General features: G+C 73.8%; 58 protein-coding genes and 1 tRNA gene (2 of these 59 running past the window's edge). 35 read left to right on the top strand and 24 right to left on the bottom strand.

The genetic code is table 11. The features are described from left to right. A protein-coding gene (gene recD2 / locus LC193_RS10120; RefSeq protein WP_226073477.1) for an SF1B family DNA helicase RecD2 crosses the window boundary here: on the top strand, positions 1-447 show its end. 1779 nt of this gene lie to the left of the window's left edge; the window shows 447 of its 2226 coding nt (coding positions 1780-2226); its start codon lies beyond the left edge, outside the window; the stop codon is at positions 445-447. Positions 448-585: 138 nt separating this feature from the next. Further along, positions 586-1899, top strand: a complete 1314-nt coding sequence (locus LC193_RS10115) for a citrate synthase (protein WP_226073475.1) — start codon at positions 586-588, stop codon at positions 1897-1899. A gap of 271 nt (positions 1900-2170) precedes the next feature. On the opposite strand, the gene LC193_RS10110 is transcribed toward LC193_RS10115, so the two are convergent. Then, on the bottom strand, positions 2171-2386 hold the full coding sequence (locus LC193_RS10110; protein WP_226073473.1) for a heavy-metal-associated domain-containing protein: 216 nt from the start codon (positions 2384-2386) through the stop codon (positions 2171-2173). A 397-nt stretch (positions 2387-2783) separates the two neighbouring features. Between LC193_RS10110 and LC193_RS10105 the strand changes: the two genes are divergently transcribed. The 3 genes from LC193_RS10105 (at position 2784) to LC193_RS10095 (ending at position 5492) form a co-directional block, all read left to right on the top strand. After that, positions 2784-3428: an ABC transporter ATP-binding protein gene (locus tag LC193_RS10105; RefSeq protein WP_226073471.1), complete on the top strand. Its 645-nt coding sequence runs from the start codon at positions 2784-2786 to the stop codon at positions 3426-3428. Continuing rightward, entirely contained in the window at positions 3425-4708 is a 1284-nt protein-coding gene (locus LC193_RS10100; protein ID WP_226073469.1) for a hypothetical protein, read from the top strand. Before LC193_RS10105 ends, LC193_RS10100 begins: the two co-directional genes overlap by 4 nt. A gap of 163 nt (positions 4709-4871) precedes the next feature. Further along, positions 4872-5492: a VTT domain-containing protein gene (locus LC193_RS10095; RefSeq protein ID WP_226073467.1), complete on the top strand. Its 621-nt coding sequence runs from the start codon at positions 4872-4874 to the stop codon at positions 5490-5492. On the opposite strand, the gene LC193_RS10090 is transcribed toward LC193_RS10095, so the two are convergent. The 7 genes from LC193_RS10090 to iolC form a co-directional block, all read right to left on the bottom strand. Further along, positions 5407-5640 (bottom strand): helix-turn-helix transcriptional regulator, encoded by a 234-nt coding sequence (locus tag LC193_RS10090; protein ID WP_226073466.1) that lies wholly within the window; start codon positions 5638-5640, stop codon positions 5407-5409. The genes LC193_RS10095 and LC193_RS10090 overlap by 86 nt on opposite strands. Positions 5641-5769: 129 nt before the next feature. Next, positions 5770-6483, bottom strand: coding sequence for a GNAT family N-acetyltransferase (locus LC193_RS10085; RefSeq protein WP_226073465.1), 714 nt, complete (start codon positions 6481-6483; stop codon positions 5770-5772). 24 nt (positions 6484-6507) lie between these two features. Further along, the gene (gene mmsA, locus LC193_RS10080; protein WP_226073464.1) at positions 6508-8004 is read right to left on the bottom strand and encodes a CoA-acylating methylmalonate-semialdehyde dehydrogenase; all 1497 of its coding nucleotides are present in this window, start codon (positions 8002-8004) and stop codon (positions 6508-6510) included. Positions 8005-8102: 98 nt separating this feature from the next. Next, the gene (gene iolD, locus LC193_RS10075) at positions 8103-9977 is read right to left on the bottom strand and encodes a 3D-(3,5/4)-trihydroxycyclohexane-1,2-dione acylhydrolase (decyclizing) (protein WP_226073463.1); all 1875 of its coding nucleotides are present in this window, start codon (positions 9975-9977) and stop codon (positions 8103-8105) included. Then, the gene (iolB, locus tag LC193_RS10070; RefSeq protein WP_226073461.1) at positions 9974-10897 is read right to left on the bottom strand and encodes a 5-deoxy-glucuronate isomerase; all 924 of its coding nucleotides are present in this window, start codon (positions 10895-10897) and stop codon (positions 9974-9976) included. The genes iolD and iolB overlap by 4 nt, the downstream gene beginning before the upstream one ends. Positions 10898-10961: 64 nt before the next feature. Continuing rightward, positions 10962-11840: a Cgl0159 family (beta/alpha)8-fold protein gene (locus tag LC193_RS10065; RefSeq protein WP_226073459.1), complete on the bottom strand. Its 879-nt coding sequence runs from the start codon at positions 11838-11840 to the stop codon at positions 10962-10964. Next, complete coding sequence (gene iolC / locus LC193_RS10060; RefSeq protein WP_226073456.1) at positions 11837-12823, bottom strand: 5-dehydro-2-deoxygluconokinase; 987 nt, start codon at positions 12821-12823, stop codon at positions 11837-11839. The genes LC193_RS10065 and iolC overlap by 4 nt, the downstream gene beginning before the upstream one ends. 165 nt (positions 12824-12988) lie before the next feature. Here iolC and LC193_RS10055 point away from each other — a divergent pair, with 165 nt between their 5' ends. From LC193_RS10055 to LC193_RS10025, 7 genes are all read left to right on the top strand, one after another. Then, positions 12989-13993, top strand: coding sequence for a sugar ABC transporter substrate-binding protein (locus LC193_RS10055; RefSeq protein ID WP_226073454.1), 1005 nt, complete (start codon positions 12989-12991; stop codon positions 13991-13993). Next, positions 13990-15000, top strand: coding sequence for an ABC transporter permease (locus tag LC193_RS10050; RefSeq protein ID WP_404819383.1), 1011 nt, complete (start codon positions 13990-13992; stop codon positions 14998-15000). The genes LC193_RS10055 and LC193_RS10050 overlap by 4 nt, the downstream gene beginning before the upstream one ends. Further along, a complete protein-coding gene (locus LC193_RS10045; RefSeq protein ID WP_226073451.1) occupies positions 14997-15932 on the top strand; it encodes an ATP-binding cassette domain-containing protein in 936 nt (311 codons plus the stop codon). Before LC193_RS10050 ends, LC193_RS10045 begins: the two co-directional genes overlap by 4 nt. Positions 15933-16120: 188 nt before the next feature. Beyond that, complete coding sequence (locus LC193_RS10040) at positions 16121-17032, top strand: sugar phosphate isomerase/epimerase family protein (RefSeq protein WP_226073449.1); 912 nt, start codon at positions 16121-16123, stop codon at positions 17030-17032. 99 nt (positions 17033-17131) lie between these two features. Then, positions 17132-18154: a Gfo/Idh/MocA family protein gene (locus LC193_RS10035; protein ID WP_086160347.1), complete on the top strand. Its 1023-nt coding sequence runs from the start codon at positions 17132-17134 to the stop codon at positions 18152-18154. Positions 18155-18161: 7 nt separating this feature from the next. Next, positions 18162-18899, top strand: a complete 738-nt coding sequence (locus LC193_RS10030) for a GntR family transcriptional regulator (protein WP_226073447.1) — start codon at positions 18162-18164, stop codon at positions 18897-18899. A gap of 126 nt (positions 18900-19025) precedes the next feature. After that, positions 19026-19100: transfer RNA gene (locus LC193_RS10025), tRNA-Cys, on the top strand. 91 nt (positions 19101-19191) lie between these two features. On the opposite strand, the gene LC193_RS10020 is transcribed toward LC193_RS10025, so the two are convergent. Next, positions 19192-19485, bottom strand: coding sequence for a type II toxin-antitoxin system prevent-host-death family antitoxin (locus LC193_RS10020; protein ID WP_226073445.1), 294 nt, complete (start codon positions 19483-19485; stop codon positions 19192-19194). Between the two features lie 275 nt (positions 19486-19760). Between LC193_RS10020 and LC193_RS10015 the strand changes: the two genes are divergently transcribed. Next, the gene (locus LC193_RS10015; RefSeq protein WP_226073444.1) at positions 19761-20822 is read left to right on the top strand and encodes a helix-turn-helix domain-containing protein; all 1062 of its coding nucleotides are present in this window, start codon (positions 19761-19763) and stop codon (positions 20820-20822) included. Here LC193_RS10015 and LC193_RS10010 read toward each other — a convergent pair. Then, the gene (locus tag LC193_RS10010; protein WP_226073442.1) at positions 20798-21661 is read right to left on the bottom strand and encodes a polysaccharide deacetylase family protein; all 864 of its coding nucleotides are present in this window, start codon (positions 21659-21661) and stop codon (positions 20798-20800) included. The two genes, LC193_RS10015 and LC193_RS10010, sit on opposite strands and share 25 nt — an antisense overlap. Positions 21662-21770: 109 nt before the next feature. On the opposite strand from LC193_RS10010, the gene LC193_RS10005 reads away from it, so the two are divergent. The 4 genes from LC193_RS10005 to LC193_RS09990 all read left to right on the top strand — a co-directional run bounded on the left by LC193_RS10005 (position 21771) and on the right by LC193_RS09990 (position 24224). Beyond that, positions 21771-22151, top strand: coding sequence for a MerR family transcriptional regulator (locus LC193_RS10005; protein ID WP_226073440.1), 381 nt, complete (start codon positions 21771-21773; stop codon positions 22149-22151). 148 nt (positions 22152-22299) lie between these two features. Next, a complete protein-coding gene (locus tag LC193_RS10000) occupies positions 22300-22446 on the top strand; it encodes a hypothetical protein (RefSeq protein ID WP_226073438.1) in 147 nt (48 codons plus the stop codon). Next, positions 22443-23582 carry a methyltransferase domain-containing protein gene (locus tag LC193_RS09995; RefSeq protein ID WP_226073436.1) on the top strand — a complete coding sequence of 380 codons (1140 nt, stop codon included), beginning with the start codon at positions 22443-22445 and terminating at the stop codon, positions 23580-23582. Before LC193_RS10000 ends, LC193_RS09995 begins: the two co-directional genes overlap by 4 nt. A 99-nt stretch (positions 23583-23681) precedes the next feature. Continuing rightward, positions 23682-24224 (top strand): dihydrofolate reductase family protein, encoded by a 543-nt coding sequence (locus tag LC193_RS09990; RefSeq protein WP_226073434.1) that lies wholly within the window; start codon positions 23682-23684, stop codon positions 24222-24224. Positions 24225-24306: 82 nt separating this feature from the next. Here the strand turns inward: LC193_RS09990 and LC193_RS09985 are convergent, their stop codons facing one another. From LC193_RS09985 to LC193_RS09975, 3 genes are all read right to left on the bottom strand, one after another. Next, positions 24307-25860: a helix-turn-helix domain-containing protein gene (locus LC193_RS09985; RefSeq protein WP_226073432.1), complete on the bottom strand. Its 1554-nt coding sequence runs from the start codon at positions 25858-25860 to the stop codon at positions 24307-24309. A gap of 351 nt (positions 25861-26211) precedes the next feature. Next, positions 26212-26463, bottom strand: coding sequence for a type 2 periplasmic-binding domain-containing protein (locus LC193_RS09980; protein WP_226073430.1), 252 nt, complete (start codon positions 26461-26463; stop codon positions 26212-26214). A gap of 92 nt (positions 26464-26555) precedes the next feature. Further along, on the bottom strand, positions 26556-27554 hold the full coding sequence (locus tag LC193_RS09975; RefSeq protein ID WP_226073428.1) for an EamA family transporter: 999 nt from the start codon (positions 27552-27554) through the stop codon (positions 26556-26558). Positions 27555-27655: 101 nt separating this feature from the next. On the opposite strand from LC193_RS09975, the gene LC193_RS09970 reads away from it, so the two are divergent. Both LC193_RS09970 and LC193_RS09965 read left to right on the top strand, forming a co-directional pair. After that, a complete protein-coding gene (locus LC193_RS09970; RefSeq protein WP_226073427.1) occupies positions 27656-28183 on the top strand; it encodes a MarR family winged helix-turn-helix transcriptional regulator in 528 nt (175 codons plus the stop codon). 163 nt (positions 28184-28346) lie between these two features. After that, positions 28347-29801, top strand: coding sequence for a hypothetical protein (locus LC193_RS09965; protein WP_226073425.1), 1455 nt, complete (start codon positions 28347-28349; stop codon positions 29799-29801). On the opposite strand, the gene LC193_RS09960 is transcribed toward LC193_RS09965, so the two are convergent. Further along, positions 29785-30141, bottom strand: a complete 357-nt coding sequence (locus tag LC193_RS09960; RefSeq protein WP_226073423.1) for a DUF6247 family protein — start codon at positions 30139-30141, stop codon at positions 29785-29787. The genes LC193_RS09965 and LC193_RS09960 overlap by 17 nt on opposite strands. Positions 30142-30260: 119 nt before the next feature. On the opposite strand from LC193_RS09960, the gene LC193_RS28960 reads away from it, so the two are divergent. From LC193_RS28960 to LC193_RS09950, 3 genes are read left to right on the top strand one after another with little or no spacing between them, the layout of a single operon-like run. After that, positions 30261-30389, top strand: a complete 129-nt coding sequence (locus LC193_RS28960) for a hypothetical protein (protein ID WP_264086264.1) — start codon at positions 30261-30263, stop codon at positions 30387-30389. A 57-nt stretch (positions 30390-30446) separates the two neighbouring features. Further along, positions 30447-31553, top strand: a complete 1107-nt coding sequence (locus tag LC193_RS09955) for a helix-turn-helix domain-containing protein (RefSeq protein WP_226073421.1) — start codon at positions 30447-30449, stop codon at positions 31551-31553. Next, the gene (locus LC193_RS09950) at positions 31550-32110 is read left to right on the top strand and encodes a hypothetical protein (RefSeq protein WP_226073420.1); all 561 of its coding nucleotides are present in this window, start codon (positions 31550-31552) and stop codon (positions 32108-32110) included. Before LC193_RS09955 ends, LC193_RS09950 begins: the two co-directional genes overlap by 4 nt. A gap of 45 nt (positions 32111-32155) precedes the next feature. Here the strand turns inward: LC193_RS09950 and LC193_RS09945 are convergent, their stop codons facing one another. After that, positions 32156-32389 (bottom strand): hypothetical protein, encoded by a 234-nt coding sequence (locus LC193_RS09945; protein ID WP_226073419.1) that lies wholly within the window; start codon positions 32387-32389, stop codon positions 32156-32158. Continuing rightward, complete coding sequence (locus tag LC193_RS09940; RefSeq protein ID WP_226073418.1) at positions 32389-32577, bottom strand: hypothetical protein; 189 nt, start codon at positions 32575-32577, stop codon at positions 32389-32391. Before LC193_RS09940 ends, LC193_RS09945 begins: the two co-directional genes overlap by 1 nt. A gap of 139 nt (positions 32578-32716) precedes the next feature. Between LC193_RS09940 and LC193_RS09935 the strand changes: the two genes are divergently transcribed. Both LC193_RS09935 and LC193_RS09930 read left to right on the top strand, forming a co-directional pair. Beyond that, the gene (locus LC193_RS09935; RefSeq protein ID WP_226073417.1) at positions 32717-33559 is read left to right on the top strand and encodes a helix-turn-helix domain-containing protein; all 843 of its coding nucleotides are present in this window, start codon (positions 32717-32719) and stop codon (positions 33557-33559) included. Then, positions 33556-33780 carry a DUF397 domain-containing protein gene (locus LC193_RS09930; protein WP_226073416.1) on the top strand — a complete coding sequence of 75 codons (225 nt, stop codon included), beginning with the start codon at positions 33556-33558 and terminating at the stop codon, positions 33778-33780. The genes LC193_RS09935 and LC193_RS09930 overlap by 4 nt, the downstream gene beginning before the upstream one ends. Positions 33781-33798: 18 nt before the next feature. Here the strand turns inward: LC193_RS09930 and LC193_RS09925 are convergent, their stop codons facing one another. Next, positions 33799-34584 carry a helix-turn-helix domain-containing protein gene (locus LC193_RS09925; RefSeq protein ID WP_226073415.1) on the bottom strand — a complete coding sequence of 262 codons (786 nt, stop codon included), beginning with the start codon at positions 34582-34584 and terminating at the stop codon, positions 33799-33801. Positions 34585-34693: 109 nt separating this feature from the next. Here LC193_RS09925 and LC193_RS09920 point away from each other — a divergent pair, with 109 nt between their 5' ends. Together LC193_RS09920 and tgmC are read left to right on the top strand one after the other, a co-directional pair. Next, positions 34694-35149 carry a VOC family protein gene (locus LC193_RS09920; protein ID WP_226073414.1) on the top strand — a complete coding sequence of 152 codons (456 nt, stop codon included), beginning with the start codon at positions 34694-34696 and terminating at the stop codon, positions 35147-35149. 156 nt (positions 35150-35305) lie between these two features. Further along, the gene (gene tgmC, locus LC193_RS09915; protein ID WP_226073412.1) at positions 35306-36427 is read left to right on the top strand and encodes an ATP-grasp peptide maturase system methyltransferase; all 1122 of its coding nucleotides are present in this window, start codon (positions 35306-35308) and stop codon (positions 36425-36427) included. A 39-nt stretch (positions 36428-36466) separates the two neighbouring features. Here tgmC and LC193_RS09910 read toward each other — a convergent pair whose 3' ends face one another. After that, positions 36467-37168 carry a FadR/GntR family transcriptional regulator gene (locus tag LC193_RS09910; RefSeq protein WP_226073410.1) on the bottom strand — a complete coding sequence of 234 codons (702 nt, stop codon included), beginning with the start codon at positions 37166-37168 and terminating at the stop codon, positions 36467-36469. Positions 37169-37334: 166 nt separating this feature from the next. On the opposite strand from LC193_RS09910, the gene LC193_RS09905 reads away from it, so the two are divergent. Beyond that, positions 37335-37880, top strand: coding sequence for a gluconokinase (locus LC193_RS09905; protein ID WP_226073408.1), 546 nt, complete (start codon positions 37335-37337; stop codon positions 37878-37880). Continuing rightward, entirely contained in the window at positions 37867-39294 is a 1428-nt protein-coding gene (locus LC193_RS09900) for a GntP family permease (RefSeq protein ID WP_226073406.1), read from the top strand. Before LC193_RS09905 ends, LC193_RS09900 begins: the two co-directional genes overlap by 14 nt. 43 nt (positions 39295-39337) lie before the next feature. Here the strand turns inward: LC193_RS09900 and LC193_RS09895 are convergent, their stop codons facing one another. The 3 genes from LC193_RS09895 to LC193_RS09885 all read right to left on the bottom strand — a co-directional run bounded on the left by LC193_RS09895 (position 39338) and on the right by LC193_RS09885 (position 40303). Further along, the gene (locus LC193_RS09895; RefSeq protein WP_226073404.1) at positions 39338-39745 is read right to left on the bottom strand and encodes a VOC family protein; all 408 of its coding nucleotides are present in this window, start codon (positions 39743-39745) and stop codon (positions 39338-39340) included. 85 nt (positions 39746-39830) lie between these two features. Further along, positions 39831-40160 (bottom strand): helix-turn-helix domain-containing protein, encoded by a 330-nt coding sequence (locus LC193_RS09890; RefSeq protein ID WP_226073402.1) that lies wholly within the window; start codon positions 40158-40160, stop codon positions 39831-39833. Continuing rightward, complete coding sequence (locus tag LC193_RS09885; RefSeq protein ID WP_226073400.1) at positions 40157-40303, bottom strand: hypothetical protein; 147 nt, start codon at positions 40301-40303, stop codon at positions 40157-40159. The genes LC193_RS09890 and LC193_RS09885 overlap by 4 nt, the downstream gene beginning before the upstream one ends. 162 nt (positions 40304-40465) lie before the next feature. On the opposite strand from LC193_RS09885, the gene LC193_RS09880 reads away from it, so the two are divergent. The 4 genes from LC193_RS09880 to LC193_RS09865 are packed head-to-tail and all read left to right on the top strand — an operon-like array spanning position 40466 to position 44682. Continuing rightward, complete coding sequence (locus tag LC193_RS09880) at positions 40466-41827, top strand: extracellular solute-binding protein (protein WP_226073398.1); 1362 nt, start codon at positions 40466-40468, stop codon at positions 41825-41827. Next, positions 41814-42761, top strand: coding sequence for a carbohydrate ABC transporter permease (locus LC193_RS09875; protein ID WP_226073396.1), 948 nt, complete (start codon positions 41814-41816; stop codon positions 42759-42761). Before LC193_RS09880 ends, LC193_RS09875 begins: the two co-directional genes overlap by 14 nt. Further along, positions 42758-43579 carry a carbohydrate ABC transporter permease gene (locus LC193_RS09870; RefSeq protein WP_226073394.1) on the top strand — a complete coding sequence of 274 codons (822 nt, stop codon included), beginning with the start codon at positions 42758-42760 and terminating at the stop codon, positions 43577-43579. Before LC193_RS09875 ends, LC193_RS09870 begins: the two co-directional genes overlap by 4 nt. Continuing rightward, a complete protein-coding gene (locus LC193_RS09865) occupies positions 43579-44682 on the top strand; it encodes an ABC transporter ATP-binding protein (protein WP_226073391.1) in 1104 nt (367 codons plus the stop codon). The genes LC193_RS09870 and LC193_RS09865 overlap by 1 nt, the downstream gene beginning before the upstream one ends. Here the strand turns inward: LC193_RS09865 and nhaA are convergent. The 3 genes from nhaA to LC193_RS09850 form a co-directional block, all read right to left on the bottom strand. Beyond that, complete coding sequence (gene nhaA, locus LC193_RS09860; RefSeq protein WP_404819382.1) at positions 44613-45908, bottom strand: Na+/H+ antiporter NhaA; 1296 nt, start codon at positions 45906-45908, stop codon at positions 44613-44615. The two genes, LC193_RS09865 and nhaA, sit on opposite strands and share 70 nt — an antisense overlap. 148 nt (positions 45909-46056) lie before the next feature. Then, positions 46057-46782 carry a potassium channel family protein gene (locus LC193_RS09855; RefSeq protein WP_086160376.1) on the bottom strand — a complete coding sequence of 242 codons (726 nt, stop codon included), beginning with the start codon at positions 46780-46782 and terminating at the stop codon, positions 46057-46059. Positions 46783-46784: 2 nt separating this feature from the next. Then, on the bottom strand, positions 46785-48221 hold the full coding sequence (locus LC193_RS09850) for a TrkH family potassium uptake protein (protein WP_226073390.1): 1437 nt from the start codon (positions 48219-48221) through the stop codon (positions 46785-46787). 145 nt (positions 48222-48366) lie between these two features. Between LC193_RS09850 and LC193_RS09845 the strand changes: the two genes are divergently transcribed. The 3 genes from LC193_RS09845 to LC193_RS09835 all read left to right on the top strand — a co-directional run. Further along, positions 48367-49014, top strand: a complete 648-nt coding sequence (locus LC193_RS09845; protein WP_226073389.1) for a hypothetical protein — start codon at positions 48367-48369, stop codon at positions 49012-49014. 77 nt (positions 49015-49091) lie between these two features. Further along, the gene (locus LC193_RS09840) at positions 49092-51242 is read left to right on the top strand and encodes a flotillin family protein (protein WP_226073388.1); all 2151 of its coding nucleotides are present in this window, start codon (positions 49092-49094) and stop codon (positions 51240-51242) included. A gap of 233 nt (positions 51243-51475) precedes the next feature. Then, positions 51476-55201, top strand: partial view of a DNA repair ATPase gene (locus LC193_RS09835; protein WP_226078534.1) — the 5' portion only. The gene runs 1002 nt beyond the window's last position; 3726 of the gene's 4728 nt are visible here — the first part of the coding sequence; it begins with the start codon at positions 51476-51478; the stop codon falls past the right edge of the window.

Genomic DNA, 55201 nt, shown 5'->3' with positions numbered 1-55201 from the left:
AAGCGGTTCGGCGGCCGGGTCTTCCGGGTGGGCGACAAGGTCACCCAGATCAGGAACAACTATGACAAGGGCGCCAACGGCGTGTTCAACGGCACGGTCGGCGTCGTGACGGCCCTCGACCCGGTCGACCAGTCGCTGACCGTGCGCACCGACGAGGACGAGGAGGTGGCGTACGACTTCGCCGAGCTGGACGAGCTGGCCCACGCGTACGCGGTGACCATCCACCGCTCGCAGGGCAGCGAGTATCCGTGCGTGGTCGTGCCGGTGACGACGAGCGCGTGGATGATGCTCCAGCGCAATCTGCTGTACACGGCGGTGACGCGGGCCAAGCGCCTCGTCGTGCTCGTCGGGTCGCGCCGCGCGCTGGGCCAGGCGGTCCGCACGGTGTCGGCCGGCCGGAGGTGCACGGCGCTCGACGCGCGCCTGTCCGGGGCGATAGGTCTGTGATGTCCTGAATCTCGCGGCACGGCGTGCCAGAATCTTGCCCAATGGCCGACCCCGAGTGCACATCTGGGGCCCAGATGGGGGACAGTGGAGGGAGTCAGGGCACCTCGAAGAAGAGGCACAACGTCGGTGAGGGATGACGTGAGCGAAAACCGCTACGGCGACAATGCAGACGATGCAGTAGTAGTGCGGTACGGCGACGGCGAGTACCGCTATCCGCTGGTGGACAGCTCGGTCGGTGACCGCGGCTTCGACATCGGCAAGCTGCGGGCGCAGACCGGTCTGGTGACCCTGGACTCCGGTTACGGCAACACGGCCGGATGCAAGTCCGCCATTACCTACCTCGACGGGGAACAGGGCATTCTCCGCTACCGGGGTTACCCCATCGAGCAGCTCGCCGAGCGCGGCACGTTCCTTGAGACGGCCTACCTGCTCATCAACGGCGAGCTGCCGACGGTCGACGAGTTGGCGACGTTCCAGGGCGAGATCACCCAGCACACGCTGCTCCACGAGGACGTGAAGCGCTTCTTCGACGGCTTCCCTTCGGACGCCCATCCGATGGCGATGCTGACCTCCGTGGTGAGCGCGCTGTCGACGTTCTACCAGGACAGCCACAACCCGTTCGACGAGCGGCAGCGGCACATCTCCACGATCCGGCTGCTCGCCAAGCTGCCGACGATCGCGGCCTACGCGTACAAGAAGGCGATGGGGCACCCCATCGTCTACCCGCGCAACGACCTCGGTTACGTGGAGAACTTCCTGCGGATGACCTTCTCGGTGCCGGCCGCCGAGTACGAGGTCGACCCGGTCGTGGCGAGCGCGCTCGACAAGCTGCTGATCCTGCACGCGGACCACGAGCAGAACTGCTCGGCGTCCACCGTGCGGATCGTCGGCTCCTCCCAGGCCAACCTGTTCGTCTCCATCTCCGCGGGGATCAACGCCCTGTGGGGCCCCCTGCACGGCGGGGCGAACGCGGCGGTGCTTGAGATGCTGGAGGACATCCAGCGGCAGGGCGGCGACGTCGACAGCTTCATCCGCAAGGTGAAGAACAAGGAGCAGGGTGTCCGCCTGATGGGCTTCGGGCACCGCGTCTACAAGAGCTTCGACCCGCGGGCGAAGATCATCAAGGCGGCTGCCCACGACGTGCTCTCGGCGCTCGGCAAGTCGGACGAACTGCTCGACATCGCGCTCCGCCTGGAGGAGCGCGCCCTGAGCGACGACTACTTCGTCTCGCGCAACCTCTACCCGAACGTCGACTTCTACACCGGCCTGATCTACCGGGCGATGGGCTTCCCGACCAGCATGTTCACCGTGCTGTTCGCGCTGGGCCGGCTGCCCGGCTGGATCGCGCAGTGGCACGAGATGATCACCGACCCGACCACCAGGATCGGCCGCCCGCGGCAGGTCTACACCGGTGTCGTCGAGCGCGACTACAAGCCGGTCGAGCAGCGTTGACGATGTGACGTAGGTCACATCAAATCGTGTGCAACCTTTGATGGAGTCGTGGGTCTAACCGGTCGAGTTGGCGCGGATTCGGCTGGATCCACGCCGACGGCCGTCCGGCCGGGGTCCCGTGGGGGGACGCTCTGAGCGGACGGCAGGAAGCGCCCCGCGCCGGGCCCTGTGGGGGGACCCGTCGGCGGGGCGCTTTTCCGTCCCCTTCTCTGCCCTGACTCCTCGTCTGCCCGGCCGCCCGGGGAGTATGCGGCCGGATTTCGGAGCCGGACTACCCGGCGCGCCCGACGAGTTCGTACCCGGCCTCGTCGACCGCCGCGCGCACCGCCTCGTCGTCCAACGACCCCTCCGCGGTGACGGTGACCAGGCCGGTGTCCGCGGCGGCCGTCACCTCGGTGACGCCGGGCAGGCCGCCGACCTCCTGCTTGACCGCGCCCTCGCAGTGCCCGCAGGTCATGCCGGAAACGCGGTACGTGATGGTGCTCATGGGCGGTGCCCCTCTCTTTCGGTCCCTCGGGCCTTCGGTCCTCGGGAAATCCTCGGTCGTACTGCTCCGTACTCGGCCGAGTGTATACCCCCGAGGGGTATAGGTCACCGGGCCGCACCGGGCCGCACCGGGCCGCGCCGGGCCGCGCCGGGCCGCCGCCCGAGGTCACCGCCCTGGACGGCCGCGCCGTGCCCCGGCGGGCCGCGCCGCCGACCCGGCCGGCGGCGCCGGCCGGCGGCCCCGTTAGCCTCACGCATGCCGTCGCGATCATGTGCGACACGCCGGGACCCGGGCATGGGGGACCCGGCCGGCGGCGGACGCGAACGGCGCGTCCCCGAGCGGAGACGGAGGCCGACGTGGAGCGAAGCGCGAGGTGCCAGGACCGGGAGAGCGCGCCATGACGGGGACGTCCGAGGCCGCGCCCCTCCTGCGGGCACGCGGCCTGCGCAAGGCGTTCGGCGGCACCCCGGTCTTCGAGGACTTCGGCCTCGACGTGGCCGGCGGCGACATCGTGGCCCTCGTCGGCCCGAACGGCGCGGGCAAGTCGACCCTCCTCGAATGCCTCGCCGGAGCCGCGCCCCTGGACGAGGGCACCATCACGATCGCGGGCGAGCCGTCCGACCCCTCGTCGGCCGCGCACTGGCAAGCGGTGTTCGGCGTCCTTGACGACTTCACCTGGCTGCCCGACCTCACGATCGCCGACCACCTGACCCTGATGTCCCCAGAACGCGACGCGCGGCCGGTGCGCGCGGCGCTCGACGCCTTCGGCATCGCCGGCCTGGCCGACCGGCTGCCCGCGTCGCTGAGCGCGGGGCAGCGGCAGCGCGCCGCGCTGGCCACCGCGCTCGTGCGCCCCTGGCGCGTGCTGCTCCTCGACGAGCCGGAGCAGCACCTCGACGCGCGCGGCGTCGACGGCCTCGCCGACCGGCTCGCCGCCCTGGCCGGACCCGACCGCTGCGTGCTCCTGTCGACCCACGCGCCCGCGCTCCTCGCGCGCCTCGGCTGCCGCTCGGTCGCGCTCGGCGCGGGGCCCGCCGCGTGAGGCCCCGTTCCTGGGGCGCCCTCTACGAGCTGGTCGTCGTGGCGGCCATGGCGCTCCTGCTCCTCCACGCGCTGGGCCGTGACCTGCTGCCCGACCTGCTCGCCCGCGCAGAGGACCGCGGGCACGCGCCCGCGTGGGTCGCGACCGCCCTGCTGCTCCCCGTCCTCGGCCTGTGGGCCAGGGCCTGCCACTTCTCCGGGCCGCTGGCCATGTCGGCGGGAACGTTCCAGTGGCGGGTGGCGCGGCACGATCCGGCGGCGTGGCTGCGCCGCGAACGCGCCCTCACCGTCCTCGGCGGCGCGCTCCTCGCGACCCTCGTCGCCGTTCCCGCCGGTATGGCGCTCGCGGCCACGGGCGCGCACCCCCTCGTCCCCGCGCTCGCCCTCTGGGCCGCGCTCCTCGCGCTGCTGCTCCTGGCCTCGCACCTCCAGCGGCGCGACCTCGACGCGGCGGCGCGGCTCGTTCCGCCGCTGCTCGCGGCCACCGGCGTGGTGCTCGCGGCCGGCGTGGCCTGGGGCGCCACGGGCGCGCTGCTCGTGGGCGGCTGGCTGCTCCTGGCCGGGGCAGCCGCCGCGCGCCGCCCCGCCGCCCGGGGCGCCGGACGGCGCGCGGCGCTCACCCCCCGCTGGCAGTTGCACCGGGGGGCGCGCAACAGGCAGGCGCTCAACGCCGGGGTGACCATGCTCGACGCGGACGTCGTCCGCGCGGCCAGGGAGCGCGAGGACGGCGGCACGAGGAAGCCGCTCCCGGCGTTCGCGTACCGCCTGCCCCGGCCGGCCGGCCTCGCGGCGGTCGTCCTGGGGCGCGGCCTGCGCGCGGTGGCCCCGGCCATCGCCCTCGTCCTGCCGCTCGTGTTCGCCGTCGACACGCTGCTCGGTCCTGTGGCCGCGCTGCTCGTCACCGTCCTGCTCGAACTCTTCGTGACCGTGGCGCTGGCCAGGAGCGCCGAGACCTGGCTCGACTCCGACGCCCCGGCGCGCATGTGGGCCGCCCCCGGGCGGCGGGTCCCGGTCGTGCTCTGCCTGCCCGCCCTCGCCGTCTGCGCCGTGCTCGCCGCGGCCGTCTCCCTCGGCATGGCGCTGCCGCTGTCCGCCACCCTCGTGCTGGCCGTCCTGCCGGCCGCCGTGCTCGCCCGCCGCCGGTCCGCGCGCCGCGCGGTACCGGGGGGCGCGCTGCTGGCGACGCCCATGGGGGCGGTGCCGGTCGACCTCGTCAACGGGCTGGTCGCCGGGCCCGACATGGCCCTCCTCGCCCTCCTGGCCACCGCCGCGCAGCTGTGACCCCCGGCCGGGCCGCCGGGGTCCCTAAGGGGCGCCCGGAGCGGTCCCGGAGATTCCCGCGTCGCGCTTCCGCGCCGCGCCCGCCGCATGTCAGGTTTGCCTGACAGGTGAAAGGCGCGGGTGTCGATCGGCGTCCGCGAGCGGGAGGGGACCGGCGGGGAGCATGGACGGAACGCTGTGGATGTACGTGGCCCTCGCGCTCACCACCGCGCCACCGCTGGTGCCCAACGCGGCGCTCGTCGCCTCGGCGGGCGCCCTCGCCCAGGCCGGTGAACTGAGCCTGCCGCTGGTCCTGTTCGTCGTCGCCACCGCGGCGACGGCCGGGGACGCCGCGGTCTACGGGCTCGGCCGCCTCGGTGGCGGCAGGGCGCGTTCGTGGCTGGCGCGCGACGCGCGCCGCCGGGCCGCGCTCGCCTGGGCGGGGGACCGGATGCGCGTGCACGGGCTGCCGTTCGTCATCGCCGTGCGGTTCGTGCCGAGCGGCCGGCTGCTCGGCGGGCTGACCGCGGCCCTCGTCGGCTACCCGGCCCGCCGCTACCTGCTCGGCGCCGCCATCGCCCAGTGCCTGTGGGCCGGTTACAGCGTCGCCCTCGGGTACTGGGGCGGTGGCGCCCTCGGCGGCGTGTGGGCGGCGATGGCCGTCGGCTGGGCCGTCTCCCTCCTCGCCGCCGCCCTCGCGCACCTCGTCGCGCGCCGCCTCAGCCGTTCTCCCCGCCCGGCGCCCGCCGGTGCCCGTCGCGGCGCCGCCGGTGGCGTCCCGGACGGCGCGCCACCCATTCCGTGATGCTCTCCACGTACCACAGCGGCCTGCCGCCCTCCACCGCGTCGGGCGGGGGCAGCAGCCCGTGCTTGCGGTAGGAACGCACCGTGTCGGGCTGCACCCTGATGTGGTCCGCGATCTCCTTGTAGGACCACAGGCGTCGCTCCGTCATCCTCCGTACCTCCCGTTCCGGCTCCGTGCCGGGTCAACGACGCGGCCCGGCCCGCGCCCCGCGCTGTGGCCCTTTCGTGACGGCGGGGCCGCGGGGTGGTGACGGTCGTCACCGATTCCTGACGTTCCGTCAGGTCGTGCGGCGGCGCGCGGTCCAGATCCAGCCGAGCGGGGTGAGGCCGAGTACCCGGGCGACGGAACGGGACGCGTGGTTGTCCGCGGTGGTGCTGTAGAACAGCACGTCGCGGTGCTCGCGCCGGGACCAGGCGGCCACGACGGCCGGCGCGAGGCGCCTGCCGCGGAAGTCGGGGCGGGTCCGGACGCCCGCCTCCGCGCCCGTCGCGTTCGACGCGGGCGTGAAGCAGATCGACACCGGCTCCCGGCCGTGGACGGCCATGGCCCACGGGCCCATGCGGCCGTCGACCAGGTCGTGCCACTCGCCGGGTTCCCAGGTGCGGGGCCGGGCCAGCCGCCGGGCGGCGCGCCGGCCGCCCGCCGTGGAGACGACGACGGGCAGCGGGGCCGGGTCCGGCACGGCGAGGCGGCGGGGGAGGACGAAGCTCGGGCCGCCCTCGACGGACACCGCCCGGTCGCCGAGGGAGGCGACCAGGGAACGCAGCGCGTCGGGTGGGCGGCCGGGAGCGTACTCCTGCGCCACGCCGTCGAGGGGGCCGGGGAGCGCGATCCCCGGCGCGAGGGCCAGCAGCCGCGCGCGGGGGGACCACGCCCACACCGCGAGCACGGAGGGATCCTTCGGAGCGGCCCGGGGCGCCTCCTGGTAGGGCCCGAGCCCGTGGATCGCGTCGATCTCCAGCGCCAGCAGGCTTCGTTCGTCCCACCGCACGCCTCCCCGTGGCACCGGGCGGCCTCAGCTGTTGCGGGGGAAGCCCAGGCCGCCGCCGCCCTCCGCAGGCTCGGGCCAGCGCGAGGTGATCACCTTCCCGCGGGTGAGGAACCGCACGCCGTCGTTGCCGTAGACGTGGTGGTCGCCGAACAGCGACGCCTTCCAGCCGCCGAAGGAGTGGTAGCCGACGGGAACGGGGATCGGCACGTTCACGCCCACCATGCCGGTCTCCACCTCAAGCTGGAAACGGCGGGCCGCGCGCCCGTCCCGCGTGAACACGGCCGAACCGTTCCCCCACGGCGAGGCGTTGATCAACGCGATCGCCTCCTCGTACGACGCGGCCCGCACCACGCACAGCACCGGGCCGAAGATCTCGTCGCGGTAGGCGTCCATCTCCGCGGTCACGCGGTCGAGCAGGGACACCCCGAGGAAGAAGCCCGCCTCGTGCCCCGGCACGCGCAGCCCGGTGCCGTCGAGCACGACCCGCGCGCCCTGGGCCGCCGCGCCCGCGACGTAGCCGGCCACGCGCTCGCGGTGCGCGGCCGTGATCAGCGGCCCCATCTCCGCGTCCGGGTCGGTGCCGGGGCCCACCCGCACCGCGGCGGCGCGCGCGGCGAGGCGTTCCACCAGCGCGTCCGCGGTGTCCTCGCCGACCGCGACCAGCACGGAGACCGCCATGCACCGCTCGCCCGCGGAGCCGTAGGCCGCGCCGACCGCGGCGTCCGCCGCCAGGTCGAGGTCGGCGTCGGGCAGCACCAGCATGTGGTTCTTGGCGCCGCCGAGCGCCTGCACCCGCTTGCCGTGCGCCGTCGCCTCGCGGTGCACCGCGCGCGCCACCGGCGTCGAGCCGACGAAGCTCACCGCCGCCACGTCCGGGTGGGCGAGCAGCCGGCCGACGGCCTCGCGGTCGCCGTTGACGACGTTCAGCACGCCGGCCGGCAGCCCGGCCTCGGCGGCCAGCGAGGCCAGCAGCAGCGCGGCGGACGGCGCCTTCTCGCTCGGCTTGAGGACGAACGCGTTCCCGCAGGCCACCGCGAGCGGGAACATCCACAGCGGCACCATGGCGGGGAAGTTGAACGGCGTGATGCCGGCGACCACGCCGAGCGGCTGCCTGATCGACGCCACGTCCACACCTGTGGACACCTCCATGGACAGCTCGCCCTTGAGCTTCTCCGGGATGCCGCAGGCCAGTTCCACGATCTCAAGACCGCGCGCGACCTCGCCGAGCGCGTCGCCCGGCACCTTGCCGTGCTCGGCCGTGATCAGCGCGGCCACGTCCTCGCGGTGCGCCACCAGCAGCTCGCGGTACCGGAACAGCACCCCGGTGCGCCGCGCGAGCGACGCGCGCCCCCACGAGCGCGCCGCCGCCGCTGCGGCGGCCACGGCCGCGTCCACCTCGGCGGCCGAGGCGAGCGCGACCCGCGCGGTCAGCTCGCCGGTCGCGGGGTCGTGGACCGGCCCGTGCCGCCCCGAGCGGCCGGCGGCCGGCGCGTTGTCGACGAAGTGGCCGATGGTCCTCATGCCGTGCACTCCTTCGTTCTGGCCGTGCGGAACGTGCGAGAGGTGCGGAACGTGCGGACCGCCCGGCGGCCCCGCGCCCGCGGGCGCCGCGGGCGGGGTCACAGGTGGCGGCGGCGGCCCGCGGCCCGCCGTTCGTACTCCTCGCGGGCCCGCCGCGCGGCCGGCCGGGCCGAGGTCTGCGCCACGGGAACGTCCCACCACGCCGCCGCGGGCGGCGCCGTGGCCGCCGGGTCCGTCTCGACGTACACGCACGCGGGCCCCCGGGCGGCGCGCGCCGCCGCCAGCGCGCCCCGCAACTCCCCGCAGGTCGCCGCCCGGAAGACGGTCAGGCCGAGCGAGGCGGCGTTCGCGCCCAGGTCGACCGGCAGCGGGTCGCCGGTGAACGAGCCGTCGGCGGCGCGGTACCGGTAGGCGGTGCCGAACCCCTCGGCGCCGGTCGCCTCCGACAGCCCGCCGATGGACGCGTAGCCGTGGTTCTGGAGCAGCACGAGCTTCAGCGCGATGCCCTCCTGCACGGCCGTGACCAGCTCCGTCGGCATCATCAGGTACGTGCCGTCGCCCACGAGCGCCCACACCGCTGTGCCCGGCGCGGCCAGGCCGACGCCGATGGCCCCGGGGATCTCGTAGCCCATGCAGGAGTAGCCGTATTCCAGGTGGTATTGGCGCGGCGACCTGGCGCGCCACAGCTTGTGCAGGTCGCCCGGCAGCGAGCCGGCCGCGTTCACGAGGACGTCCGCGTCCCCGACGACCGCGTCCAGCGCGCCGATCACGTGCGTCTGCGTGGGGCGGTCGCTCTCGGCGCGCGGGGTGAACGCGGCGCGCGTGACCGCGTTCCAGCGCTCCTTGCCCGCCGTGTACTCCATCACGTACTCCTCCGCGACCCGGTGGCCGTCGAGCGCCCGCGTGAGCGCCGTCAGACCGGCGCGCGCGTCCGCGACCAGGGGCAGCCCGCCCATCTTGTGCGCGTCATGGCCCGTGATCGACAGGTTGACGAACCGGACGGACGGCTCGGCGAACAGCGTCCCGGACGCGGTGGTGAAGTCCGTCCAGCGGGTGCCGACGCCGATCACCAGGTCGGCGCGCCCGGCCAGGTCGTCCGCGACGGCCGAGCCGGTGTGCCCGACGCCGCCCACCTCGCACGGGTGGTCGTGCGGCAGCGCGCCCTTGCCCGCCTGCGTGGTGGCCACCGGGATGCCGGTGGCGTCGGCCAGCTCCCGCAGCGCGTCCTCCGCCTCGCTGTGGTGCACCCCTCCGCCGGCCACGAGCAACGGGCGGCGCGCGGCCCGGATCGCGCGCGCCGCGGCGGTGAGCGCCGCCGGGTCGGGCGCGGGCCTCGGCACCGGCCACACGCGCACGGCGAAGAACGCGTCGGGCCAGTCGAACGCCTCGGCCTGCACGTCCTGCGGCAGGGCCAGCGTCACCGCGCCCGTCTGCGCCGGGTCGGCCAGCACGCGCATCGCATCGAGGGCCGCGGGCACCAGCGCCTCGGGCCGGTGCACGCGGTCGAACCAGCGGCTGACCGGGCGCAGCGCGTCGTTCACCGAGATGTCGCCCGCGCCCGGGTGTTCGAGCTGCTGGAGCACGGGGTCGGCGGGCCGCGTCGCGAACGTGTCGCCCGGCAGCAGCAGCACCGGCAGCCGGTTGACGGTGGCGAGGGCCGCGCCCGTGACCAGGTTCGTGGCGCCGGGCCCGATGGAGGTGGTGACGGCCTGCGCCGAGAGCCGGTTGCGCTGGCGTGCGAAGCCGACGGCCGCGTGCACCATCGCCTGCTCGTTGCGCCCCTGGTGGAACGGGAGTTCGGCGCCGGGCGCGTGGCCGCTCTCGACCAGCGCCTGCCCGAGGCCCGCCACGTTGCCGTGCCCGAACACGCCCCAGCAGGAGTCGATGAGCCGGTGCCGCAGCCCGTCCCGTTCCGTGTACTGCCGGGCCAGGAAGCGGACGAGGGCCTGGGCCACGGTCAGCCGCGCGCTCACCGGCCCGCCCCCGGCGCGCCCGGGGCGTACAACGGCAGCCTGGGATCGGGGACTTCGTCCCGCCAGCGGTCCCTGACCCACGCGTGGTCGGGATGGTCGCTGATCAGCCACGCGCGTTCCGCGTCCGGACCTGCCATGACGTTCAGGTAGTACATGTCGTGCCCGGGCGCCGCGATGGACGGGCCGTGCCAGCCGTCGGGGATCAGCACCGCGTCGCCGCCGCGCACTTCTGCCAGCACGTCCGTGCCGCCCGGCCCCGCCGGGGTGACGCGCTGGTAGCCGACGCCCTCGGCCCCCGGGCCGCCGGGCGCGGCGGCGATCTCGTAGTAGTAGATCTCCTCAAGGCGGGACTCGGCGCCCGGCACCGCCTCGTCGTGCTTGTGCGGCGGGTAGGAGGACCAGTTGCCGCCGGGCGTCAGGACCTCGACGGCGATCAGCCGGTCCGCCTCGAACACCCCGGCGGCGGCGAAGTTGTTGACCTGCCGCGAGCAGGCGCCCGCGCCGCGCAGCTCCACCGGCACGCCCTCGGCCGCGCCCCGGCGCGCGGGCAGCCGGCGCGCGCAGCGCGCGCCGGCCAGCGCGAACCGGCCGCCGCCCGCGGAGGCGACCGTCGCCTCGGCGTCGCGCGGCACGTAGGCGAAGTCGGAGACGGCCGTGAACACATCGGTGCGGCCCGCGAGTTCGAACGTGCGCCCCTCGGCGGTGACCGTGCAGGAGCCGGCCAGCGGCAGCACGATCCACTCGCTGTCACCGGTGGCGAACGTGTGCAGGCCGCCGGGCGCGAGCGGCAGTATCCGCAGCGAGGAGTGCGCCCAGCCGGCGCTCGCGGGCGAGATGTCCAGGCTGTAGGGGCCCGCGCTAGCGGACCCGGCGGGCAGGTGGCGGCGGGCGGCGGCCTCGGTGCGTGCGTTCACGGTCAACGGGTCACGTCCTCACGGCGGTTCCGGCCGGCCGGCGGCGGAGCGCGCCACCGGCCGGGCACGTTCAGAGCAGACCGACGGCGGTGTCCACGGCCTTCGCCACGTCGCCGTCCGGCGGGTACAGCAGGGCGCGGCCCACGACGAGGCCGCGCACGGTCGGCAGCCGCAGCGCGGCGCGCCACCGCCCGAACACGGCGTCCTGGTCGGCGGTCACGTCGCCGCCGAGCAGGACGGCCGGCAGGGTCGTGGCGGCCAGCGCGCGTTCGGTCGCCTCGGGGGCGGCGGCCACCGGCACCTTCAGCCACGTGTAGGCGGAGGTGCCGCCGAGCCCGGAGGCGATGGCGAGCGACGTCGCGACGGCCTCGGCGCCCAGGTCCGAGGTCACCCGCCCGTCGACGCGGCGGCACAGGAACGGCTCGACGAACACCGGGAGCCGCCGCGCCGCCATCTCGTCCACCGTCCTGGCCGCCGCGTGCAGGGTGCTGAGCGACCCGGCGTCGGAACGGTCGATGCGCAGCAGCAGCTTGCCCGCGTCGAACCCGAGCCGCGCGATGTCCTCGGCCCTGTGCCCGGTGAACCGGTCGTCCAGCTCGAACACCGAACCGGCCAGGCCGCCGCGGTTCATCGAGCCGATGACCACCTTGCGTTCCAGCGCGCCGAGCAGCAGCAGGTCGTCCAGGATGTCGGCGGTGCCGAGCACCCCGTCCACGCCGGGCCGCGACAGCGCGAGCGTCAGCCGTTCCAGCAGGTCGAGCCGGTTGCCCATGGCGAGCTTCCGGCCGCCGACGGCCAGCGCGCCGCGCGCCGGGTGGTCCGCGGCGATGATCAGCAGCCGGCCGCGTTCGCCCAGCAGCGGGCGGCGCGCCCGCCGGGCCGCGGCCTCGGCGATCGCCTCCGGGTGGCGGCTGCGCACGGTCACCAGCTCGGTGACGTCGATGCTCACGCGGCACCCCCGGGCGCGGCGGCGGCGAGCAGCGCGTCCACCTCGTGCGCGAACGGCATGGCCGCCGAGCACGCGAGCCGCCCGGCGACGAGCGCGCCGGCCGCGTTCGCGTACCTGGCCAGCCGGTCGGGCGGCCAGCCGGCGAGCAGCCCGTGGCACAGCGCGCCGCCGAACGCGTCGCCCGCGCCGAGCCCGTTCACGACCTCGACCGGGTGCGGCGGCACCTCGGCCACCCGGCCGTCGCGGTGCGCGAGCAGCACCCCGGCGGGGCCGCGTTTGACGACCGCGAGCTCCACCCCGGCGGCCAGCAGCGCCTCGGCGCACGCCAGGGGCTCGCGTTCGCCGGTCGCGACCTCGCACTCCGCCACGTTCCCCACCGCGACCGTGGCGTGCGCCAGCGCGGCCAGGTAGTGGGGGCGCGCGGCGGCGGCGGAGCCCTCGGGCCAGAACACCGGCCGCCAGTCGAGGTCGAACACCGTGGCCACGCGGCCCGCGCCCCCGGCCGCCGAGCGCGCCGCGAGTGCGGTGAGCGTCGCCGTCCTGCTCGGCTCCTCGCACAGCCCGGTGCCGCTCGCCCAGAACACGCGCGCCGCCGCGACGGAGGCCAGATCGAGCTCGTCCGGCTCGATCACCAGGTCGGGCGCCTTCGGCTGCCGGTAGAAGTACAGCGGGAAGTCGTCGGGCGGGAAGATCTCGCAGAACGTCACGGGCGTCGGCAGCCCGTCGACGGGCGTCACCCAGCGGTCGTCGACGCCGAACTCCGCGAGGGCCTGACGGCAGTAGTCGCCGAACGGGTCGCGGCCCGTCCTGCTGATGACGGCCGCGGAACGGCCGAGCCTGGCCGCGGCGACCGCCACGTTCGTCGGGGATCCGCCGAGGAACTTCCCGAACGTCTCCACGCGCGCCAGCGGCACACCGGTTTCGAGCGGGTAGAGGTCAACGCCGATGCGTCCCATGGTGATGAGGTCCAGCGGTCCGGCCATACCCCTCAGGTGTAGGCGCGCCGCGAGCACCTGTCAATGTATTGTCAGGACAAAGTATTGACATGCTCAGCGGGTGGGGAGTTTGCTGCGCGCATCGGCACCCACGGTCCTCCGTGACGAGGGCCGGCCGCGCCCAGCGCTCACACCGAAGTGAGGTTCCGGACGATGAAACGTGTGTATCGCACCGCCGGCGCGGCCCTCTGCGCCGCCGGCCTGCTGCTCGCGACGGCCTGTTCGAGCAGTACGGGCGGCAAGGCCGCCCGCGAGCGGGCCGAGGAGGCGGCAGCGGCGGGAGTGGCCGACACCCCGCGCATGAAGGTGGCGCTCATCACACACGGCGCGCCGGGCGACACGTTCTGGGACACCGTGCGCAAGGGCGCGGAAGCCGGCGCGCAGAAGAGCAACGCCGAGCTGGTCTACGCCAGCGACCCGGCGGTCTCGGGGCAGGCCAACCTCATCCAGAACGCCATCGACCAGGACGTCGACGGCATCGCCATCTCGCTGGCCAACCCGGAGGGCCTGACCGGCGCGATCCAGCAGGCCGCGGAGGCGGGCATACCCGTCGTCGGCCTCAACTCCGGCATGGACACGTGGCAGGACCTCGGCCTGCTGTCGTTCTTCGGGCAGGACGAGACCGTCTCGGGGCAGGCGTTCGGCGAGCGGCTGAACGACGAGGGCGCCGAGCACGCCGTCTGCGTCATCCACGAGCAGGGCAACGTCGGCCACGAGGCGCGCTGCGCGGGCGTGGCCGACACCTTCGAGGGCGAGACGGAGATCCTGTACGTGGAGGGCGCCGACATGCCGTCGGTGCGCGCCACCATCGAGGCCAAGCTGCGGCAGGAGCCCGCCGTCGACTACGTGGTGGCGCTGGGCGCGCCGTTCGCGCTGACGGCCGTCGACTCGGTCGCGGACGCAGGCAGCGACGCGACGGTCGCGACGTTCGACCTCAACACCGAGGTGGTGCCGGCGATCGAGGACGGGCGGGTCGAGTTCGCCGTCGACCAGCAGCCCTACCTCCAGGGCTACCTCGCCATCGACAGCCTGTGGCTGTACCACAACAACGGCAACTTCAGCGGGGGCGGCGCGGAACCCGTGCTCACCGGGCCGGCGTTCGTCGACCGGGACAACATCGGCGAGGTCGCCGAGTACGCCAGGAACGGCACCCGGTGACCGCCCCGTCCCTGCCCCGCCGGGTACTGTCCCGGCCCGAGATGGGCGCCCTCATCGGGGCGCTCGCGGTGTACGTCCTGTTCTGGGCGGTGGCGCCGACGTTCCGGCAGCTCGACTCCCTGTCCACGGTGCTGTACCAGTCCTCGACGCTCGGCATCATGGGCCTGGCGGTCGCGCTGCTGATGATCGGCGGCGAGTTCGACCTCTCGGCGGGCGTCGCGGTCACGTCATCGGCGCTGACGGCCAGCATGGTCGCGTTCCAGTTCACCCTGAACGTGTGGTCGGGCGTGCTGGTCGCGCTCGTCCTGTCCCTCGCGATCGGCGCGTTCAACGGGCTGATGCTGGTGCGGACCCGGCTGCCGAGCTTCCTGATCACCCTGGGCACGTTCCTTATGCTCCAGGGCCTGAACCTGGCCATCACCAAGGCCGTCACCGGCAATGTCGCGACCGACTCCATCCGCGACATGGAGGGTTTCGAGCAGGCGCGCCAGGTCTTCTCCTCCACCCTCGGCATCGGCGGCACCAACATCCGCGTCACCGTCCTGTGGTGGCTCGGCTTCGCGGCGCTGGCCGCCTGGGTCCTGCTGCGCACCAAGTACGGCAACTGGATCTTCGCGGCGGGCGGCGACCAGGACAGCGCGCGGGCGGTCGGCGTGCCCGTGGCGTTCGTCAAGGTCAGCCTGTTCATGCTGGTCGGCTTCACCGCCTGGTTCGTCGGCATGCACCAGCTGTTCGCGTTCAACACGATCCAGTCCGGCGGCGGCGTCGGCAACGAACTCCTCTACATCGCGGCGGCGGTCATCGGCGGCTGCCTCCTGACCGGCGGCTACGGCTCGATCACCGGGCCGGTCATCGGCGCGTTCCTGTTCGGCATGGTCTCCCAGGGCATCGTGTACGCGGACTGGGACCCGGACTGGTTCATGTTCTTCCTCGGCGCGATGCTGCTGCTCGCCACGCTCCTCAACCTCTACGTCCGCAAGCAGGCCACCCGGAGGCGCGGCGCATGAGCGACAACGACACCGGCGCGCGCGCCGGGCGCGAACTGGTCAGGCTGACCGGCGTCGGCAAGACCTACGGCACCAACCGCGCCCTGCACGGCGTGGACCTCACCGTCAGGGCCGGCGAGGTGACGTGCGTGCTCGGGGACAACGGCGCGGGCAAGTCCACGCTGATCAAGATCGTTTCCGGGCTGCACCGGCACAGCGAGGGCGAACTGCTCATCGACGGCGAACCGGCCCGGCTCTCCTCGCCCCGCGACGCGCTCGCGCGCGGCATCGCCGCCGTCTACCAGGACCTCGCGACCGTCACGCTGATGCCGGTGTGGCGCAACTTCTGGCTCGGCTCGGAACTCACCCGGGGCCCCTGGCCCCTCCAGCGGCTCGACATCCCGCGCATGAAACGCGTCGCGGACGAGTCGCTGCGCGCCATGGGCATCGCGCTCGACGACATGGAGCAGCCCATCGGCTCGCTCTCCGGCGGCCAGCGGCAGTCCGTCGCCATCGCACGCGCCGTGCACTTCGGCGCCCGCGTGCTCATCCTCGACGAGCCGACCGCCGCGCTCGGCGTCAAGCAGTCGGGCGTCGTCCTCAAGTACGTGGCCGCCGCGCGCGAACGCGGCCTCGGCGTCGTGTTCATCACCCACAACCCCCACCACGCCTACCTGGTCGGCGACCACTTCACCGTGCTGCGCCTCGGCACGGTAGAGCTGAGCGAGCCGCGCGAGCGCGTCACGCTTGAGGAACTGACCCTGCACATGGCGGGCGGCGCCGAACTCGCCGCGCTGAAGCACGAACTCGCCCGGGTCGGCGGCGTGGACACCGGCAGCCTCCCCGACGCGCCCGCGCGCCCCGGAACTCCCGGGGAACGTGGGGAAGACGACCAGCACACCGGGACCACCGAGGACACCCCGGACGCCCCCGGAGGCCGGGAACGATCCTGACCACGACGGCCACGACGGCCACGACGACCGGCGACCGGCAGCGGAAACCGCAGGAGAGGAACGGCGCGAACGACAAGCACCGCGCGAACGGCGCCGGGCGGCCCCGGCCCGTTCGGCCCGCCGGGACCCGCCAGGCCCCGCGGCGGGACGCAGAGGGAGAGGAAGTGACCTGGCCAGTGACTCAGCCCGTGACACCACCAGCGCACCCGGACGCGACCATCCGCGTCGGCTCGGCCCCCTGCTCGTGGGGCGTCTGGTTCTCCGACGACCCACGGCAGACCTCGTGGAGCAGGTTCCTCGACGAGGTCGCGGAGGCCGGCTACCACTGGATCGAACTCGGCCCGCACGGCTACCTGCCCACGGACCCGGCCCGCCTGACCGACGAACTCGCGCGCCGCGAACTGCGCGTCTCCGCCGGAACGGTCTTCACCGCCCTGCACCGCGGCCCCGCCGTGTGGGACGCCACCTGGGCCGAGGTGCGGCGCGTCGCCGCGCTCACCCGGGCCACGGGCGGCGAACACCTCGTCGTCATACCGGAGTTCTGGCGCGACCCGGCCAGCGGAGAACAGCTGGAGCCCGACGTGCTCGGCCCCCGCCAGTTCGCCGACCTCGCCGGCGGCTCCGACTGGCTCGGCGCGCGCCTGCGCGAGGAGTTCGGCCTGCGCATGGTCGTCCACCCGCACGCCGACACGCACGTCGGGGACGAGACGACCGTCACGCGCTTCCTCGACGCGACCGACGCGGCGTCCGTCTCCCTCTGCCTCGACACCGGGCACTACGCGTACTGCGGCGGCGACAGCGTTCGCCTCATCGAGACCTACGGGGAACGCGTCGGCTACCTCCACCTCAAACAGGTCGACCCCGCCGTCCTCGCCGAAGTCCGAGCCGAGCGGCTGCCGTTCGGCACGGCCGTGCGGCGCGGCGTCATGACCGAGCCGCCCGCCGGCGTACCCGACCTGCCGCCCGTCCTGCGGGCCGCGCGCGCCCTGGGCGTCGACCTGTTCGCCATCGTCGAGCAGGACATGTACCCGTGCCCGCCGGAACAGCCGTTGCCCGTCGCCCGGCGCACCCGCCGTTACCTGGCATCCTGTGGCGCCTGACGCTTCATCAACGCGCCGCGCCGGGCGGCCCGTTGACGCCGGGAACGGGTCGCGGCCCGCCCACCGGCACCGCACGCGCACGATTCGAGGAGCAGCACCATGAGCACCACCGCACCCCTCGGTGTCGCCGTCATCGGCACCGGCCTGATGGGCGCCGACCACGTCCGCCGCATCGACGAGGTCATCAGCGGCGCCCGCGTCGCGGCCGTCGCCGACCCCGACGGCGACCGGGCCGCCGAGGTCGCCGCGCGCATCGAGGACTGCGCCGTGCACACGGACCCGCACGCGGCCCTGGCCGCGCCCGGCGTCGGCGCCGTACTCATCGCGTCGCCAGGACCCGCGCACGAGGAAACGCTGCTCGCCGCGCTCGAACGCGACCTGCCGGTGCTGTGCGAGAAGCCGCTGACCCCGGACGCGGCCTCGGCCCTGCGGGTCCTGGCCGCCGAGCAGAAGCTCGGCCACCGCCGCGTCCAGGTGGGGTTCATGCGCCGCTACGATGCGGAGTACCGCCGACTGGCCCGGCTGCTCGCGGACCGCGAGCTGGGCCGCCCCCTCATGCTGCACTGCCGGCACCGCAACCTCTCCGTCCACCCGTACTTCACCAACGACATGGTCATCAACGACTCGGTCTCCCACGAGTTCGACGCCGCCCGCTGGCTGCTCGGGCAGGAGATCGCCGCCGTCCGCGTCTACCGGCCCACCCCGGCGTCGGTCACCGAAACCGGGCTCAGCGACCCGCAGTTCGTGGTGTTCGAGACCACGGGCGGCGTCGTGGTCGACGTCGAGATCTTCGTCAACGGGGGCTTCGGCTACCAGGTGCAGGCCGAGGCGGTGTGCGAGCACGGCACGGCCCGCATCGGCGAGGCCCACGGCCTGCTCACCAACACCGCCGGGCGCTGGGGCGGCGAGATCGCGCCCGACTTCCTGACCCGGTTCGCCGACGCCTACGACCGCGAGGTGCAGGAGTGGGCGGACGCCGCGCGCCGCGGCGAGGTCACGGGCCCCGGAGCCTGGGACGGCTACGCCGCGGTCGCGGCCTGCGCCGCGGGCATCGAGGCCCAGCGCACGGGCCGCCGCGTGCCGGTCGAGATGGCCGAACGCCCCGCCTTCTACGGACGGTGACCCGCTTGTGGACGTGAAGTTCAGCATCGACCGCACGAGCCCCGTGCCGCTGTACTTCCAGCTGTCCCAGCAACTGGAGGCCGCGATCGAGCACGGCCAGCTCGCGCCCGGCGCCCTCCTGGGCAACGAGATCGAGCTGGCCGGCCGCCTCGGCCTGTCCCGCCCGACGGTGCGCCAGGCGATCCAGGCCCTGGTCGACAAGGGGTTGCTGGTGCGCCGCCGGGGCATCGGCACCCAGGTGGTCCGCAGCCAGGTCAAACGGCCGCTCGAACTCAGCAGCCTCTACGACGACTTGGAGGCGGCGGGCCAGCACCCCGGCACGCGCGTCCTGGACGTCGCGGACCTGCCCGCGCCGCCGGACGTCGCCGCCGCCCTCGGCATCGCCGAGGGCACCGGCGTGCGGCGGATAGAACGGCTGCGGCTCACCCACGGCGACCCCATCGCGTTCCTGCGCAACTACCTGCCGCCGCCCGTCCCCGCCCCCGCGCGGCGCGACCTCGAAGCCACCGGCCTCTACCGCCTGCTGCGCGCGGCCGGCACCACGCTCCACAGCGCCCGCCAGTCGATCGGCGCGCGCGCCGCGACGGAGGAGGAGGCGGCCCTGCTCGCCGAGCCGCCGGGCGCGCCGCTGCTGAGCATGCGCCGCACGGCGTTCGACGACAAGGGCCACGCCGTGGAGTACGGCACGCACCTGTACCGCGCGTCCCGCTACACGTTCGAACTCCAACTGCTGATCCGCCCCTGACCCGACCGCCCGGGGCGTTCCGCCTGTGTCGCGGTGTGAACGGCCGTGAAAAGCACGTGAGCCCGCGCCAACTCCGCCCCCGACTCGTTGACCTGGCCGACACCCGGCGGCAGATTGGGGGCATCCGGCCGTGTGCCCGAGTGGTTGAGGGACTCGCCTGCAAAGCGAGTGACACGGGTTCGATTCCCGTCACGGCCTCCACGCGCGACCAGCACGCACGGAGGGGCGGACCCGATCGGGTCCGCCCCTCCGTCTCAGTTTCCGTCTCACTCGGCGCCGCCCCCGATTCCGCTCATCGGGAGCCGCGCAGGTCCCTGACGACCTCCTCGTGGGGCACTCCCGCCTCGCCCCGCAGCTTGCGCAGCTCGGCGCGGGTGGCGGCCAGTTCGTCCTCCAGGTCCTCCAGCGCTGCGGGACTGACGACCAGCGCGATGATGGTGTCCTCCGCATCGGTCAGCGCGATGTCCTCCCGCGACGCGGCGACCCGCCGGGCCAGCGGCTCCAGCTGCCGTTGCGCGTCCGGGATCGACATGACCCCCCAAGGGCCGAGCTTCCTCAACCCCTCCAGCAGCGTGTGATCACCCATACGCCCACCGTAGTCGCCGTGCGGGTTGAGGACCGAAGCCCCGGACGCGCACGTTTTCGGCGGGGCAGACGGTCCGGCCGGAGACGCGACGTTCGGTGTACTGCCTGTTGCCCGGATCAGGTGAATTTCCGGGCCGCGGCGAAACAACTTCGGGTGGCCCGAAAGGCCGGGGCCGGTCGGGCCGCGCCTCCGGAGAAGCCGTTCGCCGTTCCCTTCACTTCCGCCAGGGGTACCGTCCGAGGTGTCAGCGCAAGGACGGCGACGTGGAGTCTCCTATGCCAGCACCCCCCGCCGTGCCCGTGGAGGGCATCGGCACGCGCATCCAAGCGGTCCGCAAGCTCTGTGGCTTCACCCTGCGCGAGCTGGCGCGCCGCGCGCACGTTGCCCCGGCCCAGATCTCCCGTGTCGAGAGGGGACAGCGCTACTCGAGCCCCAGCGTCGTGGCCGGCATCGCCCGCGCGTTGAGCGTCAACGTCAGCGTGCTGTACGGGCAGCCCTACATCCAGATGCTGCAACGGGACCGGCTCGACGTGCTGCTGACTCCCATCGCCGCCGCGTTGGACGACTGGGACGTCGTTCCAGAGGAGACCGACCCGCCCCCGCGCCCGTTGCCGGTCCTTGAGGCGGACGTGCGGTTGCTCGGCGCCAGGCGGCAAGCGGGCCTGCAATTCGAACTCGCCGAGGCACTACCCGGGTTGATCAGCGAGGTCAACCACGCCACGCTGGTGCACGACCGGCAGGGCCGGGACCGTGAGCGCGCGTACTGGCTCCAGGCCGAGTTGGGGCGCGCCGCCTACGTGGCGGCCCGGCGGCTCGGCTTCGTGGACCTCGCTCGGCACGCTCTGGGACGCATGTCGGCCGCCGCTCCTCACTCAGGGGACCCCCGGCAGGTCGCGATCGAACGGTGGGACCTGGCCCGACTTCTGGGCGACGCGGCCCGCCACGACAAGGGGTACCGGCTGGTCCCTCAGGCGCTGCGCGACCTGGAGGACGACGGTGCCACCGGAACGCGGGCTGTCCGGGGCGCGCTCTACCTCGAAGCCTCGGTCCTCGCCCGGCGCGCCGGGGACGGCGGGGCCGTGACCGGCCTTCTCGACGCCGCAGGGGAGCTGGCGGCCTGCGCCCGGAGCAGGGTGTGTGGCCTTGCCCGAGCGGAGAGGGGCTTTCGGGACCATGCGCGGAGCCCGGAGCGCGCGTCGACGTCCGAAAAGCTTTCCGTACTCCGCCGAGTCCGGTCGGCAGGCCGCCCGCGCGGCTCGTTCCCCGGACTCGGCGGTGCGTTAGCCCTTTCGGGTGGCATCGTCCGTCGCTGTCACGGAGCGGTGCTGCGGGTGTAGTGGTCGGCGATCTCGTCGCTCGTCGTCAGCCACACCCCCGGGTGCCGGACGATGTACTCAAGTGCCTGCTCCAGGTACCGGTGGCGGAAGGGCTGGTTGATCACGAACGGGTGCAGGACCAGGGACATCACCCGGCCGCTGCCGGCCGACTCGGCGTACAGCTGGTCGAGCTGGTCGGTCACGACGCGCACGAACTCCGGCCCGCTGAGGGCCTTGCCGACGAACATCTGCACGTCGTTGATCTCGATCGAGTAGGGCACGCTCAGCATGCCGGGCACGTTCAGGCGGTACGGCTGGTCGTCGTTGGCCCAGTCGAGCACGTACCGCAGGCCGAGTTCCGCGAGCAGTTCCGGGGTGTGGTAGGTCTCGGTCAGCGCCGGACCCAGCCAGCCGAGCGGCCTGCGGCCTGTGGCCCGTTCGATCGTGCCGACCACGTCGGTCAGGTAGGCGCGTTCCTCCTCGCGGGGCATGTCGGCCTGGAGGGTGGAGTTGTTCCTGCCGTGCGCGGCCCAGACCCAGTCCCGCTGCCTGCCCGCCTCGATGATCCGCGGGTACCGCGCGGCCACGTCGGAGTTGAGCATCACGCTGGCCCGCACGCCGAGCCGGTCGAGCGTGTCGATCAGCCGCCAGATCCCCACCCGGGGGCCGTAGTCGCGCCAGCCGTAGTTCAGCGGGTCGGGGGACAGCTCCCTGGTGTCGGCGAAGATGCTGGTCGAGGGCCGGTCGACGCGGTAGTGCTCGACGTTCACGGCCAGGTAGAACGCCACGCGGGCGCCTCCGGGCCAGTGGATCGGCGCGCGGTCGACGATGGGGCTGTAGTCGAACAACTGATTGTCCATGAGGCTCACTTCCGGTCCCTCGGGTACGCTTCGGTGCGTCGTCCGGCGCCGATCGTCCAACCCTCACACCGGTGGAACGGTCAACACGGAGCCTTGTGAGGTGGCCCACATGCGCATCGGTGAGCTGTCGCAACGGACCGACACCTCCCGGCGGTTGCTGCGCTACTACGAGGAGCAGGGGCTGATCGTGGCGGCCCGTGCCGCGAACGGCTACCGCGAGTACGACGAACGCCTCGTCGACCGGGTGCTCCAGATCAGGGGGCTGCTCGACGCCGGCCTGCCGACCCGGATCATCCGGCAGATCCTGCCGTGCCTCGACACGCCGCGCACCATCTACTTCCCGGACGCGACACCGGAGATGATCGCGACCCTGACGCGCGAACGGGACCGGATGACCGACCGCATCCGGTGCCTGGCCCGCAACCGCGACGCCATATCCGCCTATCTGGACGCGGTGCTCGCCTACCGGCCCGAGGCGAGCGGCGACTGACGCCGGGCCGCCGTGCCACCGAACGGCACCGGCGCCCGCCGGTGGGGTGGGCCCGGTCGCGCGCCCTGCCGCACGCCCCCGCGGGGCGGCTACCGTCACGTGCCGTGAGGGCCGCCCGCCGGGCGCCCGCCGGAGCATGGGAGGGAACGTGGCAGGTCAGCACGGCCGTGGCGAGGGAGAGACGCAGGACAACCTGCCGGGGACGCCGTTCCAGCCGCCGCCGCCCACGCCGGACAGCCCGCCGCCCTCGGGGTCGGGCGTGCACCGCAAGGACGACGAGAAGGACGAGGAGTGAGCCGTCCGGCCGTGGCGCGCGCGCCCGTCGGGCCCGTGCCCGCCGGGGCGGGCGCCCCGTGGGCGGAGGTCCTGCGCAGTCTGCCGCGCGCCGTGTTCCTGCCCGACCTCATCTGGCCCTACCACCCCGACGGCACGGGGCCGGTGGCGGCCGTGCGCCGCGCGGATGAGCCGGAACGCTGGTGGGCGGCGGCCGACGCGGATGTCCCGGTGGTCACGCAGTGGGACGACGGCGTGCACGCCGGCGCGTCCCCCGGGCGCGTGCCGACCAGTTCCGCGTCCGCGCCCTCGCTGGTCGCCGCCATGCTCGCCGCGCTGGACGCCGAGCCGGGCATGCGCGTCCTCGAAGTGGGCACGGGCACGGGCTGGAACGCCGCGCTCCTCGCGCACCGCCTCGGCGCCGGGCACGTCACGAGCGTGGAAGTGGACGAACGCGTCGCCGCCCGCGCCCGGCGCGCCCTGCGCAGGACCGGCCTCGGCGTCCGGGTGGTCACCGGGGACGGCCTCCTCGGCGCGCCCGGCCGCGGGCCGTTCGACCGCGTCGTCGCGACCTGCGGCATCCGGTCCGTTCCCCCGGCGTGGCTCGCGCAGGTGCGGCCGGGCGGCGTGATCCTGGCGCCCTGGGGCACTCCCTACAGCTCCCTCGACGCGCTGGTGCGGCTGACCGTCCGGGCGGACGGCACGGCCGACGGCCGGTTCCTCGCGCTCGTGGAGTTCATGAAGGCGCGCGCGCAGCGCTCGGCCCTTCCCGACTACCCCCGCGACCTGCCGGTCACGGACACGACCACGGCCGCGTGGCCGCCGCCCGGCCCGTGGCACCCGTTCCCCTTCCTCGCCGGGCTGCGCATGCAGCGGGCGGCGCACGCCGTCGAGACGCACCCGGACGGGCACACGCAGTGGCTCTACGACCTGGCGGGGGACGGGTGGACGGCGGTCGTGCGCCGGAACGCCACCGGGCCCGGCGCCGTCGTGCGCCGGGCCGGGCGGCGGCGGTTGTGGGACGAACTGCTCGCCGTTCACGACTGGTGGCGGGCGGCGGGCAGGCCGGGCGTCGAGCGGTTCGGGCTCACAGTCGCGAGGGACGGCATGGCGACCGCGTGGCTCGACGCGCCCGGCCACGGACTCGCGCCCGGGTGAGGCGGCGGCGGAGGCGGGGGCGGGGGCACCGATGAGTTCGCGGACGGTCCGGAGTCGGAAAGGGGAGCACAGGACCGATTTCGAGTGAAAGGCGCGATCGTGAGCAGGTTGCTGTACTCGGTCACCATGTCGCTGGACGGCTTCATCGCCGGTCCTGGGGGAGACATGTCGTGGCTGACGGAACACCTCGACCCCAACCCGCTGGTCGAGGAGCTGATCAGCGAGGTGGGGGCGCTGCTCGTCGGGAACCGCACGTTCCTGGGCAGTGACCCGTACGAGGGCATGGAGGGGGAGGGCGAGGCGTTCGGCGGCGGCTGGAGCGGGCCGCAGTTCGTCGTCACCCACAACCCGCCCGCGAAGACGCCGCCCGGCTACACCTTCGTGACCGACCTCGACGAGGCCGTGGCGCTGGCCAAGGAGGCCGCCGGCGGCTCCTATGTCAACGTGCTCGGGGCCGACATCGCCCGGCAGTGCGTCGAGGCCGGGGTGCTCGACGAGATCCTGGTGTCCCTCGCGCCGGTCATGCTCGGTGACGGCGTGCGGCTCTTCGAGCGCGAGGGCGGCGCCCCCGTCCGGCTCGAACGCCTCGCCCAGAGCGAGCTGCCGCATCCGACGACCGTCCGGCTGCGCGTGGTGCGTTGAACGGGCGGTGGCGCGGGCTCCGCCGCCCGACGCCACCGCGCCCCGCACCGCACGCCGCGGGAACGCCAGTGCCGGGGGCCGTTCAACGCCTCGGGCGCGGGCCCGCGATGCGCAGGGCGTGCACCACGTCGTGCACGCCGGACGTGAGGGTGAGCAGGTCCCGGTTGAGCAGGCTCTCGGCGGCGCGCAGGTGCGCGCGCACGGTGTTGCGGCTGATGCCGAGGCGCCGCCCCGCCTCACGCGCGTCGGTGTTGGCCTCGATCCACACCCGCAGCGTGCTGCCGGGCCCTGGGCGGTCCAGGTCGGCGAGCGGCTTGAGCAGGTCGGCCGCCCAGGTCGCGGCGGCCCCCGTGCGCAGCAGCGCGTCCAGCGAGGGGCCCGGACCCTCCCCTCGCCGGCCGCGCGCGGGGGGCCAGGGGCCCGAGCCGGCGACGGACAGGGCCAGGTCGAGCGCGGCGCGGGCGCGCACGTCGGTCAGGTCGAGGCCGAGCAGCGCCTCGGCGCGGCCGATGTGGGTGGTGACGGTGTTGCGGCTGATCCCGAGCAGGCGGGCGACGCCGGACCGGGAGACGGACACGGCCAGCCGCGCGATGTCGGAGGTCAGCTTCGGCGCGGACGCGAGCGGATCGAGGAACGCCCCGGCCCACGCGGGCGCCGCGGGCCGGGGCAGCAGCCGCGCCAGCGGCAGCCGGCCGCGGTAGTCGGCCACCCGGTCGGGCAGGTTCCTGGCGACGGCGAGCGCGTGCCCGGCCTCCGCGTACGCCTCGGCCGTGGCGGCCAGCGGGTGCGGGCCGCTGACACCGAGCGCGTAGTGCGGGTTGTTGAGCACCAGGCGCCGCAACGTCGCGTCGTGCCGGTCGGGTGGCACGCCGTCGGGTGAGGCCGCGTCGAACGGGCCCGCTTCCGGCGGGCTCTCGTCGTCGGCGAGCACGCAGATGAAGTGGTGCGGGTGCACCGGGCAGGGCACCATCAGGCCCGCGCCGTGGTAGCCCGCGGCGTCCTGGTAGGTCTGCGCGAGCCGGTCCCGGTCGCCCGGCGCGCAGTGCAGCAGGTGCACGCGCACCCGCGTGGCCGACAGGAGCCGGGGCACGGCCCCCGTCGTCATGCGGCGCGCGAGGTCGGGGTCGCCGGCCATCAGCGCCGTGAACACGGCGAACCGCAGTTGCCGCGCCTTGTCCTGGTACCCGCGCGCGGTGCGTTCCGCCAGGTGGGCGCGGCGCGCGACGGCGATGACGCTGCCGGCGTGCGAGGCCAGCGCGGCGGCCTCGCGGTCCAGCGGCGCGTCGCCCGCCGTGACGAGCACCGGGCGCGGGGCGCGGGTTTCCAGCGCCTCCACGTGCACCTGCCGGCCGCCGGCCTGGGTGGCGACGGCGGCGAGCGCGCCGCCCGCGACCCGGGCGAGTGCCGGGCGCAGCGGGTCGAGCAGGTCGTGCGGGAACCCTTCGCTCGCGGCCTCGGCCGTGCCGGTGTCCGTCACCAGGGCGAATTCGGAACCGGTGTGCCGACGCAGCCAGTTGAGCAACTGCTCCGGCTCCGTGGGGGGTTCGGCGGACGCGTACCGCCTGAGTTCCATGAGCAGCCGGGTCAGCAGGCCGTCAAGCCGGCCGTTCCGCCACTCGATCCGCCCGTTCCGCACGGCCGTGCCGCCTCCCTCGCGAGTTCTGATGCCGATGGCCTGCCGACCCGGCGGGGCCGCCGCCCGGCACCGGGGGGCGCCGCGCGGCGCCCCGGGGCGTGGCATGCGCGTGTCACTCTCGCATCCTTCGCCCCTCCGTGCGCACCGGCGGGCGTCGAGTGGGCGCTGAAGTCGGGTTTTTCCGGTATGCCCCGCGCCCGCGTTCCCACTGCCGTTCCGTGGGGACGACGAGGTGGGCGCGCGGCCGGTTCCTGGCGGGGCGCGCGTTCCGTGCCGCCCGCGGCCCGGGAGGCGTTCAGGGCCGGGCGCGCTCCACGCGCCGGCGCGGGCGGCTCACAGCGCTCACCACGCTCACAACGGCCGGCACAGCACCGGGTTCTCCAGCTCCAAGCAGGGCCGGTGGTCGCGGGCGCGGATGATGTCCTGGCCGACCTCGTTGGTGAGATAGCGCAGGAAGCTCGCGGCGAGCGAGTCGGGCGCGGGTTCCCCGTAGGTGTAGGCGAACTCGGTCTCCCAGAACGGGTAGGCGCCGTGGTCGGCGGCTTCGAGGGTCGCGGCCTGTCCGTCGATGCGCAGCGGCAGGATGTCGTCGCGCTCGTTCACGCGGCCGAACGTGCGGCGTGTGCCGGAGTCCGCGTGCCGGCTGATCAGGCGCACGGGCCGGTGGGCATGCTTCGGGCAGGCTTCCGCCGCTGTCAACCGCCCGTTGGCGCCGCTTTGCCGGGCGCGGCCACGGCTGGTTCCTGGGGTGCGGGAGCGCGTTCAGGTGCTGCGGCCGGCGCGGGTGCGGCCGGTGCGCCGGCGGGCGTTCGGGGACGGCCGGGCCGCTGGGGGCGCTGGCCGAGGAGCACGCCGGTCAGCACCAGGACGAGTCCGACCAGTTGCCAGGCGGTCAGCGTTTGGCCGAGCAGCAGCAGCCCGGCCAGCGTGGCCACGATCGGGTTGATCAGCCCGAGGAACGCGACGGAGGCGGCGGGGAGCCGTTCGATGCCGCGGAACCACAGCGCGTAGGCCAGCGCGGTGCCGATCAGGCCGAGGTAGGCGTACCCGGCGGCGTTGCCGGCCGTCATGGCGGGCGGCGGGCCCTCGACGGCCAGCGCGAGGGGCGCGAGGACGAGGCCGCCCGCGGTCAGCTGCCAGCCGGTGAGGGCGAGCAGTCCGACGCCGGGCGGGCGGCCCCACCGTTTGCCGAGCACGACGGCGAACGCCATCAGCGTCGTGGCCACCAGCATCGCCGCGACCCCCGTGGCGGAGAACGCGGCGTCGCCGCGCAGCACGAGCAGCGCGACCCCCGCCACGCCGATGAGTCCGGCGAGCAGGGAGACCGGCGCCGGTCTGATGCCGAGCAGCCCGGCGCTGAACGCGATGACCAGCAGCGGGGAGACCGCGCCGATCGTGGCGGCGACGCCGCCTGGCAGCTGGTAGGCGCCGTAGAAGATGAGCGGGAAGAAGGCGCCGATGTTGAGCATGCCGAGCGCCGCGGCCTTGCCCCACCACGCGCCGCGGGGCAGCCTCCGGGTGACGGCGAGCAGCAGCAGCCCGGCGGGCAGGGCCCGCAGCGCCGCGGCCAGCAGCGGCCGGTCCGGCGGCAGCAGCTCGGTCGTGGTGATGTACGTCGTGCCCCAGGCGGCCGGCGCGAACGCGGCGAGCGCGGCGACGCCCCACCGCCGGCCCCCGGGTATGGAGACGGACACGTGACCCCTCTCAACGCTGATTTTCTCAACGTTGAGATAATCGTACGAGTCATATGCGTCCGTCAAGTTAATGAACGTTGAGCTATCGGTAGGGTGCGTGCATGCCCGGGAGTGAAGAAGAGACCGACGCCGTCGACGAACTGCGCGGCCAGTGGGAACGGGAGCGCCCCGACCTCGGCGGCCTCGACGCCATGACCCTCGTCGGCCGCGTCAACCGCGCCTCCCAGCACCTGCTGAAGGGCATGAAGCCGGTCTTCGCGCAACACGGCCTTGAGTTCCCCGAGTTCGACGTGCTGGCCTCCTTGCGCCGCTCGGGCCCGCCCTACGAGCTGACCGCGGGCGGGCTGCTGCGCGCCGCGATGGTCACCTCGGGCGCCATCACCAACCGCCTCGACCGCCTGGAGCGCAAAGGGCTCATCGAACGGCGGCAGGACCCCGACGACCGCCGCGCCGTGCGCGTCCGCCTCACCGGCGCCGGCTTCGACCTCATCGACCGGGCCGTCGTGGACCACGTCGCCAACGAGGAACGCATGCTCGCCGGGCTCGACCCGGCCGACCGGGCCGCCCTCGACGCGCTGCTGCGCCGGCTGCTGATCTCCTTCGGCGACACCAGCCTCGGCCCGAGGTAGCCGCGTCCGGCGCCGTGGCCTCAACGTCCCCACCGCACCGGGGCGTTGCCCCGAACGGTGCGGCGGAGTGCGCGGAACGCGGCGCCCCGGGCGGTTTGCCCGGCCGGGCGCACCGTACCCTCGTTCGGGTGATTCGCGTCGGTGCGGGGGAGTGTGCGGAACGATGAGCGCCGGGACCGGTCCCCGCCGCGTCGACGCGGCGGTGCGGCGCCTTCCGGCGCTGCTGCGGGTCGCGGCGGCCGGGCCGCTGGCGGCGTTCGCCGGTCTGCTGGTGTGGATCGCGTGGGGCGACCCGGACCAGCGTCTCGCGCTGCTGCTCGGCCTGCTGGGGCTCGCGGGGGGCGCGTTGCTCGTGCTGGCGGCGCACCGCCTGGTGGCGGGGCGCGTGCATCCGACCGACGCGGCGCGTGCGGTGCTCGACGCGCCCAGCGGGGTCGTGCCCTCGCGCGCGCTGCCGGCCGCCGTTCCCCGGGAACGCGCCGCGCGGCTGCGGTGGGGCCTGACGGGTATCGCCCTGATCTGCTGGGCGCTCAGCTTGCCGTTCCTGGCCTGGGGCGACCCCGGGCCGCCCGCACAGGTCGAGGAGATCCGCCGGGCCGGGGGCGTCGTCGCGGAGGTCCGGGTCATCGACGAGTGGGACACGGAGCACCACCTCGGGCAGGGACGCGGCCAGCGCATGCCGTCGTCGGACTCCTGGACGCAGACACTTCAGGTGGAACTCGTCGACGAGGCCGGCGACACGCACGCGGCCACCGTCCGCACACGCAGTTCGTTCCACCGCTCCTTCGGCGACACCGTCCGGGTCATCTACGCGCCCTCGGCCCCGCACCTCGGGGCCTGGGCCGGAGACGACTCCAGGCCGCTCACCAAGAGCTGGCACAGCAATTTCGAGGGGTACCAGGAGGACCTGCCGCGCATCCTCGACGGCAGGACGCTGTCCGCGTACGAGTTGTGGATCTGGGTCGGGCTCGTGTGCGTGCCGCTCGCGTTCGTCGTCGCCCTGGCGCGCGGCGCCTGGGTCCGGTTCGTGACCGCGCCGGGCCCCGGCACCCGCGCACTGCGGGGCGTCGTCCGAGGCGGGCGTGTCCAGTCCGAGGACGGCTGGAGCGTCGCGTTCCACCCCGAGGGCATGACGCCGCGCAACGTGCTCCCCGCCTTCGAGGGCCGCACCGGCTGGCTGCTGTGGGACGCGGACAAGCCGCGCGAGCACTTCAAGTCGCCGGGCAAGCAGCGCGGCAAGAAGCTGCCCGCCTTGGTGACCGGCCGGGAGGCGGTCGCGGTGCTCGTGCTCGACAACGGCTGGGCGGTGCACGGCGACGCGTGGTTCCCGGCGCCCGAGGACCCGGCCGGAGTGGGCGTTCCCGGCCCCGAGGTGCCCGCCGTCGACAAGCGCCGCCGCGTACGCCTGTGGTCGGCGCGCGGGCTGTGGCCGCTGACGTTGTCCAACGGCGCGCTGGTGCTGTACGCGGTCGTGCTGGTGTGCAGCGGGCTGCTGTTCACCGACGTGCTGTCCGGGTGGCCGCGCTTCGTGACCGCGCTCGTCGGCGCCGGGTCCCTCGGCATGGCGTACGGCGGCCACTACCCCGAGCAGGACGACCGGTTCACCGCCAAGGAGTAGCGGCGGCATCGATGATGCCGCCGATTTCTGCCGCGATGGCACGGGCCTCCTCGACATCATTCGCTTCGGCCGCACGCGCTTCGAGCGCGCGCAGGCGTGCCGACCGGTCCGGATGGCGCTCGATGGCTGCCTGGACGGCCCACTGCGCGACGAAACGCCGCATCGGCGCCGCGTTCACCTGGTCGCGGGCCTGCTTGAGGGCGACGGCGCGTTCGGCGTCGAACGCGGGCAGCGCTTCCGGAGCGAGAACCGCGAGAGCGGCCCGCAACTCCTCTGGCGCACCCGGGGACTGGAGGAGCCCCGACGCACCGGCGGAGGAGTCCGACGACGCCATGTTCATGGTCTCTCCTGATCCCTTCTGCGATGCTGCCGGACGGCTTCTCCCATGAGGCAGGCGATCTTAAGTGCATGCGGCTGTGCCGCTGACGTTGTCCCACGGGCGCGCTGGTGCTGTACGGGGTGAAACGACGTCTGCGCCAGGAGTTCGCGGACGCCGTGAAGTCCGGGGAGTTCGACGTCGAGGAGATCATCGAGAACACCGGCCCGGTGGGCACGCGTCCCCGGGACGGCGGGCGCGGCGCGGCGTGAGCGTTCCTCCGGCGCTCAGAGGACCGGTGCGGGGCGAGGCATGTGTAAATTACACATGTGGATGCCGTGCGAAGCTGGGCAGAGGTGGGCGAGCGCATCGCTGAGGCGCGTCTCGCCGCAGGGCTGAGCCAGGGAGACCTGGCGGCTCAGGTGAACCTGGAGCGCACGGCCGTCGTGCGGATGGAGGCGGGCGAGCAACGCATCACGGCACTCGAACTGTCCCAGCTGGCCGAGGTGCTCGGCGTCCCGCTCGGACATCTCGTCACGCGCCCCCCGGCAGCGTTGGTCTCGCGGCGCAGCGCACTGGAGGAGAGCGCGGGCGCTGCCTCTCGCGCGCGGTACCGCTTGGACGCGCTTCTGGAAGAGCACGCCCGCCACGCCCGGTGGCTGATCGATCACGGCTTTCTGACCCCGCCGCGCCCGGACGACCGCCTTCAGCGGTCCCGAACGGGCGAGATCGACCCGGTCTCCCTCGCCGGGGCGGCCAGAGAGGTGATCGGCCTCGCATCCGGCCCGTTGGGCACTCTGACGGACGTCCTGGAGCATCTGGGGTTGTACCTGACCGTCGTCAATGAGACGGCGGAAGGCGCGTCCCTGCTCCTCGACGGGCACGGAGTGGCCGTCATGAGCGGCCGGTTGCCCCCCGGCAGACGACGCTGGACGGCGGCGCATGAACTCGGCCACCATCTTCTTCAGGACGAGTACCACAGTGACGTGGGGGTGGCGGCCGGGCGGGAAGAACGGGAGCACCTGATCGACCAGTTCGTCGACGAGTTCCTGATTCCCGCCGCCGACATGCGCCGGGCCTGGGACGAAGGCGATCACAACGGTGAGCACCGCGCGTTCCTGCTCACGCTGTCGGCCCACTACCGTGTCTCCTGGAGCGCGGTGGTGAACAAGGCTTCGCGGCTGGGGCTGATCACCGGCGAACAGGCCAGAAGGCAGAAAGCGGACACGCCCCTGCGTGGGGACTTCCTGGCCGTGTACGGCAGCGAGCCGGTTCCGGACCTGGAGATGGGAGCGACGGGGCCGCAGTGGCGTCGTGCCGCACTCGCGGCATGGGCCCAAGGCGCCATCACGGCGCCCCGCGCGGTCGAGTTGCTTTACGGAGCGATCACGGAGGACGACCTTCCCGGCCGGAACGTGGAGGAGTGCCTTCCGTGATGCCGACGTCCCCCGCGCATGCACGAGCGCCGATGCTTGTGTGGGATGCCTCACCGCTCCACCACGCCATCAAGGCGGGAAAGATCGATGTACTGGCCGACATCGCTCGGAACGGGGGCGGTGCGCCGCGCCTGAACGTGACCACTCAGGCAGTCGTCAGCGAACTGGAGCACTACCGTCTGCCGGTAGTCGATCTGACGTGGCTGGACGTGGTGCACGTCGATGACCTGGACGAGATCGAGTCCCTGGTCCGGTGGATGACCAGGGTGTCCGGCTCGAAGTCGAACCAGGGCGAAGCGACTGTCCTCGCGTGGGCCGAGGTGCACGGCGCCATCGCTGTCCTCGATGACGCCGATGCCCGCCGAATCGCTCGAAGAGAAGGCCTGGAGGTGTGGGGTTCGCTGCGTGTTCTGGCCGAGTCGGTGAGCAGCGGGTACGTCACGTCCTACGTGGCCACCACCCTGGTGGACGCCATGATCGAATCGGGCGCCAGGTATCCCGCTGCCTGCTCCCGAGGACGGTTCATCCACTGGGCGAAGGACGCCGGCCTTCTGTAAGCCCCGGCGTTCCGCCGTAGAGGCGGGTCACTCGGCGCCGACAGGTCACCAGTGGCGGGGCCGGGGGAGTCGGGGGTCGACGCGGCGGGAAGCCCACAGGACGGTCGTGCGCTGCATCGTGAACGTCTCGCCGGTGGCGAAGTGCAGCCGCTTGCCGCCCCGTTGCACAGCGGTGAGGTCGTGCACCGTGAACGCCTGCCCCCCGATCATGACCTGGTCCCCGCGCCGCACGGTGGCGGCGTCGATCTCGATGGCGACAGTGACTCCGGGAGGGGGCATCACCGGTCCTCCCGCCTTTCCATCGCGGCCAGGTGCTCCCTGACCGCCGCTTCGAGCTGCCGCGCCTCCCGAAGTAGTTCCTCGGTCCTGGCAGCGACGGAGCCCCGGTCGGCCGGGTCGGTGTGTGGCGCCTCCGCCGGACCCGGTTGGTCCGGGGCGGGCGGGTCGTCGGTCTGTGCCGTGTTCATGGGCTCACCTGCCGATCAGCAAGTATGTTCGGGCTGTACCCGTACGGTGACGGGCTCGTCACTCAGGATGTAGGGTCGGTTGCCTCTTGAGCACGCGAAGTAAAGGCGCCATGCGACAAGTTGGCGGGAGCGTGCGGCGATGTGGGAGGTCAGCGCGATGGAGGAGGACAGCCCGGCGGAGAGCTTGAGCCCGCTGCACGGCTTCGGTTTCGAGGTCAAGGAGGTGCGGCTGGGCCGGAAGCTCACCCAGAAGCACCTGGCTCAGGGTGCCGGTTACTCCGAGGCGTACGTCAGCAGGGTCGAGAAGGGGCAGCTCGTGCCGAGCGAGCGTTTCGCCCGGGGGTGCGACCTGGTGTTCGGTACACACGGCATGTTCCAGCGGCTCAGGCGACGCCTGGAGGCGAGCGATCATCCGCTGTGGTTCGTGCCGTACGTGCAGTTCGAGCGGAAGGCCGTGCGGATACTGGACTTCTCGACGGGCCTGATCATGGGACTGCTCCAGATCGAGGACTACGCCAGGGCCGTCTTCCGCGCGGCCAACCCCCGGGTTCCCGAGGACATCATCGAGGGCAAGGTCGCCGCGCGCATGCGCCGCCGCGAAGTGCTGGCTCGCGCGGAACCGCCGAACCTGTGGCTCATCGTGCACGAGGCGGCACTGCGCACCGAGGTGGGCGGCCGGGACGTCATGGCCGCCCAGCTCGAAGATCTGCTGCGCATGGCCGCTCTGCCGCATGTGGACCTTCAGGTGCTGCCGTTCGCGGCAGGCGCTCCGGACGGGCAGATGCGGCCGTTCACCCTGCTCGGCATGGCGGACGGGCCGACGGTGCTCTACGCGGACGGCCCGCGCGGCGGACGAGTCTGGGACGTGGCCGCCATGGTGGGGGCGGCGGCCGATACCTATGATCGGTTGAGGGCACACGCGTCGTCTCCTGACGACTCGGCGGCCTTCGTTGAGTCCTTGGTGAAGGAGTACCGGTCATGAACGGTGGTCGTAGGCTCGATCTGGCTGCTGCCGAGTGGTTCGTGTCGTCCTACAGCGGTGGCGACGGGGGGCAGTGCGTCGAGGTGTCCCGCAGTTTCGCGGGGTCGGGTGCGGTGCCGGTGCGTGATTCGAAGGCGCCGACCGGTGGGGTGCTCGTCTTTGGATCGGGCGGTTGGGCGTCGTTCGTCGCCGCTGTCAGGCGCAGCAGCCTCACCAACTGAGCGGCGTCCCGGGCGGGTTCAGTGGTCGGCCGGGGTCTGGCGGAGTAGGAGCAGGCCGGGGTCGGCCACCGGCCGCAGCAGGGAGAACGTGAGCTGCCGCGTGCCCCTTCCGTCGCGGACTTCGGCGGTCACCGGCCGGAAGTCCGCCACCGCGCGGCAGTTCCACCAGTGGGCCGCGTCGGGTAGTTCGGCGTGCAGCTGCCGGACGATCTCGGTGGCCCGTGCGTCTTCGGGTGCGTGACCGACGGCGGCGCGGTACTGCTGGTAAAGGCCGCGCAGCAGCGACTCGGCCACCTCGGGCGCGGCGCGTTCCGGCAAGCCCGAGGCCAGGAGCAGCAGCAGGTTGTCCCGTCCCCCGGGGATCGGCCCGGGGCCGCCCCACAGGCGGCGGTGGGCGGCGTTCACCGCGAGGATGTCGAGGCGTTCGTCGAGCGCGGCGGCCGGGATGCCCCGCCAGGCGTCGAGCAACGCCCGGATCTCCGGGCCCGCTTCAGGGCGTCTCCGCCCGGCGAGTGGCGCGTCCGGGAGGTAGCCGGCCAGCGCGAGCGCGTGCCGGTGCGCGGCCGGGTCCATACGCGGAGCCCGGCAGACGGCGTCGATGACCTGCCGCGAGGTGGCGACGCGGCCCTGTTCCAGCCATGTGTACCAGGCGACACTGACCCCGGCGAGCGTGGCCACTTCCTCGCGGCGCAGGCCCGGCGCGCGCCGCCTGCCGCCGCTCCGCAGCCCGACCTCGTCGGGGGCGAGGGTTTCACGGGACGCCCGCAGGTGGGCACCCAGTTCGCGGCGCAGCGTCACGTCCATGGTCTCGATCGTAGGGCGCCCGCGGGCGAGGGAGGGCAGCCTGTGAGTGCCACTCACAGGACAGGCGGTGACCTGCCGCCACGCCGTGTGCGGCGCGAGGCTGATGGCCATGACGGACGACGACACGACCGGGCGGCGCCCCGCCGCCGACGCCCCGCCCGCCCTGTGGCGGTTGCGCAACGACTCCTCGGACCGCGCCGAACCCCGAGTCCTGATCCGGGTGTTCATCGAACCGGGGGCCTACGACGAGGCCGTCGTGTTCTACGAACGGCTCCAGTGTGTGACCGCCGACGCCCGGTTCGTGTTCGGCCGCCTGCGGCTGGCCACGGTCGGCGCCTTCCTGCTGATCGAGGGCTCCGACGAGGACCTGCGGCCGTTCCGCTCCACGACGGGCACGCTGCTGGTGGACGACGTGCGGCCGTACCACGACCGGCTGGTCGCGGCGGGCGCGGAGATCGTGTGGCCGCTCCAGAAGGTGCCGACCGGCGCCGCTTTCAACGCCAGGCATCCCGACGGCACCGTGGTGGAGTACGTGCACCACCGCCCCGACCGGCACGGCCGGTAGGCGGCGGCCCCAGGGGTGCGGCGATGGGAGAGGAGCCGGTCACGGGGTATGCCCGTGACCGCGAAAGGGCCGGGCGAGTTCGGAATCATGGTGAAGTGGCCGGGATCCACGCTACGGCGGCCATCGCCGATCTGCTGGAGAACCGGAAGGACGCGGGTGGCTGACAAGGACTCGTCGGAGCGGCTGCGCGCGGGGCTCGTCCGGCGTCTCTCCGAGCAGGGCGTGCTGCGAACTCCTCAGTGGCGGGACGCCGTTATGGCGGTGCCGCGCGAAGCCTTCCTGGCCGACGGGTGGTTCGAGCACGAGGACGCGGGCTGGTACCGCCCCGCGCTGCTCACCGACGGGCCCGAACGGCTCGCGCGGGTGTATGAGGACGACACGCTCGTCACGCAGGTGGCCGGGGCCGTCCTCCCGCGCCAGGTCGAGGGGCGCATCGCCCATCGGCCCTCGTCGTCGTCGACCGCGCCGGGGCTCGTGGTGCGGATGCTGGAGGAGTTGAACGCCTCCTCGGGAACGCGGGTTCTGGAGATCGGCACCGGCACGGGCTATTCGACCGCGCTCCTCTCCCACGTCGTGGGGGAGGAGAACGTGACGTCCGTCGAGGTCGACGCCGACCTCTCGTCCCGTGCGGGCGCGGCCCTCGGCGGGCTGGGCCACTGGCCCGGCCTGGTGGTCGGTGACGGGCTGGCCGGCCACGCGGACGGCGGTCCGTACGATCGCGTCATCGCCACGTGCGGAGTGCGCGCCGTTCCGCCCGAGTGGATCGCGCAGACCCGCCCAGGAGGCGAGATCCTGGTCACGGTCTGCGGGTGGATGAACGCCTCGGAACTCGTGCGGCTGGTCGTCGCTGAGGACGGAACGGCGAGCGGCCCGGTGCTGGGCGGGCGCGTTTCGTTCATGCTCGCGCGAGCGCACCAGCCGCCGCCGCTGGGCCTGCTGCCGGATCTCGACGCGGCGGGGGCCGAGCCCACGGACGTCGGGGGCGGCGTGCTTGAGGACTGGACGGCGCGCTTCGTGGCGCAGTTCGCGGCGCCGCGGGCCCAGCGGTTCACGCTGCCGCGCAACGGGCGGACCGAGCACGTGGTGATCGACGTGTCGGCCGGGGCCTGGGCGGCGGCGTTCGAGGACGGCGGGCGGTGGCGGGTCAGGCAGGGAGGTCCCGCCCGGCTCTGGGACGCGATCACCGAGCAGGTCACGCGCTGGCGCGGTGCCGGGAGCCCGCCCGCCGAACGCCTCCGGCTGCACGCCGGTCCCGGCGGGCAGCGCCTCACCTGGTAGCCGCCCCGGCGGGAACAGCGGCGGCACCGGCGGGCGGGGTCAGGGGGCGAGGACGTCCAGTTCCGCGAGCGCGCCCGTGGTGATCTCGCGGGTCAGCCGCTCGGCGCGCTCCGCGTCGCGGGCGCGTATCGCCTCGGCGACCTGGACGTGCAGGGTCACCGCGGCCGGATCGGGGTCGGTGAACATGACGTGGTGCTCGGTGCGCCCGGCGAGCACCTCGGCGACCACGTCGCCGAGCTTGGCGAACATCTCGTTGCCCGACGCGCACAGCACCACGCGGTGGAACGCCACGTCGTGCACGAGGTAGCCGTCGAGTTGCTGGCCGCGTGAGGTGGCGACCATGCCGAGCGCCTGCTCGGTCAGCTCGGCGCACTGTTCCGGCGTCGCCAGCCGGGCCGCGAGGCCGGCCGCGACCGGTTCGACGGCGGACCGCAGCATGGTGAGGGACCGCAGCTGGCGGGGCCGGTCGGGGCCGGCCAGCCGCCAGCGGATGACCTGCGGGTCGAAGACGTTCCACTCGTCGGCGGGCCGCACGGTCACGCCGACGCGGCGGCGGGACGCCACCAGGTGCATGGACTCCAGGACGCGGACCGCCTCGCGGACCACCGTGCGGGACACGTCGAAGCGCCGTTCGAGCGCGTCGGTGCGCAGAACCGTCCCCGGTGGGTACTCACCGGATGTGATCTCGGGTCCCAGGCACGCCAGCAGCTTCGCGTGCAGCCCCCGCCCCTCACTGGTCATGGATCTCCCATGGCAGGCCCGTGGTGTGGTGGTCCATCGTCACTGACACCCTACGTGTCGCCCCACGCCCTGTAATAAGTATTACATTTTGGTGAAACACTCTTGAATATGTACTACTCAAGGGTGAGCCTGGTCGGCACCAGTCGAAGAGCACGGTGAGGTGCAGATGTCCGCCAGGCATGTGGTGGTTGTCATGGGGGTGTCCGGGATCGGCAAGTCCACGGTCGGCGCGCTGCTGGCCGAGGAGGTCGGCGTTCCGTACGCGGAGGCCGACGCCTTCCACCCGGAGGCCAACATCGCCAAGATGAGTTCCGGCGTCCCCCTGAACGACGCCGACCGCATGCCCTGGCTCGACGCCATCGGGGCCTGGGCCGCCGGCCGCGCGGGGCGCGGCGGCGTCGTCAGCTGCTCCGCGCTCAAACGGGCCTACCGCGACCGGCTCCGCGCCGCCGCGCCCGGCCTCTTCTTCGTCCACCTGGCGGCCGACCGCTCCCTGATCGCGGAACGGCTCAGCCACCGCCGGGACCACTTCATGCCGGAAGCGCTGCTCGACTCGCAGTACGCCGACCTCCAGCCGCTCCAGGCGGACGAGCGCGGCGTCACGATCGACGTCACGGCGGCGCCCGAGACCGTGGCGGCCGAGGCCGCCGCCGCCCTGTCCGCGTACGAGAACACCGAGGAATCAACGGAGACTTCTCATGGAAGCCATTGAGCCGGCCTACGGCACGGCGGTCCTGCTGCTGATCGCGGCGGGCGCCGTCGCCCTCCTGCTGTTGCTGATCATGAAGTTCAAGCTGCACGCCTTCGTGTCGCTCGTGCTGGTCAGCGTTGTCACGGCGCTCGCCGTCGGCTTCCCGGTCGCCGAGATCCCCGACGCGTTGATGTTCGGGTTCTCCGACACCCTCGGATCCGTCGCCCTCCTGGTCGCGTTCGGCGTCATGCTGGGCCGGCTGCTCGAAGTGAGCGGCGGCGCCCAGGTACTGGCCGACACCCTGGTCAACAGATTCGGTGAACGGCGCGCGCCGTTCGCCCTGGGCGTCGCGGCCCTGCTGTTCGGCTTCCCGATCTTCTTCGACGCCGGCCTGGTCGTCTTCCTGCCCATCATCCTCACCGTGGCGCGCCGCTTCGGCGGCTCGCTGCTGCTCTACGCGCTGCCCGCGGCGGGCGCGTTCGCGGCCATGCACGCCATGACCCCGCCGCACCCCGGGCCGGTCGCCGCGGCCGACGTGCTCGGCGGCAGCATCGGCGTCACCATGCTGGTCGGCATCCCGGTCGCCGTGGTCGCCTGGTATGTCGGCGTGATGCTCGTGTCGCGGTGGATGGGCTCCAGGATCCACATCCCGATCCCCGAGGTGCTGTTCGGCGAGGCCAGGGACAGCAACGGCCGGACCTCCGGCGAGCGCGGCGAGGACGGCGCGGAGGCGGCCCCCGGGCGGCCGGCCCCGTCGTTCGGCCTGGTGCTCCTGCTCCTGCTGCTGCCCCTGGTGCTGATCTCCCTCGACACGGTCACCGACACGCTCGTCACCGCCGGCACCCTCGACGAGGAGGCGGGCTGGGTGCAGTTCCTCAGCCTGCTCGGCACCACGCCCGTGGCGCTGCTGATCACCGTCCTGGTGGCCATCGCCCTGCTCGCGCGGCCCCGCGCCTCGTCGATGTCCGACGTCACGGCCACCCTGGACGAAGCCCTCGGCCCGATCTGCTCCATCATCCTGATCACCGGCGCCGGCGGGATGTTCGGCGGCGTGCTGGAACTCAGCGGCATCGGGGGCGCGCTCAGCGACTCGCTGTCCGACCTCGGCATGTCGCTGATCGTGCAGGCGTTCGTCATCTCCGCCCTGCTGCGCGTCGCCCAGGGCTCCGCGACGGTGGCGCTCACCACCGCGGCCGGCCTGATCGCGGGCCCGGTCGCCGCCGCCGGCCTCGGGGACTTCCAGATCGCGCTGCTCGTCATCGCCGTCGCGGCGGGCGCCACGGTGCTCTCGCACGTCAACGACTCGGGCTTCTGGCTGGTCAGCCGCTTCTTCGGGATGGACGAGAAGACCACGCTCAAGACCTGGACCGTGATGGAGACCACCCTCGGTGTCTCCGCGTTCCTGGTCGCCGGCGGCCTGTGGCTGGTGGTGTGACCGTGCCGGGCCCGCCGCGCCGGCGCGGCGGGCGCCCGGCGCCTCACGCCGGCCCGGCGGTGACCATCCACAGGTGTCCGTCCGGGTCCGCGAACGCCCCGGAGTAGCCCCAGGGCTGCTCGCCAGGCTCGGTGACCACGGCCGCGCCCGCCCGGCGGGCGCGGCCGATCAGTTCGTCCACGCCGGTCGCGGAGCCGGCGCTCACCGTGAGAACGCACTCGCTGTGCCCGGGCTCGGCCACGCGGTGGTCCCCGGTGATCCAGTCGAACCCGCCGGTCGGGATCAGCGTGATCCGCAGACCGTCGTTCAGCGCGAACGACAGCGGCTCGGGAACGCCGTCCTCGGCCGGCTCGCCGATGGGCGTCAGGCCCAGGCCGTCACGGTAGAAACGGTGCGAGACCTGCCGGTCCGCGATCGGCAGGGCGACGGAAACGGTCGTGACGTGCTGCATCGAGGGTCCTTTCGTGGCGGTGGGGGAACGGGGCCGGGCGCGGCCCCTCACCCGTTGGACCCGGCCGGCGGCCACGACTCATCGGTCACCTCAGGCGCGGCGCCACGACTTCTGAGGTGCCGCCGTCAGCGGGGGGATGACCAGGGCCATGCCGGAGCAGCCCCAGCTCCTCGTCCAGCCGGGCCAGTTCGTCCGCGGCCTCTTCGCGCCTCGCATCGTCGGCCCGCAGGTACTGGCGCAGGTCGGCGAGCCTGATCCGGCGGTGGCCTCCCACGAGCCGGTAAGGAATCTCGCCGGCGTCGAGAAGGCCGATCAGGTACGGGCGCGACACGTTCAGCATGTCGGCGGCCTGCCGGGGCGTGAGCACGGCGTCGACCGGGCGAGCGCCGTGCGGCCGTGGGGGACCGGCGTTCACCAGTCCATTTCGTCCGCCGCCCGCAGCTCCGCGTCGTCCGGCGGGCGGACGCCGTCGGGCAGCGGCGCCGGCCGGCCCTCGTAGTAGGAGCGGATTTCCTCCGCCGCCCCGGCCTCCGCCTCCGCCCGTTCCGCATCTGTCATACGACCAGTACAGACCGTCATCGCCGGGCGGTCAAACGCGCCTCGCCCCGCCGCTTCCGCTGCGGTCCGTGCCCCGGGCGTGGCCGGTTGTGACGGGAGGGCTTTACGCGCGGCCCGTCCTCGGGTACCTACCCTGCATCGTCTCAACGAGGAGATGGCGGGATGCGAAAGCGGACCAGGCGGGCCGCCGCGGCGGCCGTGGTCGCGGGCGCGGGGCTCGCGCTCGCGGCGTGCGGCGGATCGGACTCCGGCGGGACGGGCGGCGCGGCCGAGTTGACGATCTCCGCGAACGCGGTGGCCGGTGGCAAGAACACCGAGGAGGCCGAGTGGATCGAGGACTGGGTCATTCCCCGGTTCGAGGCCGCGCAGGCCGAGGCCGGGGTGGAGGTCGACGTCTCGTTCGAGCCGAGCGGCGTCGACGACGAGCAGTACAAGACGCGGCTCGCGCTCGACCTCCAGGCGGGCTCAGGACCCGACATCCTCACGCTCGACGGCATCTGGGTGGGGGAGTTCGCGCAGGCCGGGTACATCGAGCCGCTGCCCGAGGGGGACTGGGAGGGCTGGCGGCACATACCCGAGGCCGTCGCGGGCCTGGCCACCTGGGAGGGCGAGGTGTACGGGGTGCCGTGGGGCACCGACGGGCGGGTGCTCTTCTACCACAAGGAGCTGTTCGCGCGGGCGGGCCTGCCCGCCGACTGGCAGCCCCGTAGCTGGGACGAGGTGCTGGCGGCGGCCGGGCGGCTGGCGGAGCTCGACGGGGTCACGCCCCTCCAGCTGAACGCCGGCACCGCGATGGGCGAGGCCACCACGATGCAGGGCGTGCTGCCGCTGCTCGCCGGGGCGGGCGAGGAGATCCACGACGGCCGCGCGTGGACCGGCGCGAGCGACGGGCTGCTGCGCGTGCTCGACCTGTACGAACGGGTGTACGGCGGCGGGCTGGGCGACCCGGTGCTCCAGCAGGAGGCGCAGGGCCGCGACCGCTCCTTCGAGCAGTTCGCCGAGGGCGAGTTGGGCATCCTCGTGGAGGGCGACTACTTCTGGCGCGCCGTCGTCAACCCCGAGGGCGGCACCGCCCCCATGGACAACCGCGACGAGGCCGTCGGCTGGGCGCTGATCCCCGCCGCGGAACCGGGCGCGGGGGTCGGCGGCCAGGACTTCGTCAGCATGTCGGGCGGCAGCGTGCGCGCCGTCAACGCGGCCGGCGGCCATCCCGAACTCGCCCGCGAGCTGCTGCTGTTCATGAACTCGGCCGAGGCGCTCACGGCGGCGGTCGAGGGGGACGCGCGGATCACGGCGCGCACCGACGTCAACGAACGGGTGCTGGCCGGCGACCCGATGCTGTCGTTCGTCGCGGATGAGGTGCTGCCGCTCACCACCTACCGGCCGCCGCTCGCGGAGTACCCGCGGGTGTCGGTGCTGCTCCAGGAGGCCACGGGCGCGGTCGCCACCGGCGAACGCGACGCTGCCGAGGCGGCCGGGGACTACGCGGACGGGCTTGAGGATGTCACCGGTGGCGGCGGCTGACGCCGCGGGGCTCGGCCGGCGGCGGGCGGCGGCGTTCGTCGCGCCCGCGCTGCTGCTCATCGCCGGCTTCCTGGTGTTCCCCGCGCTGTGGACGGTCTGGCTGGGCGCGACGGACTACCGGCTCACCGGATTCGCCGCCGCCGAGCCCGAGTTCACCGGCCTCGACAACGTGCGCCACGCGCTCGGCGAGGACAGCTTCACCCATTCCCTCGGCCTGACGCTCCAGTTCGTGCTCGGCTCGGCCGTCCTCGGCCAGGCCGTGCTCGGCTTCGCCATCGCGTGGCTGCTGCGCGAGCGGCGCGGCGCGCTGCGGCGGCTGGTCGAGGCGCTGGTGCTGCTGGCGTGGATCCTGCCCGGGTCCGTCGTCGCGTTCCTGTGGATCGCGCTCCTCGACCGGAACGACGGGACCCTCAACGCGCTCCTCGGCACGCCGGGCACGGCCTGGCTGGTGGAGCACCCGATGGCGGCGATCATCGTGTTCAACATCTGGCGGGGCACCGCGTTCTCGATGATGCTCTACGCCGCCGCGCTCAGCACCGTGCCGCCGACCCAGCTGGAGACGGCGCGGCTGGCCGGGGCCTCGCGGTGGCAGCAGCTGCGGGACGTGGTGCTGCCGGCCATCCGCGGGCACGTCCTGACGAACCTGCTGCTGATCAGCCTGTGGACGTTCAACGACTTCACCCCGTTCCTCCTCACCGGCGGCGGCCCGGCGGACGAGACGGAGACCATGCCGGTGTTCATCTACAAGACGGCGCTGTTCAACGGCGAACTCGGCTACGGGGCCGCTCTCTCGGTGCTGATGCTGCTGGTCAACCTGGTGATCGCGCTGGTCTACGTGCGGCTGCTGCGCCGCCGCGACCCCGGCGCGAGCAGCGGGAACGGGACCGGGGCCGGGGCCGGGCCCGTGGCGGCGGAACGGGCGGGCGCGCCGTGACGCCGGGCCGCGCGGCCGGGGCCGTCCTGAGGTACACCGCGCTCGCCGCCGTCCTCGGCTTCTTCGCGCTGCCGCTGCTGTGGCTGGCGTTCGCGCCGTTCGACCGCGCCCCGTCGGTGGCCGCGTCGCTGCCGCGGTTCACGCTCGACAACTTCCGCGAACTGCTCGACAACGAGAACGCGGTGCGCTCGCTGCGCAACTCGCTGCTGCTCGCGGCCGGTACCGGCGGGATCGTCGTGGCGTTCGCGGCGAGCGCGGCGTACGCGCTCAGCCGCGTGCGCCTGCCGGGGCGGGACGCGCTGCTGTACGCGCTGCTGCTGCTGTCGTCGATCGTGACCGGCACGGCCGCGATGGTGCCGCTGTTCAACCTGGCCTACGAACTCGACCTCATCGACTCGCGGCTCGGCGTCGTCCTGGTGCTGTCCGGCGGCCTGCTGCCGAGCGCGATCTTCATCCTCAAGGACTTCACCGACACCACCCCCCGCTCGTACGAGGAGTCCGCGCGGGTCTTCGGCGCCTCGCCGCTCCAGATCGTGGCGCACATCGTCGTGCCGCTGATCCGGCCGGGACTGGCCACCATCGCCGTGTGGTCGGTGGCGCAGGTGTGGGGGAACTTCCTGATCCCGTTCCTGCTGCTGCGCTCGCCGGAGAAGTCGCCCGCGGCGGTGGTGATGTACACGTTCTACACCGAGGGCGGGCAGCCCGACCTCGCGCTGATCTCCACGTTCTCCCTGCTGTACTCCCTGCCGGTGGTGGCGATGTTCCTGTTCGTCTCCTCGCGGTACGGGTTCCGGTTCCACGGAGGGATCAAGCACTGATGGCAGCCATCGAACTGGCCGGCCTGCGCAAGACCTATCCGGGCGGCGTCACCGCGCTCGACTCGGTGGAACTGTCCATCGCCGACGGGGAGTTCTTCGCGCTGCTCGGCCCCTCCGGGTGCGGCAAGACGACGCTGCTGCGCACGCTCGCGGGACTTGAGGCGGCGGACGGCGGCGCGGTGCGCATCGGCGGCGAGGACGTGACGGCGCTGCCGCCGGGCCGCAGGGACGTCGCGATGGTGTTCCAGGACTACGCGCTCTTCCCGCACATGACCGTGTCGGACAACATCGCCTACCCGCTGCGGATCAAGAAGGTGGGCGGCGCGCAGCGGCGGGCCAAGGCGGCGGAGACGGCCGGGGCGCTGGGGCTCGGCGCGCTGCTCGACCGCCGCCCCGGAGAGTTGTCCGGCGGGCAGCAGCAACGGGTCGCGCTGGCCCGGGCGATGGCGGTGCGCCCCCGCGCGTTCCTGCTGGACGAGCCGCTGTCCAACCTCGACGCGCGGCTGCGCCTCGAAGCGCGCACGTTCCTCAAACGGCTCCAGCGCGAGCTGCGCGTCACGTGCGTGTTCGTCACGCACGACCAGGCGGAGGCGCTGGCGCTCGCGGACCGGATCGCCGTGCTGGACGCGGGCCGGGTGCGGCAGACCGGCACGCCGGTCGAGGTGTTCAGGCGGCCGGCCAACACGTTCGTCGCCTCGTTCATCGGCTCGACCCCGATGAACCTCCTCGACGGCGTCGTCGCGGAGGACGGCCGCGTCCTCGTCGGCGGGGTGCCGCTGCCCGCGGGGCCGCACGGCCTCGCCGCGGGGGAACGGGTCACGTTCGCGGTGCGGCCCGAGTACGTCGGCCTGCGCGGCACGCCCGCGCCCGGCGCGCTGCCCGGCCGGGTCACGGTCGTGGAGCACCTGGGCAGCACGCGGCTCGTGACGCTCGACGGGGACGCGGGCCCGGTGCGGGCCGTCGTCGACGAGGACGCGCCGCTGCCGGCCGGCGGCACCGGGTGGGTGGTGCCGCGGCCGGAGCGGGTCCTGCTCTACGACGCGGACGGCGAGCTGGTCGCCGCACCCCCGGAGGCGGGCGAGTCCGCCCCCTGGGCCCGCTGATGCGCCCGGCCGCGCAGCGTCAGCAGCACCGAGGCGGCCACGGCCGAGATCAGCGAACCGAGCAGCACGGCCACCTTCACGTGCTCCTCCATCGCGGGCGCCTCCGCGAACGCCAGCTCGGTGATCAGCAGCGACACGGTGAAGCCGATCCCGGCCAGCATCGCGCCGCCGAGCACGTCCGGCCAGGTCAGCGACGGGTTCAGCCGCGCCCTGGTGAACCGGGCGGCCAGCCAGGTCGCGCCGAAGATGCCGATCACCTTGCCCGCGACCAGGCCGAGCGTCACGCCCAGCGCCTCCGGCTCGCGCACCAGCGCGCCGAACGTGTCGCCCGAGACCGGCACGCCGGCCGCGAACACCGCGAACAGCGGCACCGCGACCGCCGCCGAGAACGGGTGCACGATGTCCTCGACCTTCTCGGCCGGGGACTCCTTCTCCAGCGTCCCCGTCGTGCTGCGCAGCAGCATGCCGATCGCGACGCCCGCGATGGTGGCGTGCACGCCGCTGTTGTACATCAGGCCCCAGATGACCAGGGCGAGCGGCACGTACACGTACCAGCCGCGCACGCCGCGCCGGTGCAGCAGGGCGAAGAGGGCCAGGCCCGCGAAGGCGCCGAGCAGCGCCCACAGGTTGAGGTCGGAGGTGAAGAAGATCGCGATGATGATGATGGCGATCAGGTCGTCGACGATCGCCAGGGTCAGCAGGAACGTGCGCAGCGCGCCCGGCAGCCGGCGGCCGACGACCGCGAGCACGCCGAGCGCGAACGCGATGTCGGTGGCCATCGGCACCGCCCAGCCGTCCATGCTGCCGCCGCCGATGCCGACCACCGTCGCGTAGATCAGCGCGGGCACCGCCATGCCGCCGATCGCGGCCACCACGGGCAGCGCGGCGGCGGCCGGGCGGCGCAGCTCGCCGACGGTCAGCTCGCGTTTCAGCTCGATGCCGGCGATGAAGAAGAAGATCGCGAGCAGCCCGTCCGAGGCCCAGTGGCCCACCGAAAGCTCCAGGCCGAGCGCGGGAATGTCGAGGTGGTGGTCACGCAGCGAGAAGTAGTCGTCACTGATCGGCGAGTTCGCGAGCAGCAGCGCCAGGGCGGCGGCGATCAGCAGGAACGCGCCGCCGGTGACCTCAAGGCGCAGGAACTCCGCGACCGACCTGCGGTCGCGTTCCCGCTCGACTTCTGGGTCCTTGGCCGGGCGGAGGAACGGCAGGGAGGGGCGCGTCGCCATGATGCGGGACCTTTCGGGCTGGACGGACATACGTGAGCATTCGCCGACCAGACTTCCCGGCACACCGTGGCGCCAGAGTCACTCTCTTTACGCCTTCCTGACACCGTACCCCCACCCGGCCCATCCATCCCGGGCGGATCAGTGCGGCTCAGCGCAGTTCTGTGAACGCCTCCACCGCCTGCGTCCTGCCGGTGACGATGATCACGTCGCCCCGCTCGACGACCGTTTCCGCCGTCGCGTGCGTGAAGTCCTGGCCCGGCCGCTTGATGCCCACGACCGTCACGCCGTGCTTGGTGCGCACCGCGCTGACCCCGAGCGGGACGCCCGTGGCCACGTCCGGCGCGATCGTCTTCACGAGCGCGAAGTCGTCGTCGAACTCGATGAAGTCGAGCATCCGCCCCGACACCAGGTGCGCGACGCGTTCGCCCATCTCGTACTCGGGCAGCACCACGTGGTGCGCGCCGAGCCGCTCCAGGATGCGGCCGTGCTGGCGGCTGATCGCCTTCGCCCAGATGTTCGGAACACCGTCGTCCAGCAGGTTCGCCGTGACGAGCATGCTCGCCTCGATGTTCGTGCCGATCGCGACCACGGCCGTGGTGAACTCGTGCACCCCCAGCTGCCGCAGCACCTCCGCGTCGGTGCAGTCGGCCACCGCCACGTGGGTGAGCGCGTCGCTGTGCTGCTGCACGATGCGTTCGTCGTCGTCGACGCCCAGGACCTCCCAGCCGCGCCGCATCAGCTCCTCGGCCAGCGAGCTGCCGAAACGGCCGAGGCCGATCACGGCGATCCGCTGGTCACGGGCCTCGCGCGCGCCGTGGGTCTGGGCCAGCCGTTTGCCGCGCCTGCGGCGCAGCGAGTGCAGGTGATTGCTCATGGTCACCCTATGATGGGCCGTTCCTCAGGATGCTGGTAGCGCCGGGTGCGCTCCCGCAGGGCCAGGGCCGACACCAGCGTGATCGGACCGACCCGGCCGATGAACATCAGGAAGATGACGATCAGCTGCGCCGGGGTGGGCAGATCGGCGGTCAGCCCCGTGGTCATGCCCACGGTACTGAACACCGACACCGTCTCGAACAGCACCAGGTCCGTGCGGGCGTCCACCATCGCGAGCAGCGCCACCGTCGAGACCATCACCACACCGACGCCGAGCAGCGCCACCGTCAGCGCCTGCCGCAGCACGTGCGGTGCCAGCTTGCGGCGGAAGACGCCCGAGGTCGGCTCGCCGCGCACCTCGGCCAGGATGGCCACGGCGAGCACGGCGAACGTGGTCACCTTGATCCCGCCCGCCGTGCCCGCGCTGCCGCCGCCGATGAACATCAGGACGTTCGTGGCCAGCAGCGTGGCGGGCTCCATCGCGGCGATGTCGGTGGCGTTGAAACCGGCGGTGCGGCTGACCGCCGAGTGGAAGAACGCGCCGAGCATCTTGTCCTCGGCGGCCAGCGGCCCGAACGTGCCCTCGTTCGACCACTCAAGGCCCAGCGTCAGCGCGAAGCCCACGGCGAGCAGCGCGCCGGAGACGATCAGCGTCAGCTTCAGGTGCAGCGACCAGCCGCGCGCCGCCTCGCCGCGCCGCCGCCGCGCGTACTGGTGCAGCAGTTCGATGATCACGGGGAAGCCGAGCCCGCCGAGGATCACCGCGACCGACACCGGCACCAGCACCCACGGGTCGGCCGCGAACGCCGTGAGGTTGTCCGAGCGCAGCCCGTGCCCCGAGTTGTTGAACGCCGCGACCGCGTGGAACACCCCGTAGTACAGCGCCCGGCCGAACGGCATGTCGTAGCCGAGCACGAAGCGGAGCGTGAGGATCGCGGCGGTCACCGACTCCACGACGAGCGTGATCAGGGCCACCCGCAGCAGCACGCCGCGGACGTCGCCGATGCCGATCCTCGTCTCCGCCTGCGCGTGCAGCGTCATGCGCAGGCGCAGCTTGCCGGCGACGAGCAGCGCGAGCAGCGAGGCCAGCGACATGATGCCGAAGCCGCCGGCCTGCACGAGCAGCAGGATCACGCCCTCGCCGAACCCGCTCCAGTAGGCGCTGGTGTCCACGATCGTCAGGCCCGTGACACAGACCGCGGCGGTCGCGGTGAACAGCGCGGTCAGCGGGTCGGGCGCGCCGCCGTCGGCGGTGGCGAGCGGCAGGGCGAGCAGCGCGGTGCCCAGGGCCACGGCCACGGCGAAGGCGACCGCGACCGCGCGGGCCGGATGGAGGCGGAAGATCGCCCGGCGCAGCGGGGAGGCGGAGGTGGGAGAGAAAGAGGGGGACGCCACGTCGATCGCCGTTCCGAAATCTCCTGGGTGCTTGCCGCGTGACAACCGGCCCACCCTAACGCCGCCCCGGCGGCCCGCCGCCGTTTCTTAACGCGGTCCTGGCACAGGTGTCGCGGAAGCGGAACCGGCGGGGCCAGGACCGCGTGAGGAAGGGGGACGGGAGCGCGCGCCGACGCGGGGGGAGCGGGGCATGGAGGACTTCTTGGAGACAGCGGGGCGGTTCCCCGCCGTCGTCTTCTCCGTGCCGCTCGCCGTCGTCCTGCTCTACTGGATCTTCTCCGTCGCGTTCGGCGTGGGCGCCTCCGTCGCCGACGGCGTGGACGGGGCCGACGACGGGGGCGGCGACCGGGACGGGGGCGCCGCGGCCCTGGCACCGTTCGGCCTGGGCGGGGTGCCGCCGGCGATCCCGCTGTCGCTGCTGACGGCCTTCGCCTGGTTCACGGCCATGGCCGGTACCGAACTGCTGACGGAGGACTGGCAGCGGGCCGCGACCCTGCCCGCCGCGCTCGGCGTCGGCTGGCTGGGCGCGTGGCTGGCGGCGCTGCCGCTGCGGCGTGTGTTCGCGGCCCGGCCGGGAACGCGCCACCGGGACTTCGTCGGCCGCGTGTGCGTCATCCGCACCGGCCGCGTCACCGCCTCGTTCGGGCAGGCCGAGGTGGCCGCCGACGACGGCGGCACCGCGATCGTGCAGGTCAGGGCCGAGGGGCCGGAGGCGGACGAGCTGACGGCCGGGCGGCGCGCGCTGATCTTCGACTACGAGCCCGAGGGCGGGTTCTTCCGCGTCGCGCCCTACGACTTCGGCGATCCGGCACCGGAGCAGAACCGTTTCACTGCCTGACCGCGTCCTTCACGGCGCGGTGCACAGATCTTCACGGGTCCACGCGGGCCCGCACGAGAGGGGGGCCTCACACCGTCATGGAGACCATCGGCATCAGCCTCGGCGTGCTCATCGCCGTGGTGCTGATCATCCTCATCGCCGTCCTGTTCCTGCTCACCCGGCTGTTCCGCAAGGTCGAGCAGGGCAAGGCGCTCATCATCTCCAAGGTCCGCAAGGTCGACGTCACCTTCACCGGCGCGGTGGTGCTGCCCGTGCTGCACAAGGCCGAGACCATGGACATCTCCGTGAAGGCCATCGAGATCGGCCGCACCGGCCGCGAGGGCCTGATCTGCCGCGACAACATCAGGGCCGACATCCGGATCTCGTTCTTCGTCCGGGTCAACAAGACCGTGTCCGACGTCATCAAGGTCGCCCAGGCCATCGGCACCGAGCGGGCCAGCGACCGGGCCACCCTCCAGGAGCTGTTCAACGCGAAGTTCTCCGAGGCGCTGAAGACCGTCGGCAAGCAACTGGACTTCGCCGACCTCTACACCAAGCGCGAGGAGTTCCGCGACCGCATCATCGACGTCATCGGCACCGACCTCAACGGCTACAGCCTGGAGGACGCGGCGATCGACTACCTGGAGCAGACGCCGCTGTCCCACCTCGACAAGAACAACATCCTCGACGCCCAGGGCATCCGCAAGATCACCGAACTGACCGCGGCGCAGAACGTTCTCACCAACGAGTTCAGGCGCACCGAGGAGAAGGAGATCACGCGGCAGAACGTCGACGCCCGCGAGGCCGTGCTCGAACTCGAACGCCGCCAGGCCGACGCCGAGATCAAGCAGAAGCGCGAGGTGGAGACCGCCAGGGCCCGCGAGGAGGCCGAGACCGCCCGGGTCCAGGCCGAGGAGCGGCTGCGCGCGCAGACCGCCGTCATCAGGACCGACGAGCAGCTCGGCGTCCACCACGAGAACCGCGAGCGGGAGATCGTCGTCGCGCGCCTGAACCGCGACCGCGTGGTGGCCGTGGAGAACGAGCGCATCGAGAAGGACCGGCTGCTTGAGGTCATCGCCCGCGACCGCGAGACCGAGCTGCGCCGCATCGCCAAGGACAAGGAGATCGAGGCGGAGAAGCGGGAGATCGCCGACGTCGTCCGCGAGCGCATCGCCGTCGAGAAGACCGTCGCCCAGCAGGAGGAGGACATCAAGAAGCTGCGGGCCGTCGAGGAGGCGGAACGCGACCGGCAGGCCCTCATCATCCAGGCCGAGGCCGAGGCCCAGGAACGCCTCGTGAAGGACATCAAGGCCGCCGAGGCCGCTGAGGTCGCCGCGGAGCACCGCGCCCGCGAGGCCCTGACCATGGCCGAGGCCCGCCGCAAGGCCGCCGACCTCGACGCCCAGGCCGCGATCCGCCTCGCCGAGGGCAAGCGGGCCGACGCGGCGGCCGAGGGCCTGGCCGAGGCGGAGGTGCAGGAGCGGATGGCCGACGCCCTCGCCAGGACCCGGCACGCCGAGGCCGAGGCCGCGCGCGAGATGGGTCTGGCCGAGGCGCACATCGCCAAGGAGAAGGGCCTGGCCGACGCCGAGGCCACCCGCGAGGGCGGCGAGGCCGAGGCGGGCGCGCTGCGCGAGCGGATGCTCGCGGAGGCCGCGGGCCTGAAGGAGAAGGCCGAGGCCATGGCCGCGCTCGACGCGGCCGGACGCGACCACGAGGAGTACCGGCTGCGCCTCGAAGCCGAGAAGGAGGTGCGGCTCGCCTCCGTCGACGTGCACCGGCAGATCGCCGAGGCGCAGGCGGCGCTCGTGGGCACCGGTCTGGAGAACGCCAAGATCGACATCGTGGGCGGCGACACCGTGTTCTTCGACCGCCTGCTGGGCGCCATCGGCGCCGGGAAGGGGCTCGACGCGTTCCTCGACCGCTCCGAGCACGCCCGCACCCTCGCCGGGCCCTGGCTGGACAAGGAAGGGTCCACGTTCACCCGCGACCTCGGCGCCATGGTGGCCGGGCTGGGCTCGGGCGGGCTGCGCGACCTGACCGTCGCCGGTGTGCTGACCTCGCTGATCTCCACGGGCGGCGACGACTCGGGCCGCCTCGGCAGCCTGCTTGAGACCCTGCGCGGCCAGGGCCTCGCGGACCTCAAGGTCACGGAACTGACCGGGAACGGGACCGTGCCCGTCGCCGCGGGGCCGGTGGCCGACGCCGTCGTGGGCCACGCGGCCGGCACCGTCTCGCTGGCCAAGTAGCCGGCCGGCCGCCGGCGCACCGGCGCCGGCGGCCGGGGACAAGCGCACGCATGGGCACGCATGGGGGAGTGGACAACGTGACCGAGCCGAACGACGCCCTGCGCCCGCGGCACGCGGACGACCGGGGGGCCGCCGACGCGCCCGCCGAAGCGAGCGCGCCGGGCGGGGCGGACCCGACCGGCGCGTCCGCCGACGCGGGGGACGGCGGCGATTACACGGTGCTGCGCGACCGCATGCGCGCCGCGGCGGACGAACTCGCCCGCCGCGCCCACGCGCTCAACGCCCGGCGCACCGAGACGTTCGGCGGCTTCGACCTCGAACTGCTCGCCACCGCCGAGCTGCGCACCGAACGGCCCGCCGTGCCCGCCGACCTCGTGCAGGTCGGCGGGCTGCTGCTGGCCGGCCACCACGACCCGGCCGGCCGCGGCGGCCTCACCCTGCACCGGCGCACCGGCACGGCCCTGGCCCCGGCGCCGCGCGACGCGGTGCCGGGACTGCTCGACGACCCCGCCTTCCAGCGGGACCTCGACGAGCTGTACCGCTACTTCCAGCACGCGCGCCTGACCCGGCTGCGCGTCACCGGGCCGCTGCTGCTCGCCGTCTTCGCCACGGGCGAGCGTTCCTCGGACATCCGCGTGCTGCGCTGGCGGCTGCACCCCGACGGCCGCCCCGAATACCTCGACGCGAAGGGCGAACGCGACCACCTCGCCCCGCCCGCCGACGCCGTCACGTGGCAGCCGGCCGGCCGCGACGACCACGTGCCCGGCACCCACCCGCACATCAACGTCCGCGACACGCTGTACGTCTCCACCGTCGGCGGCTCCCTCACCGTCAAGACGGAGAACGACACCACCACCCCGGACGGCGTGTACGGCGAACCCGTCGACGACCCGATCCAGTCCCTCGCCGACGCCCGGCTGTGGCACGCCCGCGTCGGCCCCCTGCTCCTCCTGCGCGTCCTGCCCTACCGCGAGAGCGCCCCGCGCCACCTGGTGCACAACACCCGCACCGGCGAGGTGGTCCGCCTCGACGGCATCGGCCGCGACTGCCGCGTCCTGCCCGACGACCAGGGTCTGATCTTCCCCGGCGGCTACTACCTGTCGGCCGCGCCCGCGGGCGCGGCGGCCCGCACGTTCGACACCGGGACCGAGGGCCTGGCGTTCGACTCCCTCGTGCGCTCCCCGAACGGCGAGGACCTGCTGTACGTGTTCCGCGACGGGCGCGCGGACCACGAGGCCCGCGCCCTCCTGCTGCCCTACAACCGCATCCGCAAGGAGGTGGCCGCGCCGCTGGCCGCCCACGGCTTCGCCCTGTTCGACGACGGCACCCTCGCCCTGACCCGCGCGGGCGACGAGGAACGCGACCCCGCCCGCGCCCACCCGGTGCAGCTGTGGCGCACCCCGTTCGTCTCCGAGGCACACGCCGGGCAGCAGCCGCGCGACGACGGGCCGTTGGGCCGCGTCGGCAACGCGGGACTCGTCCGCGGCGTCTCCGACGCGCTGACCCTCGCCGCGCTCGCCACCGACCTGGGCGAGGGCGCGGCCGTGTTCGACGCCGTCGTCGCCGCCTGCGACCGGCTCACCGACCAGCACCCCTGGCTGCGGCTGCCGGGCACCGGCGCCCTGCACGAACCCGTCGCCGCGCTGCGCGCCGCCGCGACCGCCGTCATCGGCGAGTACGCACGCGTCGCCGAACTGCGCGCGCGGGCCCGCGCCGCCCTCGACGCCGCGGACACCGACGCCACCGCCCTGCTGCGGCGCGCCCGCGGCGAGGCGCACCGCACCGCGCACGACTGGGTCGCCCTGCTGACCGAACTGCGCCGCGCCCAGGGGCGCGCGGAAACGCTGCGCGGCCTGCGGCACGCCGACCCGGCCGCGCTCGACGCGCTGGCCGCCCGGCTCGGCGAAGGGCTCGCCGCGGCCGGACGCCGCGCCGTCGCGTTCCTCGCCCGCCCCGACGCGTTCGACGACGTCGTCGCCGCCGTCGGCCGGCTCGCAGAACGCGCCGCCGAGGCCGAAAGCGTCGCCCGCACCGAGCCGCTGGCGGCCGAGATCGAGGAACGGGCCGACGCGCTGCGCACCGTGACCGACGTCGTCGGCGGCCTCGACGTCGCGGACACCACCGTGCGCACCGCGCTGCTCACCCGCGTCGGCGAGGTGGTGGCCGCGGTCAACCGGGCCCGTGCCGCCCTCGAAGGGCGCCGCCGCGATCTCGCTGAGGCCGAGGGCCGCTCCGAGTTCGCCGCCGAGAGCGCGCTCCTCGGCCAGTCCGTCGTCGCCGCGCTCGCCGCCGCCCGCACCCCGGAGGAGTGCGACGAGCAACTGGGCCGACTCCTGCTCCAGGTCGAGGACCTCATCGCGCGCTTCGGCACCGCGCCCGACTTCCTCACGCACCTCACCGAGCGGCGCGAGGAGATCCAGGAGACCTTCGCCGCCCGCAAGCAGGCCCGCATCGACGAACGGGCCGCGCACGCCCAGCGGCTGGCCGAGTCCGCGGAACGCCTGCTCGCCACCGCGGTCCGCCGCGCCGCCGCGCTGCCCGACCAGGAAGCCGTCCACGCCCACTTCGCCGCCGACCCGCTGGTGGCCCGCGTCCGCGCCACCGCGCGCGACCTGCGCGCCATCGGCGCCACCGTGCCCGCCGACGAACTCGAAGGACGCCTCGCCGCCGCCCGCCAGGAGGCATCCCGCGCCCTGCGCGACCGCGCCGACCTGTACGGGGCCGACGGCCTGCTCCGCCTCGGCCGGCACCACTTCTCCGTCACCGCCCAGACCCCCGAACTCACCCTCGTGCCGCACGGCGAAGGGCTCGCGTTCGCCGTCACGGGCACCGACTACCGGGCGCCCGTCGACGACCCCGCGCTCGCCGCCGCCCCGCACTTCCGCGACGAGCCGCTGCCCTCGGAGTCCCCCGAGGTCTACCGCGCCGAGCACCTGGCCGCCGCCGTGCTCCCCGCCGCCCTGGCCGAGGGCCGGGGCGGCGCGCGGCCCGCGGACCTCGTCCGCCGCGCCGCGGAAGCGGCCTGGGACGAGGGCTACGACCGCGGCGTCCACGACCACGACGCGACCGTCGTCCTCACCGCGCTGCTGCGCCTGCACCGCGGCGCCGACCTGCTGCGCCACCCGCCCGCCGTGCGGGCCGCGGCCCAGCTGTTCTGGGCGCACGGCTGCGACGACGCGCGGCGCACCGCGTGGGCCACCCGCGCCAGGTCGCTGGACCGGGCCCGCGCCGCGTTCGGCGCCGACGCCGTCGGCCCGGCCGCCGCCGCACTGATCACCGAACTCACCGGCGCCGCGGCGCACTTCGCCACCGAACGGCTCGGCGAGGACGCGCCGCAAGCCGTCGGCCCCTACCTGTTCGACGAACTGGCGCGCGGCGGGCCCGCGTTCGTCACCGGGCCGGGCGCCCGCGCTCTGCTCGACGACTTCCGCGCCGCCGCGGGGCCCGACGGCGCGCGGGAACTGGCCGGAGAGCTGAAGGAACTCGGCGACGACCTGCCCGCGCGCCGCGAGCTGCTGGCCGCCTGGCTCGGCGCGTTCGCCGCGAGCACCGGCCGGGGGACCGCGGAGCTGCCCGAGGCCGTCGCCGTCGAACTGTGCGCCGACACCCTCGCCCACCGCGCCGTCGACGCCGAACTCACCGCAACGGCCACCGGCCTGCTCGGCAGCCACCCGCGTGTCAGCGGCGGCGAACTCACGCTGCGCCTGGACGAGTTCCTCACCAGAACCGAACGCTTCCGCACCGACAGGGTGCCCGCGCACCGCGCGTGGACGCGCCGCCGCAACGCCCTGCTCGACGCCGAACGCGACCGCATGCGGCTGGCCGCGCTGCGCCCGCGACCGCTGCCCACGTTCGTCCGCAACCGCCTCATCGACCAGGTGTACCTGCCGCTGATCGGCGACAACTTCGCCAAGCAGCTCGGCACCGCCGACGCCGCGCGCCGCACCGACAGCCAGGGC

Source organism: Streptomyces marincola, assembly GCF_020410765.1.
In the GTDB taxonomy this organism is placed as follows: Bacteria; Actinomycetota; Actinomycetes; order Streptomycetales; family Streptomycetaceae; genus Streptomyces; species Streptomyces marincola.
The sequence above is the reverse complement of the archived record's forward strand: the minus strand, read 5'-3'. Positions and strand labels throughout refer to the sequence as shown.

What these genes read in the sequence shown, in the direction of transcription:
- LC193_RS10110 (WP_226073473.1), bottom strand. Translation starts at nt 2,386, where the DNA reads ATGAGCACCATCACGTACCGCGTTTCCGGCATGACCTGCGGGCACTGC.
- LC193_RS10105 (WP_226073471.1), top strand. Translation starts at nt 2,784, where the DNA reads ATGACGGGGACGTCCGAGGCCGCGCCCCTCCTGCGGGCACGCGGCCTG.
- LC193_RS10095 (WP_226073467.1), top strand. Translation starts at nt 4,872, where the DNA reads ATGGACGGAACGCTGTGGATGTACGTGGCCCTCGCGCTCACCACCGCG.
- LC193_RS10090 (WP_226073466.1), bottom strand. Translation starts at nt 5,640, where the DNA reads ATGACGGAGCGACGCCTGTGGTCCTACAAGGAGATCGCGGACCACATC.
- mmsA (WP_226073464.1), bottom strand. Translation starts at nt 8,004, where the DNA reads ATGAGGACCATCGGCCACTTCGTCGACAACGCGCCGGCCGCCGGCCGC.
- iolC (WP_226073456.1), bottom strand. Translation starts at nt 12,823, where the DNA reads ATGGCCGGACCGCTGGACCTCATCACCATGGGACGCATCGGCGTTGAC.
- LC193_RS10055 (WP_226073454.1), top strand. Translation starts at nt 12,989, where the DNA reads ATGAAACGTGTGTATCGCACCGCCGGCGCGGCCCTCTGCGCCGCCGGC.
- LC193_RS10045 (WP_226073451.1), top strand. Translation starts at nt 14,997, where the DNA reads ATGAGCGACAACGACACCGGCGCGCGCGCCGGGCGCGAACTGGTCAGG.
- LC193_RS10035 (WP_086160347.1), top strand. Translation starts at nt 17,132, where the DNA reads ATGAGCACCACCGCACCCCTCGGTGTCGCCGTCATCGGCACCGGCCTG.
- LC193_RS10020 (WP_226073445.1), bottom strand. Translation starts at nt 19,485, where the DNA reads ATGGGTGATCACACGCTGCTGGAGGGGTTGAGGAAGCTCGGCCCTTGG.
- LC193_RS10015 (WP_226073444.1), top strand. Translation starts at nt 19,761, where the DNA reads ATGCCAGCACCCCCCGCCGTGCCCGTGGAGGGCATCGGCACGCGCATC.
- LC193_RS10010 (WP_226073442.1), bottom strand. Translation starts at nt 21,661, where the DNA reads ATGGACAATCAGTTGTTCGACTACAGCCCCATCGTCGACCGCGCGCCG.
- LC193_RS10005 (WP_226073440.1), top strand. Translation starts at nt 21,771, where the DNA reads ATGCGCATCGGTGAGCTGTCGCAACGGACCGACACCTCCCGGCGGTTG.
- LC193_RS09970 (WP_226073427.1), top strand. Translation starts at nt 27,656, where the DNA reads ATGCCCGGGAGTGAAGAAGAGACCGACGCCGTCGACGAACTGCGCGGC.
- LC193_RS09965 (WP_226073425.1), top strand. Translation starts at nt 28,347, where the DNA reads ATGAGCGCCGGGACCGGTCCCCGCCGCGTCGACGCGGCGGTGCGGCGC.
- LC193_RS09960 (WP_226073423.1), bottom strand. Translation starts at nt 30,141, where the DNA reads ATGAACATGGCGTCGTCGGACTCCTCCGCCGGTGCGTCGGGGCTCCTC.
- LC193_RS09945 (WP_226073419.1), bottom strand. Translation starts at nt 32,389, where the DNA reads ATGCCCCCTCCCGGAGTCACTGTCGCCATCGAGATCGACGCCGCCACC.
- LC193_RS09940 (WP_226073418.1), bottom strand. Translation starts at nt 32,577, where the DNA reads ATGAACACGGCACAGACCGACGACCCGCCCGCCCCGGACCAACCGGGT.
- LC193_RS09935 (WP_226073417.1), top strand. Translation starts at nt 32,717, where the DNA reads ATGTGGGAGGTCAGCGCGATGGAGGAGGACAGCCCGGCGGAGAGCTTG.
- LC193_RS09930 (WP_226073416.1), top strand. Translation starts at nt 33,556, where the DNA reads ATGAACGGTGGTCGTAGGCTCGATCTGGCTGCTGCCGAGTGGTTCGTG.
- LC193_RS09925 (WP_226073415.1), bottom strand. Translation starts at nt 34,584, where the DNA reads ATGGACGTGACGCTGCGCCGCGAACTGGGTGCCCACCTGCGGGCGTCC.
- LC193_RS09920 (WP_226073414.1), top strand. Translation starts at nt 34,694, where the DNA reads ATGACGGACGACGACACGACCGGGCGGCGCCCCGCCGCCGACGCCCCG.
- LC193_RS09910 (WP_226073410.1), bottom strand. Translation starts at nt 37,168, where the DNA reads ATGACCAGTGAGGGGCGGGGGCTGCACGCGAAGCTGCTGGCGTGCCTG.
- LC193_RS09905 (WP_226073408.1), top strand. Translation starts at nt 37,335, where the DNA reads ATGTCCGCCAGGCATGTGGTGGTTGTCATGGGGGTGTCCGGGATCGGC.
- LC193_RS09900 (WP_226073406.1), top strand. Translation starts at nt 37,867, where the DNA reads ATGGAAGCCATTGAGCCGGCCTACGGCACGGCGGTCCTGCTGCTGATC.
- LC193_RS09895 (WP_226073404.1), bottom strand. Translation starts at nt 39,745, where the DNA reads ATGCAGCACGTCACGACCGTTTCCGTCGCCCTGCCGATCGCGGACCGG.
- LC193_RS09885 (WP_226073400.1), bottom strand. Translation starts at nt 40,303, where the DNA reads ATGACAGATGCGGAACGGGCGGAGGCGGAGGCCGGGGCGGCGGAGGAA.
- LC193_RS09880 (WP_226073398.1), top strand. Translation starts at nt 40,466, where the DNA reads ATGCGAAAGCGGACCAGGCGGGCCGCCGCGGCGGCCGTGGTCGCGGGC.
- LC193_RS09865 (WP_226073391.1), top strand. Translation starts at nt 43,579, where the DNA reads ATGGCAGCCATCGAACTGGCCGGCCTGCGCAAGACCTATCCGGGCGGC.
- nhaA (WP_404819382.1), bottom strand. Translation starts at nt 45,908, where the DNA reads ATGGCGACGCGCCCCTCCCTGCCGTTCCTCCGCCCGGCCAAGGACCCA.
- LC193_RS09855 (WP_086160376.1), bottom strand. Translation starts at nt 46,782, where the DNA reads ATGAGCAATCACCTGCACTCGCTGCGCCGCAGGCGCGGCAAACGGCTG.
- LC193_RS09845 (WP_226073389.1), top strand. Translation starts at nt 48,367, where the DNA reads ATGGAGGACTTCTTGGAGACAGCGGGGCGGTTCCCCGCCGTCGTCTTC.
- LC193_RS09840 (WP_226073388.1), top strand. Translation starts at nt 49,092, where the DNA reads ATGGAGACCATCGGCATCAGCCTCGGCGTGCTCATCGCCGTGGTGCTG.